The sequence below is a fragment of the Pseudomonas sp. Irchel s3b2 genome (assembly GCF_900187445.1).
Lineage (GTDB): Bacteria > Pseudomonadota > Gammaproteobacteria > Pseudomonadales > Pseudomonadaceae > Aquipseudomonas.
This window is the reverse complement of sequence record NZ_FYEB01000002.1, coordinates 545,008-596,609: the sequence shown is the minus strand read 5'-3', so window position 1 is coordinate 596,609 and position 51,602 is coordinate 545,008. Positions and strand designations below refer to the sequence as shown.

At 58.6% G+C, this 51,602-nt stretch carries 48 protein-coding genes; 24 read left to right on the top strand and 24 right to left on the bottom strand.

Annotation, left to right across the window (positions count from 1 at the left end):
- Nucleotides 1-430 precede the first annotated feature (430 nt).
- Nucleotides 431-1,630, bottom strand: a complete 1,200-nt coding sequence (gene tyrS, locus CKW20_RS09550; RefSeq protein ID WP_095052698.1) for a tyrosine--tRNA ligase — start codon at nt 1,628-1,630, stop codon at nt 431-433.
- Nucleotides 1,631-1,840: 210 nt separating this feature from the next.
- Between tyrS and CKW20_RS09545 the strand changes: the two genes are divergently transcribed.
- Both CKW20_RS09545 and CKW20_RS09540 read left to right on the top strand, forming a co-directional pair.
- The gene (locus CKW20_RS09545; RefSeq protein WP_095052697.1) at nt 1,841-3,271 is read left to right on the top strand and encodes a peptidoglycan DD-metalloendopeptidase family protein; all 1,431 of its coding nucleotides are present in this window, start codon (nt 1,841-1,843) and stop codon (nt 3,269-3,271) included.
- A gap of 3 nt (nt 3,272-3,274) precedes the next feature.
- Entirely contained in the window at nt 3,275-4,366 is a 1,092-nt protein-coding gene (locus tag CKW20_RS09540; RefSeq protein WP_095052696.1) for an anhydro-N-acetylmuramic acid kinase, read from the top strand.
- A gap of 73 nt (nt 4,367-4,439) precedes the next feature.
- Here CKW20_RS09540 and erpA read toward each other — a convergent pair whose 3' ends face one another.
- Entirely contained in the window at nt 4,440-4,790 is a 351-nt protein-coding gene (gene erpA / locus CKW20_RS09535) for an iron-sulfur cluster insertion protein ErpA (protein WP_007906865.1), read from the bottom strand.
- A gap of 168 nt (nt 4,791-4,958) precedes the next feature.
- Nucleotides 4,959-5,993, bottom strand: coding sequence for an N-acetyl-gamma-glutamyl-phosphate reductase (argC, locus tag CKW20_RS09530; RefSeq protein ID WP_048397847.1), 1,035 nt, complete (start codon nt 5,991-5,993; stop codon nt 4,959-4,961).
- Between the two features lie 134 nt (nt 5,994-6,127).
- On the opposite strand from argC, the gene hemJ reads away from it, so the two are divergent.
- From hemJ to coq7, 6 genes are all read left to right on the top strand, one after another.
- Nucleotides 6,128-6,559: a protoporphyrinogen oxidase HemJ gene (gene hemJ / locus CKW20_RS09525; protein ID WP_095052695.1), complete on the top strand. Its 432-nt coding sequence runs from the start codon at nt 6,128-6,130 to the stop codon at nt 6,557-6,559.
- Nucleotides 6,560-6,592: 33 nt separating this feature from the next.
- Nucleotides 6,593-7,561, top strand: a complete 969-nt coding sequence (locus CKW20_RS09520) for a nitronate monooxygenase family protein (protein WP_095052694.1) — start codon at nt 6,593-6,595, stop codon at nt 7,559-7,561.
- Between the two features lie 93 nt (nt 7,562-7,654).
- Complete coding sequence (locus tag CKW20_RS09515; RefSeq protein ID WP_095052693.1) at nt 7,655-8,632, top strand: DUF805 domain-containing protein; 978 nt, start codon at nt 7,655-7,657, stop codon at nt 8,630-8,632.
- Nucleotides 8,633-8,694: 62 nt separating this feature from the next.
- Nucleotides 8,695-9,483, top strand: a complete 789-nt coding sequence (locus CKW20_RS09510) for an SDR family oxidoreductase (protein ID WP_095052692.1) — start codon at nt 8,695-8,697, stop codon at nt 9,481-9,483.
- Nucleotides 9,484-9,564: 81 nt separating this feature from the next.
- A complete protein-coding gene (locus CKW20_RS09505; protein WP_008147240.1) occupies nt 9,565-9,903 on the top strand; it encodes a histidine triad nucleotide-binding protein in 339 nt (112 codons plus the stop codon).
- A gap of 185 nt (nt 9,904-10,088) precedes the next feature.
- A complete protein-coding gene (coq7, locus tag CKW20_RS09500) occupies nt 10,089-10,736 on the top strand; it encodes a 2-polyprenyl-3-methyl-6-methoxy-1,4-benzoquinone monooxygenase (RefSeq protein ID WP_008008345.1) in 648 nt (215 codons plus the stop codon).
- A gap of 165 nt (nt 10,737-10,901) precedes the next feature.
- Here the strand turns inward: coq7 and CKW20_RS09495 are convergent, their stop codons facing one another.
- Nucleotides 10,902-11,324: an OsmC family protein gene (locus tag CKW20_RS09495; RefSeq protein WP_030130026.1), complete on the bottom strand. Its 423-nt coding sequence runs from the start codon at nt 11,322-11,324 to the stop codon at nt 10,902-10,904.
- A gap of 247 nt (nt 11,325-11,571) precedes the next feature.
- On the opposite strand from CKW20_RS09495, the gene crp reads away from it, so the two are divergent.
- On the top strand, nt 11,572-12,216 hold the full coding sequence (gene crp / locus CKW20_RS09490) for a cAMP-activated global transcriptional regulator CRP (protein ID WP_095052691.1): 645 nt from the start codon (nt 11,572-11,574) through the stop codon (nt 12,214-12,216).
- A gap of 10 nt (nt 12,217-12,226) precedes the next feature.
- Here the strand turns inward: crp and CKW20_RS09485 are convergent, their stop codons facing one another.
- The 4 genes from CKW20_RS09485 to CKW20_RS09470 form a co-directional block, all read right to left on the bottom strand.
- Nucleotides 12,227-12,928 (bottom strand): lipoate--protein ligase family protein, encoded by a 702-nt coding sequence (locus tag CKW20_RS09485; RefSeq protein WP_095052690.1) that lies wholly within the window; start codon nt 12,926-12,928, stop codon nt 12,227-12,229.
- A 145-nt stretch (nt 12,929-13,073) separates the two neighbouring features.
- The gene (trpC, locus tag CKW20_RS09480) at nt 13,074-13,910 is read right to left on the bottom strand and encodes an indole-3-glycerol phosphate synthase TrpC (RefSeq protein WP_095052689.1); all 837 of its coding nucleotides are present in this window, start codon (nt 13,908-13,910) and stop codon (nt 13,074-13,076) included.
- A complete protein-coding gene (gene trpD, locus CKW20_RS09475) occupies nt 13,907-14,956 on the bottom strand; it encodes an anthranilate phosphoribosyltransferase (RefSeq protein WP_007906883.1) in 1,050 nt (349 codons plus the stop codon). The genes trpC and trpD overlap by 4 nt, the downstream gene beginning before the upstream one ends.
- A 9-nt stretch (nt 14,957-14,965) precedes the next feature.
- Entirely contained in the window at nt 14,966-15,559 is a 594-nt protein-coding gene (locus tag CKW20_RS09470) for an aminodeoxychorismate/anthranilate synthase component II (RefSeq protein ID WP_019650349.1), read from the bottom strand.
- 408 nt (nt 15,560-15,967) lie between these two features.
- Between CKW20_RS09470 and estP the strand changes: the two genes are divergently transcribed.
- The gene (gene estP / locus CKW20_RS09465) at nt 15,968-17,875 is read left to right on the top strand and encodes an esterase EstP (RefSeq protein WP_095052688.1); all 1,908 of its coding nucleotides are present in this window, start codon (nt 15,968-15,970) and stop codon (nt 17,873-17,875) included.
- Between the two features lie 262 nt (nt 17,876-18,137).
- On the opposite strand, the gene trpE is transcribed toward estP, so the two are convergent.
- The 10 genes from trpE to CKW20_RS09415 form a co-directional block, all read right to left on the bottom strand.
- Nucleotides 18,138-19,619 carry an anthranilate synthase component I gene (trpE, locus tag CKW20_RS09460; protein WP_095052687.1) on the bottom strand — a complete coding sequence of 494 codons (1,482 nt, stop codon included), beginning with the start codon at nt 19,617-19,619 and terminating at the stop codon, nt 18,138-18,140.
- 70 nt (nt 19,620-19,689) lie between these two features.
- A complete protein-coding gene (locus CKW20_RS09455; RefSeq protein ID WP_095052686.1) occupies nt 19,690-20,508 on the bottom strand; it encodes a phosphoglycolate phosphatase in 819 nt (272 codons plus the stop codon).
- Nucleotides 20,505-21,179 carry a ribulose-phosphate 3-epimerase gene (gene rpe / locus CKW20_RS09450; protein WP_008008336.1) on the bottom strand — a complete coding sequence of 225 codons (675 nt, stop codon included), beginning with the start codon at nt 21,177-21,179 and terminating at the stop codon, nt 20,505-20,507. Before rpe ends, CKW20_RS09455 begins: the two co-directional genes overlap by 4 nt.
- An 86-nt stretch (nt 21,180-21,265) precedes the next feature.
- On the bottom strand, nt 21,266-22,414 hold the full coding sequence (locus CKW20_RS09445; RefSeq protein WP_095052685.1) for an iron-containing alcohol dehydrogenase: 1,149 nt from the start codon (nt 22,412-22,414) through the stop codon (nt 21,266-21,268).
- 150 nt (nt 22,415-22,564) lie between these two features.
- Nucleotides 22,565-23,389, bottom strand: a complete 825-nt coding sequence (locus CKW20_RS09440; RefSeq protein WP_095052684.1) for an ABC transporter permease — start codon at nt 23,387-23,389, stop codon at nt 22,565-22,567.
- 12 nt (nt 23,390-23,401) lie between these two features.
- The gene (locus tag CKW20_RS09435; RefSeq protein ID WP_095052683.1) at nt 23,402-24,649 is read right to left on the bottom strand and encodes an ABC transporter permease; all 1,248 of its coding nucleotides are present in this window, start codon (nt 24,647-24,649) and stop codon (nt 23,402-23,404) included.
- Between the two features lie 198 nt (nt 24,650-24,847).
- Nucleotides 24,848-25,891 (bottom strand): ABC transporter substrate-binding protein, encoded by a 1,044-nt coding sequence (locus tag CKW20_RS09430; protein WP_095052682.1) that lies wholly within the window; start codon nt 25,889-25,891, stop codon nt 24,848-24,850.
- 47 nt (nt 25,892-25,938) lie between these two features.
- Entirely contained in the window at nt 25,939-27,063 is a 1,125-nt protein-coding gene (locus CKW20_RS09425; protein WP_095052681.1) for an ABC transporter ATP-binding protein, read from the bottom strand.
- Between the two features lie 337 nt (nt 27,064-27,400).
- Nucleotides 27,401-28,042: a response regulator transcription factor gene (locus CKW20_RS09420; protein ID WP_176466873.1), complete on the bottom strand. Its 642-nt coding sequence runs from the start codon at nt 28,040-28,042 to the stop codon at nt 27,401-27,403.
- A gap of 56 nt (nt 28,043-28,098) precedes the next feature.
- Nucleotides 28,099-30,495 (bottom strand): PAS domain S-box protein, encoded by a 2,397-nt coding sequence (locus tag CKW20_RS09415; protein ID WP_095052679.1) that lies wholly within the window; start codon nt 30,493-30,495, stop codon nt 28,099-28,101.
- A gap of 73 nt (nt 30,496-30,568) precedes the next feature.
- Here CKW20_RS09415 and CKW20_RS09410 point away from each other — a divergent pair, with 73 nt between their 5' ends.
- Nucleotides 30,569-31,561, top strand: coding sequence for an alpha/beta hydrolase family protein (locus CKW20_RS09410; RefSeq protein WP_095052678.1), 993 nt, complete (start codon nt 30,569-30,571; stop codon nt 31,559-31,561).
- Between the two features lie 139 nt (nt 31,562-31,700).
- Here CKW20_RS09410 and CKW20_RS09405 read toward each other — a convergent pair whose 3' ends face one another.
- The 3 genes from CKW20_RS09405 to CKW20_RS09395 are packed head-to-tail and all read right to left on the bottom strand — an operon-like array spanning nt 31,701 to nt 34,157.
- Complete coding sequence (locus CKW20_RS09405) at nt 31,701-32,468, bottom strand: TerB family tellurite resistance protein (protein ID WP_095052677.1); 768 nt, start codon at nt 32,466-32,468, stop codon at nt 31,701-31,703.
- A 1-nt stretch (nt 32,469) separates the two neighbouring features.
- Nucleotides 32,470-33,141 carry an N-acetylmuramate alpha-1-phosphate uridylyltransferase MurU gene (murU, locus tag CKW20_RS09400; protein ID WP_095052676.1) on the bottom strand — a complete coding sequence of 224 codons (672 nt, stop codon included), beginning with the start codon at nt 33,139-33,141 and terminating at the stop codon, nt 32,470-32,472.
- A complete protein-coding gene (locus CKW20_RS09395) occupies nt 33,138-34,157 on the bottom strand; it encodes an aminoglycoside phosphotransferase family protein (RefSeq protein WP_095052675.1) in 1,020 nt (339 codons plus the stop codon). The genes murU and CKW20_RS09395 overlap by 4 nt, the downstream gene beginning before the upstream one ends.
- 130 nt (nt 34,158-34,287) lie before the next feature.
- Between CKW20_RS09395 and CKW20_RS09390 the strand changes: the two genes are divergently transcribed.
- The 11 genes from CKW20_RS09390 to CKW20_RS09340 all read left to right on the top strand — a co-directional run bounded on the left by CKW20_RS09390 (nt 34,288) and on the right by CKW20_RS09340 (nt 48,473).
- Nucleotides 34,288-37,086 carry an LPS-assembly protein LptD gene (locus CKW20_RS09390; RefSeq protein ID WP_095052674.1) on the top strand — a complete coding sequence of 933 codons (2,799 nt, stop codon included), beginning with the start codon at nt 34,288-34,290 and terminating at the stop codon, nt 37,084-37,086.
- Entirely contained in the window at nt 37,067-38,383 is a 1,317-nt protein-coding gene (gene surA / locus CKW20_RS09385; protein ID WP_141228929.1) for a peptidylprolyl isomerase SurA, read from the top strand. The genes CKW20_RS09390 and surA overlap by 20 nt, the downstream gene beginning before the upstream one ends.
- Entirely contained in the window at nt 38,380-39,369 is a 990-nt protein-coding gene (gene pdxA, locus CKW20_RS09380) for a 4-hydroxythreonine-4-phosphate dehydrogenase PdxA (protein ID WP_095052673.1), read from the top strand. Before surA ends, pdxA begins: the two co-directional genes overlap by 4 nt.
- Complete coding sequence (gene rsmA, locus CKW20_RS09375) at nt 39,366-40,184, top strand: 16S rRNA (adenine(1518)-N(6)/adenine(1519)-N(6))-dimethyltransferase RsmA (RefSeq protein WP_095052672.1); 819 nt, start codon at nt 39,366-39,368, stop codon at nt 40,182-40,184. Before pdxA ends, rsmA begins: the two co-directional genes overlap by 4 nt.
- Before the next feature lie 115 nt (nt 40,185-40,299).
- The gene (gene apaG / locus CKW20_RS09370; RefSeq protein ID WP_095052671.1) at nt 40,300-40,680 is read left to right on the top strand and encodes a Co2+/Mg2+ efflux protein ApaG; all 381 of its coding nucleotides are present in this window, start codon (nt 40,300-40,302) and stop codon (nt 40,678-40,680) included.
- Nucleotides 40,680-41,561, top strand: coding sequence for a symmetrical bis(5'-nucleosyl)-tetraphosphatase (locus CKW20_RS09365; RefSeq protein ID WP_095052670.1), 882 nt, complete (start codon nt 40,680-40,682; stop codon nt 41,559-41,561). The genes apaG and CKW20_RS09365 overlap by 1 nt, the downstream gene beginning before the upstream one ends.
- A 33-nt stretch (nt 41,562-41,594) precedes the next feature.
- Complete coding sequence (gene glpE / locus CKW20_RS09360; protein ID WP_030130002.1) at nt 41,595-41,924, top strand: thiosulfate sulfurtransferase GlpE; 330 nt, start codon at nt 41,595-41,597, stop codon at nt 41,922-41,924.
- A gap of 297 nt (nt 41,925-42,221) precedes the next feature.
- Nucleotides 42,222-44,144, top strand: a complete 1,923-nt coding sequence (locus tag CKW20_RS09355; protein ID WP_007904259.1) for a PrkA family serine protein kinase — start codon at nt 42,222-42,224, stop codon at nt 44,142-44,144.
- Nucleotides 44,145-44,348: 204 nt separating this feature from the next.
- On the top strand, nt 44,349-45,620 hold the full coding sequence (locus CKW20_RS09350) for a YeaH/YhbH family protein (protein WP_038981246.1): 1,272 nt from the start codon (nt 44,349-44,351) through the stop codon (nt 45,618-45,620).
- Nucleotides 45,617-47,179, top strand: coding sequence for a SpoVR family protein (locus CKW20_RS09345; protein WP_095052669.1), 1,563 nt, complete (start codon nt 45,617-45,619; stop codon nt 47,177-47,179). Before CKW20_RS09350 ends, CKW20_RS09345 begins: the two co-directional genes overlap by 4 nt.
- Nucleotides 47,180-47,243: 64 nt before the next feature.
- Nucleotides 47,244-48,473, top strand: a complete 1,230-nt coding sequence (locus CKW20_RS09340; protein ID WP_095052668.1) for a multifunctional CCA addition/repair protein — start codon at nt 47,244-47,246, stop codon at nt 48,471-48,473.
- A gap of 101 nt (nt 48,474-48,574) precedes the next feature.
- On the opposite strand, the gene folK is transcribed toward CKW20_RS09340, so the two are convergent.
- Both folK and folB read right to left on the bottom strand, forming a co-directional pair.
- Nucleotides 48,575-49,093: a 2-amino-4-hydroxy-6-hydroxymethyldihydropteridine diphosphokinase gene (gene folK / locus CKW20_RS09335; protein ID WP_095052667.1), complete on the bottom strand. Its 519-nt coding sequence runs from the start codon at nt 49,091-49,093 to the stop codon at nt 48,575-48,577.
- The gene (gene folB, locus CKW20_RS09330) at nt 49,084-49,440 is read right to left on the bottom strand and encodes a dihydroneopterin aldolase (RefSeq protein WP_095052666.1); all 357 of its coding nucleotides are present in this window, start codon (nt 49,438-49,440) and stop codon (nt 49,084-49,086) included. The genes folK and folB overlap by 10 nt, the downstream gene beginning before the upstream one ends.
- A 74-nt stretch (nt 49,441-49,514) precedes the next feature.
- Here folB and plsY point away from each other — a divergent pair, with 74 nt between their 5' ends.
- Entirely contained in the window at nt 49,515-50,084 is a 570-nt protein-coding gene (gene plsY, locus CKW20_RS09325) for a glycerol-3-phosphate 1-O-acyltransferase PlsY (RefSeq protein ID WP_095052665.1), read from the top strand.
- Between the two features lie 23 nt (nt 50,085-50,107).
- On the opposite strand, the gene tsaD is transcribed toward plsY, so the two are convergent.
- A complete protein-coding gene (gene tsaD, locus CKW20_RS09320) occupies nt 50,108-51,133 on the bottom strand; it encodes a tRNA (adenosine(37)-N6)-threonylcarbamoyltransferase complex transferase subunit TsaD (protein WP_095052664.1) in 1,026 nt (341 codons plus the stop codon).
- Between the two features lie 199 nt (nt 51,134-51,332).
- Here tsaD and rpsU point away from each other — a divergent pair, with 199 nt between their 5' ends.
- Nucleotides 51,333-51,548: a 30S ribosomal protein S21 gene (rpsU, locus tag CKW20_RS09315; protein WP_002551877.1), complete on the top strand. Its 216-nt coding sequence runs from the start codon at nt 51,333-51,335 to the stop codon at nt 51,546-51,548.
- Nucleotides 51,549-51,602: the final 54 nt, after the last annotated feature.

Here is a 51,602-nt window from a genome sequence, read left to right as displayed (position 1 = left end):
GCACCCACACGAATTGCTTGATTCAGTTGTTAAAGAGCGGTTGGTTAAGATCTTTCGTCTCAACCGAGGCGCGCATTCTACAGCAGCCTCTGTTGCTGTCAAGCGGTTATTTTCAGAAGTTTTCAAGGTTTTCCTTAACAACTTCAACCACTTGCGCTTCCGATCTCTCGTTAGCGGGAGGCGAATTCTACAGCGTTACTCGCTGCTGTCAACACCTCTTTTTCTCCGCTTTCGACCGAGAAGACCGAACCGTCAAAAGAGCCAAACATCACCGCTCCTTCAACTCCTTCTGGCTTCGATGAACTGAAGCGTAACCGCTGCCGAAAACTGCGTAACTCTTTGTTTACCAAGGAGTTTTCCGTTTCGACTGCGCCGGAAGTGGGGCGAATTATAGACGTCCAGAATCTGCCGTCAACCCCTGTTTTCAGCTTTATTCGGATTTGAGCGTAATACGCGCAAATGCCTTCTTCCCGGCCTGGCAAACATGGGTCGCGCCCACTACGTATATAAAGGTGCGATCGACAACCTCACCATCTATACGCACACCACCAGAAGCGAGAAGATCGCGCGCCATAGCGGAGTTCTTCACCAGGCCCGCTTTATTAAGGACAGCAGCAATCGGCATATCTTCGGCAGCAGTCAATTCGATCTCTGGCAGATCATCTGGCAGCTCACCGTCTTTCATACGGTTGCCCGCCGCACGGTGAGCATTGGCCGCAGCCTCTTCTCCATGGAAGCGCGCAACGATCTCTTCCGCCAGCTTGATCTTGATGTCACGCGGATTCGCACCCGCCTCAACCTCTGCCCGGAATGTATTGATCTCTTCCATGGAGCGGAAGCTGAGCAGTTCGAAGTAACGCCACATCAGCACATCCGGAATAGAAACCAGCTTGCCGTACATGACACCCGGCGCTTCCTGGATACCGACGTAGTTGCCCAGCGACTTGGACATCTTCTTCACGCCATCCAGGCCTTCGAGCAATGGCATAGTCAGAATACATTGAGCCTCCTGACCATAACCACGCTGCAGTTCGCGCCCCATCAACAAGTTGAACTTCTGATCGGTACCGCCCAGCTCGACATCCGCGCGCAACGCGACCGAGTCATAACCCTGAACCAGCGGATAGAGGAACTCGTGAATAGCGATTGGCTGATTGGTCGTGTAGCGCTTGTCGAAGTCGTCACGCTCAAGCATGCGAGCCACGGTGTATTGCGAAGTCAGGCGAATGAAGTCAGCTGGCCCCATCTGATCCATCCAGGTGGAGTTGAACGCCACTTCGGTCCTGGCCGGATCAAGAATCTTGAAGACCTGAGTCTTGTAGGTCTCGGCATTCTCGAGAACCTGCTCACGGGTGAGCGGAGGACGTGTCGCGCTCTTGCCACTCGGATCACCGATCATCCCGGTGAAGTCCCCTATAAGGAAGATCACCTGGTGCCCCAGATCCTGGAATTGACGCAGCTTATTAATAAGCACGGTGTGACCCAGGTGCAAATCCGGCGCGGTCGGATCGAAGCCTGCCTTAATACGCAGCGGTTGGCCACGCTTGAGTTTCTCGATCAGCTCGGACTCGACCAACAGTTCTTCTGCACCACGTTTGATCAGCGCTAGCTGCTCTTCAACCGACTTCATAACAGACCCGCAAGGCTCAGATTCAAAGGGGAACAACCATACAAGATCGCGCACCAAATACAAGTTTTGCCCGGCGCACGGACGCCAATCCACGGACAGAGCGCTCGCAGACTTGCTTCAGAGATGATTTGGTTATATTTTATACAGTTATTTCGTCTTCATCATGTCATTCATCTTTTCCAATTCATCTTTTCAAAGTCAAAACTACTTATGACCACAGAACCGTCTAAAGCGCCGCCGCTTTACCCGAAGACCCACCTGCTCGCAGCAAGTGGCATCGCCGCCCTTCTCAGCCTGGCGCTTCTGGTATTCCCTTCCAGTGATGTTGAAGCCAAAAAGACGACCCTGAGTCTTGAACTGGAAAGCCCTGCAGAACAACTGACACAAGACCAAGACGCCGCCGACGTCGTCCAAGCCACAAATGAGCCGGCTGCCTCCCCCTTCGCGCAGATCGAAAACAGCGCCGAAGACACTCAGCAAGCAGCCCAGGACACCGCCCAGCCCGCCCCTGCGCCAGCCGTCGAAGAAAAGAAAGCGCCAGGCCATAAGGAAGTGATCGTTGCCAAAGGCGACACTCTCTCGACCTTGTTCGAGAAAGTCGGCCTTCCGGCCACTTCGGTGCATGAAGTACTGGCCAGCGACAAGCAGGCCAAGCAATTCAGCCAACTCAAACATGGCCAGAAGCTTGAGTTCGAACTGAGCCCGGATGGCCAACTGACCAATTTGCACAGCAAAGTCAGCGACACGGAAAGCATCAGCCTGACCAAGAACGACAAGGGTTTTGTTTTCAACCGCATTACCGCCAAGCCCACTGTCCGCTCCGCCTACGTTCATGGCGTGATCAACAGTTCGCTGTCGCAATCCGCCGCCCGAGCCGGTTTGTCCCACAGCCTGACCATGGATATGGCCAGTGTGTTTGGCTATGACGTCGACTTCGCCCAGGATATTCGCCAAGGTGACGAGTTCGATGTGATCTATGAACAGAAGGTCGTCAATGGCAAAGCGGTCGGCAACGGCCCGATCCTCTCCGCACGCTTCACCAACCGCGGCAAGACTTATACCGCGGTGCGCTACACCAACAAACAAGGCAACAGCAGCTACTACACGGCTGACGGCAACAGCATGCGCAAGGCGTTTATCCGGACCCCGGTAGACTTCGCCCGCATCAGTTCGAAATTCTCCATGGGCCGCAAGCACCCGATCCTGAACAAGATCCGTGCCCACAAGGGTGTCGATTACGCCGCCCCACGCGGTACGCCGATCAAGGCTGCCGGTGACGGCAAAGTATTGTTGGCGGGTCGTCGCGGCGGTTACGGCAACACCGTGATTATCCAGCACGGTAATACCTACCGCACGCTGTATGGTCATATGCAGGGCTTCGCCAAAGGCGTCAAGACTGGCGGCAGCGTCAAGCAAGGTCAGGTGATCGGTTACATCGGCACCACCGGTCTCTCCACCGGCCCGCACTTGCACTACGAGTTCCAGGTCAATGGCGTGCACGTCGACCCGCTGGGCCAGAAAGTAGCGATGGCCGATCCGATCTCCAAAGCTGAACGCTCACGCTTCCTCGCGCAAAGCCAACCGCTGATGGCGCGCATGGATCAAGAGAAAACCACCCAGTTGGCTTCGAGTAAACGCTAAGCCATGGCGCTCTATATAGGTGTGATGTCCGGGACCAGCCTTGATGGCCTGGACATTGCGTTGATCGAGCAAACCCCGGCGATCAAGCTGATCGCCACCCATTACATCCCTATGCCTGATTCCCTGCGCGCCGAGCTGCTTGGCTTGTGCGCCAGCGGCCCGGATGAGATTGCCCGCTCCGCCATTGCCCAGCAGAACTGGGTGAACCTGGCCGCACAGGGCATTCACACCCTCCTCGACCAACAAAACCTTAAGCCTGACGACATTCGCGCGATTGGCAGCCACGGCCAAACCATTCGCCACGAGCCGGCGCGCGGGTTCACAGTGCAAATCGGCAACCCTGCCTTGCTCACCGAGCTGACCGGCATCACCGTAGTCAGCGATTTCCGCAGCCGCGATGTAGCCGCTGGCGGACAAGGCGCGCCACTGGTTCCAGCCTTTCATGAAGCCCTGTTTGAAGAACGGCCTGGCAACCGCGCGGTATTGAATGTCGGCGGGTTCAGTAACCTCAGCCTGATCGAACCCGGCAAGCCTGTTGCCGGGTTTGACTGCGGTCCAGGGAATGTCCTGCTGGATGCATGGATTCACCAGCAACGCGGCGACAACTTTGATCGTAACGGCCATTGGGCTGCCAGCGGCAAAGTTGAACCTGTTCTGTTGAACGAGCTGCTCAGTGATCCGTTCTTTGTGACTCAAGGCCCGAAAAGCACCGGCCGCGAAGTATTCAATCTCCCATGGCTGATGCAGCATCTGTCGCAGCTACCGACCTTCGCTGCCGAAGACGTACAGGCTACGCTGCTTGAGCTGACGGCGCTGACCATTGTCGAGTCATTGCAAAGCGCCCAATCGGATACTGAGGAGCTGCTTGTCTGTGGTGGCGGCGCGCACAACGCCACGTTGATGAAGCGCTTGGCCAGCCTGTTGCCGAACGCGAAAGTCAGCAGCACCGCTGCGTATGGTGTAGACCCGGACTGGGTCGAAGCCATGGCTTTCGCCTGGCTGGCCCATTGCTGCCTAGAAGGTATCGCGGCCAACCGCCCGAGTGTCACCGGTGCCCGCGGCCTACGCGTACTCGGCGCCATCTACCCCGCCTGAGCCTAAACCCCAGACAGCAAAACGCCGCAGAGTCCTGAGACCCTGCGGCGTTTGGTAATGCGGTGAGGTGCGATCAGATCGAAAACGAGGAGCCGCAGCCACACGTGGTGGTAGCGTTCGGGTTCTTGATCACGAAACGCGAACCTTCCAGACCTTCCTGGTAATCCACTTCGGCACCTGCCAGGTACTGGAAGCTCATCGGATCGACCACCAGGCTGACGCCTTCGCGCTCGACGATGGTGTCGTCATCGGCCACTTCTTCATCGAAGGTGAAGCCGTACTGAAACCCCGAACAACCGCCGCCCGTAACGAATACGCGCAGCTTCAAGCGATCATTCCCCTCTTCATCGACCAGGCTCTTCACCTTGTGCGCGGCACCGTGGGTGAATTGCAAAGCCGTGGGGGTGAAGGATTCGACGCTCATGCTGACTATCTCCCGGCGTTACGCCGCCATAATGCGTGATGACGCGCATTATCCGCTTCTCCCAGAAAATCGGTCAACTATTGTTACGGTATATCAATCAACCCAATTGCCAAACCACAATGCAAAAAGGCCCGTTCGACGGGCCTTTTTGCTGAGCGGGATAAAGCCTTACGGCAGCATGCCGGCATGGGACAGGCCCAGACGCTCATCCAGACCGAACAGGATATTCAGGTTCTGCACCGCCTGACCCGACGCACCTTTGACCAGGTTGTCGATCACCGACAATACCACCACCAGATCACCATCCTGCGGACGATGGACGGCAATACGGCAAACGTTGGCACCGCGCACGCTGCGGGTTTCCGGATGGCTGCCGGCAGGCATTACATCGACGAACGGTTCGTTGGCATAGCGCTTTTCGAACAACGCTTGCAGATCCACCGAGCGATCCACGACAGTCGCATAGAGCGTCGAGTGAATACCGCGAATCATCGGTGTCAGGTGCGGAACGAAGGTCAGCCCCACGTCCTTGCCCGCTGCACGACGCAGGCCCTGGCGGATTTCCGGCAAGTGACGGTGTCCTTTGACGGCGTAAGCCTTCATGCTTTCCGACGTCTCGGCGTACAACGAACCTACAGAAGCGCCACGACCGGCGCCACTGACGCCGGATTTGCAGTCTGCGATCAAACGAGTGGTATCTGCCAGACCGGCTTCAAGCAATGGCAGAAAACCCAATTGCGTAGCAGTCGGGTAGCAACCGGGCACAGCAATCAGGCGCGCTTGTTTGATTTGCTCGCGATTGACTTCCGGCAAGCCGTAGACCGCCTCCTCCAACAGCTCCGGCGCGCCGTGCGGCTGACCGTACCATTTGGCCCACTCATCGGCGTCTTGCAGACGGAAGTCTGCCGACAGGTCGATGACCTTGGTCCCGGCAGCCAGCAACTCCCCCGCCAGGGCATGGGCGACGCCGTGCGGCGTGGCGAAGAACACCACGTCGCAGGCCCCGAGGGTCTTGATGTCCGGAACACTGAACGCCAGGCCGTCGTAATGGCCTCGCAGGTTCGGGTACATATCGGCCACGGCCAGGCCGGCCTCGGATCGGGAAGTGATCACTACCACTTCAGCTTGCGGATGCTGCGCCAACAGACGCAGCAGTTCGACACCGGTGTAACCCGTGCCGCCGACGATACCGACCTTGACCATAAACCTGCCCTCAACGAACCCACTGGAAAGCCGTCGATAATAGGGCGCGCGCGGCCCTGCGACAACCGCCAAGGTGACGTGCGGACGCTCAAACCTCTACTATCCGGCTACCGTGAATTGGGGAATACCTGAAAATGCTTTATCTGTGGCTCAAAGCGCTTCATATCGTCAGCATGGTCTGCTGGTTTGCCGGCCTGTTTTATCTGCCGCGCCTGTTCGTCTATCACGCCCAAAGCGAAGACACCGTCAGCAAGGAACGCTTCAGTATCATGGAGCGCAAGCTATACCGGGGCATCATGGGCCCGGCGATGATCGCCACCCTGGTGTTCGGCATCTGGCTGATCAGCCTCAACCCAAGCGCCTACTTCACCCAAGGTGCATGGATGCATGCCAAATTGACCCTTGTGGTAATCCTGATCGGCTATCACCACATGTGTGGCGCACAGGTAAAACGTTTTGCCCGTGGCGAAAACACCCGCAGCCATGTCTTTTATCGCTGGTTCAATGAGGTGCCGGTTCTGCTATTGCTGGCTATCGTAATTCTGGTCGTCGTTCGGCCGTTTTAATCCAACAAGTGCAATTCACCCGGGGTACTTCCAATGTCGCTGCCCGCTTTGCTCGAACAACGCTTGCATCTGCCCGTGGTGGTGGCGCCGATGTTCCTGATTTCCAACCCTGAACTAGTGCTCGCTTGCTGCCGTAATGGCGTGGTGGGCAGCTTTCCTGCGCTGAACCAGCGTGAGAGCAGCGGTTTCAAGGCCTGGCTGGAAGAGATCGAAGCAGGGCTGGCGATACTGGAAAACCCCGCGCCTTACGCGGTGAATCTGATTGTCCACAACAGCAATCCGCGATTGCAGGCGGATCTGGCGATCTGCATCGAGCACAAAGTGCCGATCGTAATCACCAGCCTCGGTGCCGTGAGGGAACTGGTCGACGCGGTGCATGGTTACGGAGGCCTGGTATTTCATGACGTGACGACGCGTCGTCATGCGGAAAAAGCGGCTGAAGCCGGCGTGGACGGTTTGATCGCCGTGGCTGCGGGCGCCGGTGGTCACGCCGGGACCTGGAGTCCGTTTTCGCTGATCGCGGAGATTCGCCAGTTTTTCGACAAGACTCTGCTGCTGGCCGGCTGCCTGAACCATGGCCATGAGATTCTTGCCGCTCAATTGCTCGGCGCGGATTTGGCCTACTTCGGTACGCGATTTATCGGTACCACTGAAAGTCATGCGCCTGACGCGTATAAGGAGATGCTCCTGACTTCCAGAGCCGCAGACATCGTCCATACTCCAGCGGTGTCGGGAGTACCGGCAAGCTTCATGCGCCGGAGCCTGGAGGCCGCCGGTTTCGACATGGCAGCCCTGCAAGGCAAGGGCGAGGTGAACTTCGGTTCCAAGCTCAAACCGTTGAGCGATGAAGCCAAAGCCTGGAAAACCGTATGGTCCGCAGGCCAGGGCGTCGGAGAGATCGAGGACCTGCCGAGTGTCGATCAATTGGTCGCACGTCTCGATGCCGAATACCGCAAGGCGCTGGAACTGGCGGCGGCGTTGCCCAAGCGCTGGCCGCGCTGACAGGAAAACTTGGCCAGCCCAACCCGGCCACCCCTACACTCCAAACTTGCAATAACGTCTATTACAAACTCTCGCGACAAGGATGCCTCGGCCATGAGCGAAAACCGTTTCAAGATCGTCTTCGAAGGGGCTCTGTTGCCAGGTATTGACGCCATCACCGCGAAGCTCAATCTCGCCGAGCTGTTCAAAAGCGATGTCGCGGCCATCGAACGCCTGTTCAGTGGACGCAAGGTTGCGCTCAAACGCGATCTGTCACACGCCGATGCGCAGACTTACCTTCAGGCGCTGACGAAAACCGGCATCGATGCGCGAATCGAAACCGAACCCTCCATTGAACTGAACCTGTCCGACGTTCACGAACACGCTCCTGCCAACAATCAACCTGTCATCGCAGACCCCGATTCTCCCTATGCACCGCCCCGAGCCTCTGTCGGCGAAGCATTGCCGGAGTTTTCTGCACTCAAGGCATTCAGTTTCGTTGGTCGCATCGGTCGCTTGCGCTTTTTGGCCTGGACGATGGCGCTTACGCTGGTGACGCTTGGCGTTGGCGCCGTGCTGGCAATTTTCGGTTTCGCACTCATCAGCACGGACTCGACTGCTGGTTTGATTCTCGCTGGTCTGCTGGCCTTTATCCTGGTCGTGGTGCTTGCCTTCATCAGCATCCAGTTCAGTGTGCAGCGCCTGCACGATATCGGCTGGTCCGGCTGGCTCTGGCTGCTGAACCTTGTGCCGATCGTAGGAAGTGTTTTTCCGTTCGTGATAATGATCATGCCGGGTAACAACACTGCCAACCGGTATGGCGCACCACCGCCGCCCAACAGCAACGCGGTCAGGGTGCTGGCTTCGCTATGGCTGGTATTTATCGCACTCATGTTTGTCGGCGGGCTGACTGGAGGCCTCACCGCGATCCAGGATGAGTACGAAAGCGCCACCGAGAGCACCTATCAAAGCAGCGCGGTGATCACCGACGAAGTTGAAGTGGAGCCGGCCGAAGAGGCCGAACAAGCGCCAAATTCATCCGATGATGCAGCCGAAGCTGCCGAGCCCACTGTAGACTCTGCGAAAGAATGAACAGCGCTCCCCGCCCGTGACACCCGCGTCGCCGGCGCGGAGCTGTTGCGATGGAGAACTGCATGACCCGTTACGCTCTGATCACTGGCGCTTCCAGCGGCATCGGCCTGGCGATGGCCGAAGCGCTGGCCCGGCGCGGCCGCAGCCTGATTCTGTTGGCCCGACAGCGTGATCAGCTGGAAAGTATTGCGATTGAACTGACTCAACGTTTTGGTGTGGAAGTGCTGTTTCGCGCCTGTGACCTGGGCGAGCCGCTGAGGCTGTCCGGTTTTTTGCTGGAGCTGGAGGAAGGCGACCGGCAGATCGATTTGCTGGTCAACTGTGCCGGCATCGGCACTTGCGGACCGTTCCTGGCCCAGGACTGGATGACCGAACAGGACCTGATCGAAGTGAACATCCTGGCCCTCACTCGTTTGTGTCATGCCATCGGCAACAGCATGGCCTTGCAGGGCGGCGGGCAGATTCTGAACGTCGCCTCGGTCGCGGCATTCCATCCCGGGCCATGGATGAGCACCTACTACGCCAGCAAGGCTTACGTACTGCATTTTTCCGAAGGTTTACGCGTCGAGCTGAAGAAATGCGCGGTCAAGGTGTCGGTGCTCTGCCCCGGCCCGACACGCACGGCGTTTTTTCGCACTGCGCAACTGGACACCGACAAACTGGTCGAGAGCAAACTGCTGATGAGCCCAGAAGAGGTCGCGCTCTATACCGTGCGCGCCCTGGAGAAAAATCGCGCCATTATTATCCCCGGTCGCCTGAATCGCTGGTTCGCGTTCCTGCCGCGGCTCGGCTCACGCTGGTTGACCCGGACAATCGCGGGCATGGTCAACAAAGCCTATTGCCCGCGCTGATCAATCCTCAAGGCAAAAGACTGGGCTCTGACATAACCCATGGTTACACTCAGGCCAGCCCAAACAACGGAGAAAACAGCTGTGGATACTCTGTTCACCAAGATCATCAACCGGGAAATCCCGGCGAAGATCATTTACGAGGACGACCAGGTACTGGCCTTCCACGACATCGCGCCACAGGCACCGGTGCATTTTCTGGTGATCCCGAAAAAAGCGGTGCGCACGCTTAACGACCTGACCGAGGACGACAAGGCATTGGCTGGGCATATTCTGTTCACTGCCCAGCGTCTGGCCTTGGAACTGGGTTGCGAAGAGGGCTTCCGCGTGGTCATGAATTGCAATCCACTAGGTGGGCAGACCGTCTATCACATACATATGCATGTATTGGGTCAGCGCCAGATGCACTGGCCGCCGGGCTGATCCACCATCCTACCCCTGTAGGAGCGAGGCTTGCCCGCGAAGGCGTCCTCAAGTGCGCCAAAAGCTTCGCGGGCAAGCCTCGCTCCTACAAGATTGGTGTCGCTCCCACCGGAAATGACTCGGCGCAAACCCTCCCCCGGCCGATTGGGTTAAACTGGCCGCCGAGATTCTTCCCGGAGGTCAGCATGACTACCCAACGTCACTACTCGCCGATTGACCGTCTTCTGCTGCAAGCCGATGCCGCGATGCGTACTTTGTTGCCCTTCAGTGGTCAGCCCTACCGTCCGTCGCCTGCCATCGTGCAGCCGGATGCGCAAATGAGCGACGAGGACACCCGACACGTCGCCGGTTTGATGCGCATCAACCATACCGGCGAAGTCTGCGCCCAGGCGCTGTATCAAGGTCAGGCCCTGACCGCCAAGCTGCCGAAAGTGCGCGCCGCCATGGAGCACGCCGCCGAAGAAGAAATCGACCATCTGGTCTGGTGCGAACAACGCATTCATCAGTTGGGCAGCCATACCAGCATCCTCAATCCGCTGTTCTACGGCATGTCATTCGGGATTGGCGCGGTCGCCGGGCTGATCAGCGACAAAGTCAGCCTGGGTTTCGTTGCTGCCACCGAGCATCAGGTCTGCAAACACCTGAACGAACACCTTGAGCAATTGCCTGCCGAGGACGAAAAATCCCGGGCGATTCTTGAGCAGATGCGCATCGATGAAGAGCATCATGCTGAAAGTGCGCTGGATGCGGGTGGATTTCGTTTTCCGGCGCCGGTGAAGTTCGGGATGAGTTTGTTGGCCAAGGTGATGACCAAGAGTACTTATCGGATCTGAGGATCAGGTTGTTAAATAGGGTCTTCGCGGGTAAGTCGGATCGCCGCACCGCTCGCTCCTGCAAGGGTTCTGTATTCCAACAAATAAAAAAGGCGACTACCGCAAGGTAGTCGCCTTTTTTGTACTCAGAAATCTTAGCTCGGCATGTTGCGCGCGAATGTCGATTCAACCGAGTTCGATGATTTCGTAGTCGTGGGTAATCACCACGCCGGCCGCGCCGAGCATGATAGAGGCCGAGCAATACTTCTCGGCCGACAGCTCGATGGCGCGCTTGACCTGGGCTTCTTTCAGACCTCGGCCTTTGACCACGAAGTGCATATGGATCTTGGTGAAAACCTTCGGATCTTCGGTCGCACGCTCGGCTTCGAGGAAGGCTTCGCAGCTTTCGACGGCCTGACGGGATTTCTTGAGGATGCTAACCACATCGAAATTGCTGCAACCGCCAACACCCAGCAGGAGCATTTCCATCGGCCGGACACCCAGGTTACGACCGCCGGCATCGGGCGGACCGTCCATGACTACGACATGACCGCTGCCGGATTCACCGAGGAACATGGCTTCGCCAGCCCATTGGATGCGTGCCTTCATCGCCAAGACTCCACTGTATAAAAAAGGGTCGCCAGCTTAGCACGAGCCCTTGATTGGCAGCGCTTCGCTTTCCTAGGACATAAGCATCTGCGCCTGTAGGTAAATTCTCGAATCTTCTAAGAATGCGTCTGTTAAGCTGACGTCAATTCGATGGCGCATAGCCAGCTTTGTAGCGAATAAAAGATCGCAGGCTTCGCCAGCTCCTACAAAAAACAAACACACCGTGCAGTCTTTTCGGGATACAACCATGGTTGCTATTGCCCCCACTCCCAAAATCAAGAATCTCGACAAGCTGTTGATGCACTGTCAGCGCCGTCGCTATGCCGCCAAGAGCAACATCATTTGTGCCGGTGACCGCTCGGACACGCTGTTCTTCATCATCAAAGGTTCGGTGACCATCCTGATTGAGGATGACGACGGCCGCGAAATGATCATTGCCTACCTCAACTCCGGCGATTTCTTCGGCGAGCTGGGTCTGTTTGAGCAGGCCGGCCTGGAGCAGGAACGCAGCGCTTGGGTGCGCGCCAAAGTCGAATGCGAAGTCGCGGAAATCAGCTACGCGAAATTCCGCGAGCTGTCCCAGCAGGATCCAGAGATTCTTTACGTACTCAGCGGACAAATCGCACAACGCCTGCGCAATACCACGCGCAAAGTCGGCGACCTGGCGTTTTTCGATGTGACCGGTCGCGTTGCGCGCTGTCTGCTGGAGCTGTGCAAACAGCCGGATGCAATGACCCACCCCGACGGCATGCAGATCAAGGTAACCCGTCAGGAAATCGGCCGGATTGTCGGTTGTTCCCGTGAGATGGTCGGCCGCGTGCTCAAGGATCTGGAAGAGCGCAACCTGGTCGACGTCAAAGGCAAGACCATGGTGGTCTTCGGTACGCGTTAAGTTCGAAAACTCAAGCCCCGAGCATCTGCGCCAGCATCTGTCGATACAGTTGATCGAGACGAGTCAGGGCATCCGGCGCCGCAAACTTTTCATGCAGAGCGATGTGGCTTTCGGCGCGAACCCGCTGCTCCAGGCCACAGGCTTCATTGAAGCGATTGACCGCCGCGACCATCGACTCTCGCTCGTTATCGATCAACATCGCCCCGTGTACCAGGCCGACCGGACGCTGACCGCCCTTACTCTGGCGCCAACGCTGAGCGGTGCCGACCATCTTTCGACCATCGAGGTTGACGTTGAAACGACCATCGCAGAACGCACCCTCGATTTCGCCCAAGGATGAAGTGCCGCCCAGCTCATCCAGTAACTGACAGATCGGATCGCACAGGCGCCGGTAGCCGGTTTCGATGCGGTTCAGATCGCCTTCGCTGCGCGGTGGGGCATAAACCAGTGCGATGTTGATCGTCGAGGCCGATTGCGGCACTGGCTCGCCGCCGGTTTCGCGCAGCAGTACTGGCCAGCCGGCGGCAGCGGATATTTCGCACGCCGCCTCGAACTGCGGCAGACGATTCAAGCGACGGGGCATGACCAACGCGCGGTCCGTGGGTTGCCAGAACAGCAGACCGAATTCCGAATCACCGGCGCACACATGGGCCAACAGATCCTGTTCGGCGAGCAGGCCGGCTTCGATGGTCAGAGGGGTTGGTGAGGTCATAAGGTATTCCATTGGACATGAAGTCTGTGGTGCTACTTATGCCGCCATCGCGAGCAGGCTCGCTCCCACATCGGATCTCTGATGTCAGTAGATCTCTTGTGGGAGCGAGCCTGCTCGCGATGGGGTCGACTCGGTCTGCGTGTAATCAGTCGAGCGTAGAACCGCTCACTGGAATACCGCGCTCGGGAAAGAACAGGCGCTGCAGTTCGGTACCCGGGCTTTCGGCGCGCATGAACGCTTCGCCAACCAGGAACGCATATACATCGCTGATTTCCATCAGCTCGACATCGGCCCGGTTTAGGATGCCACTCTCGGTGATCACCAGACGATCACGCGGAATACGCGGTAACAGGTCGAGGGTGGTTTCCAGATTGACCTCGAAGGTGTGCAGATTGCGGTTGTTCACGCCCACCAGCGGCGTGTCGAGGGTTTTCAAGGCCCGCTCCAACTCGTCGCCGTCGTGGACTTCCACCAGCACATCGAGACCGACGCTTTTCGCCACGGCCGCCAACTCGGCCATTTTCACATCGTCCAGTGCGGAGACGATCAACAGCACGCAGTCAGCGCCCAGGGCACGGGATTCGACGATCTGGTACGGATCGATCATGAAGTCCTTGCGGATCACCGGCAATTGGCACGCCGCCCGGGCCTGTTGCAGATAAGCGTCCGCTCCCTGGAAGTAGTCGATATCGGTGAGCACCGACAGGCAAGTCGCCCCGCCCTTTTCGTAACTCCTGGCAATGTCCGCAGGAACGAAGTTCTCGCGAATCACGCCTTTGCTTGGCGAAGCCTTCTTGATTTCAGCAATGACCGCCGGCTGTTTTGTCTTGGCCTGATCGATCAATGCCTTGGCAAAACCACGGGGGGCATCGGCCGCCTTGGCCAGATTTTCCAGCTCCGCCAGACTCACACGAGCGCGACGCTCGGCAACTTCCTGAACTTTGCGGGCCAGAATATTTTCCAGAACCGTCGGTACACTCATCCCTCATTCTCCACTTTGAATACCGCGGTAAATGCACCCAACTCCTCAAGTTTTTCCCGAGCGAGGCCTGTGTGCAGCGCATCGTGCGCCAGGGCAACGCCTTCTTTCAAACTGCTGGCATGGTCGGCGGCGTACAGCGCGGCACCGGCATTAAGCACGATCATCTCGGCGGCTTTCTGGCCGTTCTCAGTCTTGCGCTTGCCCAAGGCATCGCGAATCAGCTCCAGGGAGGCCGCCGGGCTTTCCACCGCCAGACCGTGTAGGCTTTGACTCTTCATCCCCAAGTCTTCAGGTTCGACCCAATACTCGGTGATCTGATCATTCTTCAGCTCAGCCACAAAGGTCGGCGCCGCCAGACTGAACTCGTCAAGGCCATCCTTCGAATGCACCACCAGCACGTGTTTGCTGCCCAGGCGTTGCAAAACTTCCGCCAATGGCCGGCACAACGCCTGACTGAACACACCCACCACTTGATGTTTCACACCGGCCGGATTCGTAAGCGGACCGAGCATGTTGAACAAGGTGCGCAAGCCCAGCTCGCGGCGCGGGCCAGCGGCGTGCTTCATGGCGCTGTGGTGGGTCTGGGCAAACATGAAACCAATGCCGACGTTGTCGATGCAGCGCGCTACTTGAACCGGCGTCAGGTTCAGGTAGATACCCGCGGCTTCCAGCAAGTCGGCGCTGCCGCTTTTTCCCGACACTGCACGGTTACCGTGCTTGGCCACGGTGCAACCGGCCGCCGCGACCACGAACGAGGAGGCGGTCGAAACGTTGAAGATATTCGCACCATCACCGCCGGTACCGACCACATCGACCACGCCGTCGAGGGTGTTGAGTTCGACCTTGTCCGCCAACTCGCGCATTGCCGTCACGGCACCGACGATCTCATCGATGCTTTCGCTCTTCATGCGCATGGCCATCATGAACGCGCCGATCTGCGCATCCGTGCATTGCCCGGTCATGATTTCGCGCATGACATCGCGCATCTCATCGGTACTGAGGTCGAGGTGGCCGACGATACGGCTCAGGGCTGTCTTGATATCCATGGAAAGTCCTTAGCGCGTGCCGCCGGTTTGTTTGAGGAAGTTGGCGAACAGCTCGTGACCCTGTTCGGTGAGGATAGACTCAGGGTGAAATTGCACACCCTCGATGTTCAGCGTCTTGTGGCGCAGGCCCATGATCTCGTCGACCGAGCCGTCTTCGAGCTGGGTCCAGGCAGTCAGTTCGAGGCAATCGGGCAGTGTTTCGCGCTTGACGATCAGTGAATGGTAGCGGGTGACCGTCAGCGGGCGATTCAGGCCTTCGAATACGCCCTTGTCCTCGTGAAATACCGGACTAGTCTTACCGTGCATGACTTGACGGGCACGGACCACATCACCACCAAAGGCCTGGCCGATGGACTGGTGACCCAGGCAAACGCCGAGAATCGGCAATTTGCCTGCGAAGTGCTTGATCGCCTCAATGGAAATACCGGCTTCGGTCGGGGTGCAAGGACCGGGAGACACGACAATGCGCTCAGGCTTGAGAGCTTCGATTTCGGCAATAGTGAGTTCATCGTTGCGCACGACTTTGACCTCGGAGCCCAGCTCGCCGAGGTATTGCACAACGTTGTAAGTAAAAGAGTCGTAGTTATCGATCATCAGCAACATGGCATTAAGAACCTCTTGAATTCACTGACTTTTAATACGGCCTTCAATGATTTACCCGCAGTGCGCTGCGCTTTGACAGGTGCTGGAGTGGCGCCAGCAAAGCGGCATTTCATACAGGTAAAGAAGGCAAAACGGTACAGGTCCGGCCAGGCCGGCAGAAAAGATTCAGGCGCGCCAACGCCAACGGGCGTGTGCCTTGATGACTTGATCCAGGAGTTTGCTGACGATCAACACGGGGAAGGTCTCATTCATACGTCTCGGCACAGTAACTTAGCTGGGCGGAGCGTGCAATATGGCCGGGGCGACAGCTCGCGAAACAAGCGCAGGGTTCGCGATAGATGGCAAAGGGCCGGAAGTTTTTGGTACTGTCGTTTCGCTTACAACAACAATAAATAAACGGACTTGCTCATGATCAAACAGACGTTGTTTGTACCGCTCGCCGGATGCCTGCTCGCTGCTGCCTGTTCTCAGGCGATTGCCGCGCCCAACCCTTATTCGAATTTCGTCGTCTTCGGCGACAGCCTCAACGATGCCGGGCAGTTTACCGACACGGGTGGCCCTGCCGGCGCGACACAGCGTTTTACCAACCGGACCGGGCCGGTCTATCTGGATGGCAGTGGTGAATTACGCTCATTGAACTCCACGCAATTGTTGGGTGGTCGCCTCGGGTTTTCGCCTGACCAGACCGCCGCCTCGACTTCGGCCGTGCGCGCGAATGAAGGACTGGTGGATGGCAACAACTGGGCCGTCGGTGGTTACCGTACCGACCAGATTCTGGACTCCATCACCACCGAATCCGCCACGGGCGAACGCAGCCGCGCGGGGTATCTGCCAACGAACAACTTCCGCGCCGATCCGAATGCGCTGTATTACATTTCCGGGGGCGGCAACGACTTCCTTCAGGGCCTCGTACTCAATACCACCCAGGCCAACGCCGCGGCTGATCGCCTGGCCGACAGTGTGCAGACACTGCAAACCGCGGGCGCCAAATATATTGTGGTCTGGCTGCTGCCGGACCTGGGCCTGGCGCCAGCCGTTAACGGCAGTCCGTTGCAGACAACGATTTCGCAACTGAGTACGGACTTCAACCAGCAGTTGGTGACCCGACTCGCCGGGATCAATGCCGAAATCATCCCGCTGAACATTCCACTGCTGTTGCAGGAAACCTTCGCCGACCCGGCGCGCTTCGACCTCGCCATCGGTCAGAACCTGACGGCTACCTGCTTCAGCGGCAACGGTTGCACGGAAAACGCCGTGTATGGCATCAACAGTGCAACCCCGGACCCGAGCAAACTGATCTACAACGACTCGGTTCACCCCACTGAAGCCGGGCAAAAACTGATAGCCGATTACGCCTATTCCTTGCTGGCGGCACCTTGGGAACTGACGTTGCTGCCGGAAATGGCCCACGCCACCTTACGCGCTCATCAGGATGAACTGCGTAGCCAGTGGCAATCCGACTGGGAGAACTGGCAAGCCGTCGGCCAATGGCGCGCGATTATCGCCGGCGGTGGTCAGCATCTGGATATCGACAACCAAAGCAGCGCCGTCAGTGCCGATGGCAGCGGCTACAACCTGAATATCGGCGGTAGCTATCGTCTCAATGAAGCCTGGCGCGTCGGTGTGGCAGCAGGCTTCTATCGCCAGAACCTGGACGCCGGTAGTAACGATTCGGACTACAAACTCAATAGCTATCTGGCGACCGCTTTCGCCCAGTTCCAGCAGAATCGCTGGTGGGCCGATGCCGCGTTGACCGGTGGCAAACTGGATTACGACAATCTCGAACGCAAATTCGACCTGGGTGTCAGTGAAGGCGCGGAAAAGGGTGATACCGATGGCTATCTCTGGGCCTTCAGCACTCGCCTTGGCTATGACATTGCTCAACCGGGCAGCGAATGGCACCTGTCACCGTTCATCAGCGCCGATTACGCCAAAGTGGAAGTCGACGGCTACTCGGAAAACAGCAACCGCTCCACGGCGCTGACTTTTGATGATCAGACCCGAGACTCGAAACGCCTGGGTGTCGGCTTGCAAGGCAAATACAACTTCACCCCTCAGACCCAGGTGTTTGGGGAATATGCCCACGAACGTGAGTACGAAGATGACGTTCAGAAGGTAAATATCGCCCTCAACAGCCTGCCAGCGAACGACTTCACGCTGGAAGGTTATACGCCGCAGAGTCACTTGAACCGCGTGAGTCTAGGGGTCAGCCATAAATTGACCGCCGACTTGGCGTTGCGTGGTGGTTACACATTCCGCAAGGATGATGACTTTACCCAGCAGGGCATCAATGTTGGGGTGACGTTGGATTTCTGACCCTGCGCAGGCGGTTTGTGTAGGAGCTGGCGCAGGTACAAGATCAAAAGATCGCAGCCTTCGGCAGCTCCTACACGGGAATGCAGGCACAAAAAACGCGCCGCCCTTACAGGCGCCGCGTTTTTTTATGGTGAATGCTTTCTGTGGCGAGCGAGCTTGCTCGCGCTCGGCTGCGCAGCAGTCGTCAGAAGGCCTGCTTCGCAGGCCAGCGGGAGCAAGCTCCCTCGCCACAAAAGCCCGCCCCCACAGGTATTGCGTGAACTCAGGTGTCTGGCGTCTGCTCGGCAAGGGCCACGGCGCGGAACATGGCGCGGCGCTTGTTCAGGGTTTCTTCCCATTCCAGCGCCGGCACCGAGTCGGCAACGATGCCGCCACCGGCCTGTACGTGCAGTTCGCCGTTCTTGATCACCGCGGTGCGAATCGCAATCGCGGTGTCCATGTTGCCGTTCCAGGCAAAGTAACCGACCGCACCGCCGTAGACACCACGCTTGACCGGTTCCAGCTCGTCGATGATTTCCATCGCACGAATCTTCGGCGCGCCAGACAAGGTGCCTGCCGGCAGGATCGCCCGCAGCGCATCCATGGCCGTCAGCCCAGCCTTCAATTGACCGGTGACGTTGGACACGATGTGCATCACGTTGGAATAACGCTCGATAACCATCTTCTCGGTGAGTTTCACCGAACCGATCTCCGAAACGCGACCGGTGTCGTTGCGACCCAGATCGATCAGCATCAAGTGCTCAGCGATTTCCTTGTCGTCCGACAGCAGGTCTTTTTCCAGCGCCACGTCAGCTTCTTCATTGGCGCCTCGCGGACGGGTGCCGGCAATCGGGCGCACGGTGATCAGGTTGTCTTCGACCCGCACCAGCACTTCCGGCGAACTGCCGACAACGTGGAAGTCGCCGAAGTTGAAGAAATACATGTAAGGCGTCGGGTTGAAGCAGCGCAGCGCCCGGTACAGGTCGATAGGCGCAGCCTTGAAGTCGATCGACATACGCTGGGACGGCACAACCTGCATGCAGTCACCGGCCAAGATGTATTCCTTGATGGTGTCGACGGCTTTTTCGTAATCGTTCTGGGTGAAGCTCGAACGGAACACCGGATCAGCCGATTGCTGCTTGCTGAAGTCCAGGCCACGGCGCGGAGTGATTGGCTGACGCAGTTGTTCCAGCAGTGCTTGCAGGCGCGCCTGACCTTGCTCGAAAGCGTCTTCCTGCGACGGATCAGCCAGGACGATCGCGTGCATTTTGCCGGCGAGGTTATCGAACACCACTACCGCGTCGGACACCATCAGCAGAATGTCTGGTACGCCCAGTGGATCCGGGTTCGGGCATTTGCCCAGACGCTTCTCCACATAACGCACGCAGTCATAACCGAAGTAGCCCACCAGACCACCATTGAAGCGCGGCAGACCGGCGATGGTCGGCACGTTGTAGCGCGCCTTGAAGGCTTCGACGAAGGCCAGCGGGTCTTCAACATCGTGGTTTTCGATCTCGACGCCGTCGTGGGTCACGCTGACGTGATGATCGTGAACCCGCAGCACGGTGCGGCACGGCAGGCCGATGATCGAATAACGGCCCCATTTCTCGCCGCCCTGCACCGACTCCAGCAGATAAGAGTTCGGCTCGTCGGCCAGCTTCAGGTAGATCGACAGCGGCGTGTCGAAGTCGGCCAGGGTTTCGCAGGCCAGGGGGATGCGGTTGTAGCCGGCAGCGGCCAAACGCAGGAATTCTTCGCGGATCATGAGGTGCCTCGTGGCTTGAGGGTCTAACGGTCAGGTGTGCAAACGCGCCGGTACGCCGGCCAGGAACAAGTCAGGCGCGCCAACGCCAGCGGGCCAGGGCCTTGATGACTTTCATCCAGAGTTTGCGAGTGACCACCACGATGGCGTTTCCAGGAGGGGATTGAACAGCGTCGGGCAACGTTATCTCAGCGGCCGGATCCAGGCAACCGGGAATTAGTTTGCGCAGATCATCGATCACCAGCGCCGGCGATTCTTCGGCAATCGGTCGACCGTGGTTATAACCGTAACTGAGGGCCACGCATTTGACCCCCGCCGCTTTCGCCGCCAGCACATCGCTGCGCGAATCGCCAACGAACAACGACTGCGACGCCGGAATGTTGGCCATTTTCATCACGAAAAACAGCGCGGCCGGGTCAGGTTTTTTCTTCGGCAAAGTGTCGCCACCGATGATCCATTTGAAGTAGCGGCCGATCTTCATCTGATCCAGCAGCGGCGCGACGAAGCGCTCCGGCTTGTTGGTGATTAGCGCCATTTCGACGCCTTGTTTACTCAGCCACTTGAGGGTGTCACGCACGCCGGGGTAAACCACCGTCAGCTCGTGACCATCCTCATAAAAGCCGTTGAACAATTCCAGGGCATGCTCGGCCTCGACCTCATCGACACCCTCGCCGTCGATGTGGTTGGCCAAAGCCCGGCGCACCAGCATGTGCACGCCGTTGCCAACCCACTCTCGCACCGGTTCGATACCGGCAGGTTGACGCCCGAGTTTGAGCAGCATGTTATCCACAGCCGCCGCGAGATCAGGGACCGAATCGACCAGCGTGCCATCCAGATCGAACATCACCAGCCGCGGCAGACGCCCGGGGAACAGCTGCTCAAAACCGCTCATGGGCGAGCCAGCGCCAGTTCGGAGCGCATTTTTTCAATCACTTCCTGGTAGTTCGGCGCATTAAAGATCGCCGAGCCGGCCACGAAGGTATCGGCGCCCGCAGCAGCGATTTCGCGAATGTTGTTCACGTTCACGCCACCGTCGATTTCCAGGCGAATGTCACGTCCGGAAGCATCGATCAGCGCGCGCGCTTCACGCAGCTTGTCCAGGGTGCCGGGAATGAACTTCTGCCCGCCAAAACCTGGGTTGACGCTCATCAGGAGGATCATGTCGACCTTATCCATCACGTACTTGAGCACGTCCAGCGGGGTCGCCGGGTTGAACACCAGGCCCGCCTTGCAGCCGCCTTCGCGGATCAATTGCAGGGAGCGGTCGACGTGCTGCGTGGCTTCCGGGTGGAAGGTAATGTAGGTCGCACCGGCCTCGATGAAGTCACCGACGATGCGGTCCACCGGGCTGACCATCAGGTGCGCGTCAATCGGCGCAGTTACGCCGTATTTGCGTAGCGCAGAGCACACCATCGGGCCGATAGTCAGGTTGGGTACGTAGTGGTTGTCCATGACATCGAAGTGCACGAAGTCGGCGCCGGCGGCCAGGACGTTGTCCACTTCCTCGCCCAGGCGGGCGAAATCGGCGGAGAGAATCGACGGAGCAATGACGAAGGGCTGCATGACGCACCTTTTCTGAGCAGAATCACGATGGCGCGCATTGTATACCTCATGCTTTGACGCGCGCACCGTGCTGCGATGATTGGGTACTAATAGGCCGCTCGGTAGATCTTCTCGATATCGACGGCGCTCAGCTTGCGCGGATTGTTGCGCATCAGGCGTTCGATGCCAGCGGCTTCCACGGCCATGGTCGGGATCGCGTCCTCGGGCACTCCGAAACTGCGCAGGCCCAATGGGATTTCCACCGCTGCGCACAGCTCGGTCATCGCCTCCACGGCTTTGTCCGCCGCTTCGTTGGCGCTCAGATGAGCGGTCTTCACCCCCATGGCCTCGGCAATATCCTGCATGCGCTCCACGCAAGCCATCTTGTTCCAGGTCATGACATACGGCAGCAGCAAGGCGTTGCTGACGCCATGGGCAATGTTGAAACGCCCACCCAGCGGATACGCCAACGCATGCACCGCGCCGACCCCGGCATTGCCGAACGCCATTCCGGCCATCAGGCTCGCGGTGGCCATGTCTTCGCGGGCTTGCAGATGGGATGGATTGGCGTAGGCCTTGGGCAGCGCCTTGGTAATCAGTTTGATCGCGCCAATGGCCAGGGCATCGGTGATTGGCGAAGCATTGAGCGACAGGTAGGACTCGATGGCATGCACCAGCGCATCGACGCCACTGGCGGCGGTGACACTGCGCGGGCAGGTCAGGGTCATTTGGGGGCTGACCAGTGCCACGTCCGGCAACAGGTAATCGCTGACTATGCCTTTCTTCAACTGCGCGACCTTGTCGGAGAGGATGGCCACGCTGGTCACTTCCGAACCGGTGCCGGCAGTGGTCGGGATCGCAATCAGCGGCGGGCCTTTGCGCGGTACCTGATCGATGCCGAACAAATCCTCCAGCGCGCCGTGGTAACCGGCATAGGCGGCAACGCTCTTGGCGATGTCGATGGCACTGCCACCACCGAGGCCGATCAGCCCGTCATGCCCGCCTTCGCGGTAAACCCGCATGCAATCTTCGACGATGGCGATTTCCGGATCCGGCAACACCCGGTCGAAAATCTCATAGCTGCGCTCGCCCAGTTGCGCCAGCGCCAGCTCCACCGTGCCGGACTTGAGCAATGCGGCGTCGGTGACGATCAGCGGATTGTCGATATCCAGACGCGTGAGTTCAGCCGCCAGTTGCTCGATGGCCCCTGCTCCGGTGATCAGTTTGTGAGCGATTTTGAAAGAGGAAAGACTCATGTGCGCAACCTCTTATAGATAGGGGAGCTGGGCACAATAGTAGCTGGGGATTGGGGGTTGCCTGCTATTCAGATCATAAATGACCGGAGACTCCCTGACGTTCCCACGCTCTGCGTGGGAACGATCAAACAGGTTGATCGAGGTATGGCTTCAGACCTGCGCGGTGCGCAGTTTTTCGCTGCGCCCGCGCAGCCATTCCAGGGTCAGCAACAGGATCACCGAGAACGCGATCAGCAGCGTCGCGGCAGCGGCAATCGTCGGGCTGAGGTTTTCGCGGATGCCGCTGAACATCTGCCGAGGCAAGGTCGCTTGTTCCGGACCGGCAAGGAACAGCGTCACTACTACTTCATCAAATGAGGTGGCAAAGGCAAACAGCGCACCGGAAATCACACCCGGCGCAATCAATGGCAATGTCACCCGACGAAACGCAGTCAGCGGCGAAGCCCCCAGGCTTGCAGCGGCCCGCACCAGGTTTTGGTTAAACCCCTGTAAGGTCGCCGACACCGTGATGATCACAAACGGCACACCCAATACGGCGTGCACGACGATCAGCGAGATATAGCTGTTGCCAAATCCCAATGGCGCGAAGGTCAGGTAACTGGCCACACCAATGATCACTACCGGCACCACCATCGGCGAAATCACCAGCGCCATCACCAGCGGTTTACCCGGAAAATCACCCCGAGTCAGGCCGATTGCCGCCAGCGTGCCGAAGATCATCGCCAACACGGTGGCCGCCGGGGCCACGATCATGCTGTTCTTCAACGAACGCATCCATTCGGCCGAGGCGAAGAAGTCCTGATACCAGTGCAGCGAGAAACCCTGCAGCGGGTACACCAGAAAACTGCCCGAATTGAACGACAGCGGAATGATCACCAGCACCGGCAGAATCAGGAACAACAGAATCAAGCCGCAGAGAATCCGCAAGCTGTAGAACCACACCCGTTCGATGGGCGACATATAAGGACTCAGCATTTCATTCTCCCCTTAGCTCAGGCGCAGGCGACTGGCGCCCACCAGCCAGCTGTAAATCAGATAAAGCACCACGGTCGCCAGCAGCAACAGCCCACCGAGTGCGGTCGCCATACCCCAGTTGATGCTGGTGTTGGTGTAGAAGGCGACGAAATAACTGACCATCTGATCGTTTGGACTGCCCAGCAACGCCGGGGTGATGTAGTAGCCGATGGCGAGGATGAACACCAACAGGCAACCGGCGCCGACACCGGCATAGGTTTGCGGAAAGTACACCCGCCAGAAACTGGCGAACGGGTGGCAGCCAAGGGAAATCGCTGCCCGCATGTAGGTCGGCGAGATGCCTTTCATCACGCTGTAGATCGGCAGAATCATGAACGGCAGCAGGATGTGCACCATCGAGATGTAGACCCCGGTGCGGTTGAACACCAGCTCCAGCGGCTTATCAATGACGCCCATGGCCATCAGGCCGCTGTTGATCAGGCCACCCGATTGCAGCAACACGATCCACGCGGCGACCCGCACCAGAATCGAGGTCCAGAACGGCAACAGCACCAGAATCATCAGCAGGTTGCTTTGCCGCGATGGCAGGTTCGCCAGCAGGTAGGCCAATGGATAGGCCAGCACCAGACAGATCACGGTGATGATCAAGCCCATCCAGAAGGTCCGGGCAAAGATGTCGAGGTAGATCGCCTGATCGGGGGTGGCCGGGGCCACTTCGCCGAGGTCGTCGATACGGTGATCGACGGCGGCCAGCAGGTAATAAGGTGTCACGTTACTGGTATTGCGGCGCACGACCTGCCAATAGGCCGGATCGCCCCAACGCTCGTCCAGCGCTTCCAGTGCTTCCTTATAAGAAGTCGGCTCAGTGGCGAACGGCAAGGCGCGTGCGGTTTTGGTCAGCAGGCTGCGGTAGCCGGCCAACTCCATGTTCAAGCGTTTGGACAAGTCGCCCAAGGTCTGATTCTTGCGGGCTTCTGCCAGGTCTTCGCTGGCGGCCTTGTACACAGGCTCTGCCGGGAGGCCGCGACCATCCCAACTGGCGATGGCCGCCACGGTGCGCGGCATAGCGCCGACCACTTCCGGGTTACCGACGCTTTTGTAGAGCAGCGCTACGATCGGCACCAGAAACACCAGCAACAGAAACAGCACCAATGGCGCGATCAAGGCTTGTGCTTTCCAGCGGTTGACCCGCTCGGCATGCTTGAGCCGCTGCTTCAGGGTGGGGTCGGTGCCCGCGTTCACGGGAACGGCGATAGCCATGGCGTACTCCGGAAATCTTTGGTCATTGCAAAGGTGGCAAACGCCACCTCGAACTTTTGGTGCTGATCGTTCCCACGCTCTGCGTGGGAACGCATCCAGTGACGCTCTGCATCACAGGGACGCGGAGCGTCCCGGGCGGCATTCCCACGCAGAGCATGGGAACGATCATCCGGTGAACCGTCGTCCCGTGTGACTTGCTTACTTCGCAGCCCAGGAGTTGAAGCGCTGTTCCAGTTGCTCGCCGTTATCAGCCCAGAAGCTGACGTCGATCTGCACCTGGTTGGCGATGTTTTCCGGGGTGGTCGGCATGTCTTTCAGGACATCCTTGGACAGCAAAGGCACGGCTTGGGTGTTGGCCGGGCCGTAAGCGATGTTTTCCGAGTAGGTCTTCTGCTGCTGCGGAGCCACCGAGAACGCGATGAATTTTTTCGCCGCTTCGGCACGGGTCTTATCCAGACCTTTCGGAATCGCCCACGCGTCGAAATCGTAGATACCGCCGTTCCACACCACTTTCAGGTTGCTTTCTTTCTGTACCGCCGCGATCCGCCCGTTGTAGGCCGAGCTCATGACCACGTCGCCGGAGGCGAGGTATTGCGGCGGTTGTGCGCCGGCTTCCCACCATTGGATGCTTGGTTTGAGCTCATCGAGTTTCTTGAACGCGCGATCCTGACCGTCTTTGCCGGCCAGCACTTTGTAGACGTCTTTGGGTGCAACACCATCGGCCATCAAGGCGAATTCCAGGGTGTACTTGGCGCCTTTACGCAGGCCGCGTTTGCCCGGGAATTTCTTGGTGTCCCAGAAATCCACCCAGCTGGTCGGAGCGGTTTTCAGTTTGTCGGCGTTGTAGGCCAGCACGGTCGACCACACGAAGAAGCCCACGCCGCACGGCTGGATAGCGCCTTTGACGTAGTCTTCGGTCTTGCCGAACAGCGCAGGATCGAGCTGCTCGAACATGTCTTCGTCGCAACCACGGGACAGCTCTGGCGATTCAACTTCCACCAGATCCCAGGACACGCTCTTGGTGTCGACCATGGCTTTGACCTTGGCCATCTCGCCGTTGTATTCGCCAGCGATGATTTTGCCGTTGCCTGCCGCTTCCCACGGTGCGTAGAAGGCTTTGACCTGCGCCGCCTTGTTCGCCCCGCCAAAGGACACCACGGTCAGGTCCGGGCCCGCCGCCATCGCGTGCGCCGCACCCATCATGCCCACGACCAGGGCGGTGAATTTCAGGGATCTCAACATTTATTGTTCTCCAACTGCAGGGTTAGTGTTGGTGAAGCAGGGGGCGATCAATGCGCCTCTAGAAGTGGGTCGAGCGCGCGAACGTGTTCGACCTGCCAGCCAAGCGGTACCACATCGCCGACGGCGAGCGCGGGATCGAGCTCGGCAATCGGTTGTTTCACAAAGAAGTCGGTCTTGCCGCAGACTTCCAGGCGAACCCGGACGTGGTCGCCCAGATAGATGAATTCCGCCACCCTCCCTGAGAAGCGGTTGACGCAGGACTCGCTCGAACCATTGAGGCTCACGCGCTCCGGGCGAATCGACAGCGTGACGGGTTCGCCGGTCTTGCCGACGTTAACCGCCAGGGCTTCAACCTTTTCACCGCGACCGAGCTCAACCACGCAGCGATCGCCGGTGTGACTGTGCAAGCGACCGTTGAGACGATTGTTCTCGCCGATGAAGTTGGCGACGAAGGTGTTTTTCGGTTCTTCATAGAGGGAGCGCGGCGGGGCGATCTGCTGAATCTCACCCTGGTGGAACACCGCCACACGATCGGACATGGTCAGGGCTTCGCCCTGGTCGTGGGTCACGTAGACCACAGTCACGCCGAGGCGCTGGTGCAGGTGTTTGATTTCCATCTGCATGTGTTCACGCAGTTGTTTATCCAGTGCGCCGAGGGGTTCGTCCATCAGCACCAGCTGCGGTTCGAACACCAACGCACGGGCCAGGGCCACACGCTGCTGCTGACCGCCGGACAGTTGCGCCGGATAGCGCTGGGCGAAGGCGTCGAGCTGAACCATGCTCAAAACACGTTTGACCCGGTCACCGACATCGCTCTTGTTCAAACCACGCACGGTCAGCGGGAACGCCAGGTTCTCGGCCACGGTCATGTGCGGAAACAACGCATAGTTCTGGAACACCATGCCGATATCGCGCTTATGCGGCGGCACATTGTTGATGGAGCGCCCAGCCAGTTGAATCTCCCCGGCGGTCGGCGTTTCGAAACCGGCGAGCATCATAAGACTGGTGGTCTTGCCGGAGCCGGACGGCCCGAGCAAGGTGAGGAATTCGCCTTTGCGAATATCCAGGTTGAGGTCTTTGACGATCAGGTTCTCGCCGTCGTAGCTCTTTTGCACTCCACGAAAGCTGACCAGAACATCGCTGGCCCCTGCGCTTGAATCAACCTGGCTCATACCCACACCTTTGTTATTGATGACTGCTGTGGACTAAGCCTAGTGGACGCTGGGAGCCGCGCAAATCGGGGCGCAGGAGAGAATCGCCTCAGCCGGATGGAAGGTTGCGGGTAGGGATTGCCCTACAAGGATGGCGGGGATGGATATGTCGAATCAGGATAGCGACAGGCGGTGAGCTGCAAGCCGCAAGAACAGGCAAAAGTGGCTTTGTGAGCATGTCGCAAATGGACATGCCGACATGGCCCTCTGTAGGAGCGAGGCTTGCCCGAGAAGGCGATCTCACTGGCGCTAAAAGCTTCGCGGGCAAGCCTCGCTCCTACAGGGATCGCGTAAAGATTCAGAGGAGTTTGTGCTCCATGGCGTACTTCACCAGTTCGGCCAGGGAGGTGATGTTGAGTTTTTGCATCAGCCGCGCCTTGTGGGTACTGATGGTTTTGCTGCTCAGGGCCAGTTGCTGGGCGATGTCGTTGACGTTGGCGCCCTGAGCCAGGCGTTCGAACACCGAGAACTCACGCTCCGACAGCAACGAGTGCAGCGGCCGTGAATCAGTCAGGCCGACTTCGAAAACCATGCGGTCGGCCAAGTCCGGGTCGATGTATCGCCCGCCCGCCGCGACTTTGCGGATTGCCGTCAGCAGCAATGCCGGATCGCTATCCTTGGTCGCATAGCCTGCGGCGCCGACCTTTAACGCCCGTGCGGCCATTTGCGCTTCGTCGTGCATCGACAACACCAGAATCGCCGGCGGGTTGTTCAGCGCGCGAATCCGCGGAATCGCTTCCAGACCGTTGACCCCGGGCATGGAGATATCCAGCAACACCACTTCGCACGGAACATGGCGCAAGGTGTCGAGTAACTGCTCGCCATTGCTCGCCTCCCCTACCACCAGCAAGTCCTTGGCCAGGCCGATCAATTGCTTGATGCCTTCGCGAACGATGGTGTGGTCTTCGGCTACCAGTACACGGATCACGTTCTTCTCCATTCTTGTTATGTCAGAGCCAAGATCTATCGCGGGCAAGTCCAAACAACTTAAAACCATCAGGCCTCATCCAACGGCACTCGCACACTCAGGGTCGTCCCCTCCCCCGGCTCACTCTCAAGTGACAACTGCCCACCCATGATCAGCACCCGCTCACGCATGCCGACCACACCAAAGGATGTCGGCCTGCCAGGGGCGGCGATAAATCCTACGCCATCATCGCTGACAGTCAGACAAAGTTCATCGCCCTCAAGGGCCAGCGTCAGTTCAACAGTATGCGCCTGGGCGTGGCGCATGACATTGGTCAGCGCTTCCTGAAGGATCCGGAACAGCCCGATGGCCTTGGCATCGCTGAGCACCGGCAAGTTATCCGGCACCTGCACCAGGCATGGAATCTGCGTGCGCGCCTCGAACCGCCGCGCCTGCCATTCGATGGCCGAGGCGATCCCGGCATCGAGAATCGGCGGCCGTAGCGCCGTGGCCACATCGCGCACCAGTTGAAACAGCTGAGCGATCAAACGCTTCATGCTATTCAAGCGCTCATGCAGACCTGGGTCGAGCTGGGCGTAGGCCAGTTCGCACATGGATGTTTCCAGCTTCAGCACAGTCAACATCTGACCCAACTCGTCGTGAACTTCCCGGGCAATCCGGGCCTTTTCCTCTTCCCGCACGCTCTCCAGGTGCGCGGACAACTCACGCAATTGCTCGCGGGAGCTGGCCAGCTCCAGTTCGATGCGTTTGCTCTCGGTGATGTCCCAGACAATCCCGTCCCAGACATAGGTGCCGTCTTCAAGTCGGCGGGTGATGGCCTTGATCTCAGCCCAGCGTTGTTCGCCCTGACGGGTCAGAATCCTCCCCTGCCACGACCAGTCACTGTCGGTATCCAGTGCATGATCCTGAGTCTGGTGATAACTGGCCCTGTCATCCGGATGCACCAGACTGCGCAAGCCTTTGTCCCGATGGGCCAGAGTCGCGGGCGAGTAACCCACCAGACTCTCGCTGCCTTCACTGATGTAGGCAAAGTCGATCTGCCCGGTCACCGGCGCACGCTCCAGACGAAAAACCAGTCCGGGGACGTTGGCGGCGATCCCTTGCAGCCGCGCTTCGCTTTCCTGCAACGCAGCCAGGGCGCGACGACGTTCGGTGACATCATTGAGGTAAACCACCAGGTATTCGCCATCGCGAAAACGCAAGAAGCTCAATGAAACATCCGCTGGCAGAATACTGCCATCCGCTCGCACGCAATTGGTTTCGAAACTTTGCGGCCTTTCTTCACTGGCCCGAGCGCGTTTCCACAGGCTCAGCCAACGGTCCATGTGCAAACCGGGTTCGAAGTCGATCAAGGGCCGATCAATGATTCCGCCCGCCGGGTAGCCGAGCATGGTTTCGGCCGCGCGGTTGGCGTAGCGCACATGGCTGTCCCAGTTGACCCAGAGGATGCCGACGGTGCTCTGATCGATGGAAAATTGCGTGAGGCGCAAGGCCTCTTCGCTGGCCTCACGCAGGGCAATGTCTTCGCGCGCCGCCAGCAATCGTTGCTCCAGACTGTGTTGCTGACGACGCTGCCAGAACAAAATGGCCATGCTGCTCAGCAGCAACAGCACCAAGAGCAGGCTTAGGTTTTGCCAGAAACCCGGCGACTCGGACAGCCGCGGATACTTGGGTTGCAGCCATTGATTGTGCAGTTGCTCCAGGTCCTTGGCCGGGATCGCTCGCAGCGCGCTTTCGACGATGCCAGCCAATTCCGGCCAGTCTCGACGCGTGGCCACTCGCAGCAGTTGCGGGAAACCGATGTCGCCCACCACGACCAATCCGGAGAACTCGGGCTCGGCAGACAGACGCCCGAACTGCGCTTCATCGACCACGGCGTAACCGGCCTGCTGACTCAACAACAGTTGCAGCGCCTGGCGTTCCAGAGGCACGCCTTGCAGGTTCAGATGGGGATAGTTGCTGCGCAAATAATCGGCAGTGGCGCTGGGCATGCGCACCGCAACGCGAGTCTGGCTATCGAGTTTTTCCAGCTCCACGGCACCGGTGCGCTTCTGGTCGCTGACCACCAATTGCGGCACCCGCATATACGGGTCGGAAAACTGCCAGAGCCGCAAAGCCGCAGGTGTTTGCGTCAGCCCCGGCGCGATATCGATATCGCCTTCACGCGCGGCAGCTTCCAGTTGCGCAAGATCAGGATAATTACGCCAGCTCAGCTCGATCTTGAGCGCCTTGGCCAGCCACTTCATCAGCTCGACGTTAACCCCGGACAAGCGCTGCAAGCGGCGATCGTATTGCGCATAGGGCGTTTGCAGCACCACCCCGACCCGCAACTCGCCATGCTGCGCCAGCCATTGCTGCTGCGCTGGCGACAAGTGCACGATATGCGCCGGTGGCGCGGGCGCCGCCCAGCCCATCAAGGGAAACCACAACCAGCCGATAACCCACAGGCAGCGAAAATGCATCATCGAAGTCTCACACACTGACAAATACTGACCAACCCATTAGGCTGCCGGAATAACTTCTGGCCTGGAATATCCGATGCCCCCTGTCTACCGCCTGGCACTGCCAGCATTGTGCCTGTCGTTGATCCTGCCTTGCGCGTTTTCCGTCGAGGCGGCCGACCCGGCACCTGCCAGTGCGGAAAAACCCGCAGAAGAAAAACCGGTCGAACGTCAGCCGCTGCTTGAGCGTAGTCAGGAAGAAGCGGCAGCACTTGTGCGAAAAATCCCTGCACAGGAACAGCAACAACTGCAAGCCGGCACCGACAGCTTTCTCGCCTTGTGGAAACCGGCCAATACCGCCGAACCCAAAGGCGCGGTGATCATCATCCCGGGCGCCGGCGAAACCGCTGACTGGCCGCAAGCGATCAGCCCATTGCGCCACAAATTGCCAGACGCCGAATGGAGCAGCCTGAGTATCACCTTGCCGGACCTGCAAAGCGAAGCCATTGCGCCACGGATCGTCGAAGTGGCGCCAGTGCCCAAAGCGCCTGATGCCGGTAGCAAAGACTCAACCACCGCGACGCCCATCGAACAGGCGGCCGGCGGCGAAGCGGAAGTGACGGACAAGGCGATCGCCGAAACCACCGAAGAACAGGCCAAAGCCGATGCGGAACGAATCTTCGCCCGCATCGACGCCGCCATCGCCTACGCCGAACTGCAAAGCGCTCGCAACATCGTCGTGCTGGGTCATGGTACCGGCGCTTACTGGGCCGCGCGTTATCTGAGTGAGAAGCAGCCATCGCAAGTCGAGAAGCTCGTGATGGTCGCCGCCCAGACGCCCGTTACGGCGAAGCCCGAACTGGCCGAACTGACGCCGACAATCAAGCTGCCTACTGTCGACATTTTTTATATGGATAAGCCGCTGGATCGCAACGCGGCGCTGGAACGCTTACAGGCCAGCAAACGCTTGAAAACTTCGGGGTTCAGTCAGGTTTCGCTCAAGGCGCTGCCGGGGAATGCCAAGGCGGAGCAAGAGCAGTTGGTCCGTCGGGTGCGGGGTTGGTTGAATCCTCAACCAGCGGCGGACTGATAGACCGGGTTGGACCATTCGCGGGCAAGCCTCGCTCCTACAGGTTTTATGAACGCCGCATATTTGGGCATGACACGAAACCTGTAGGAGCGAGGCTCGCCCGCGAAGACGGAATCACTGGCGATACAACTCAGCCCTGCTAACGAAAATCCCGTCGCTCACGAATCAACGAATAGGCATTGTGCAATTCACGGGTCTTGTCCGTGGCCTCGCGAACCTGCAACGCCGTCGCACCGCTGCCGGCAATCTTGTCCGGGTGGTGGCGACTGAGCAAGCGTCGATAGGCGCGTTTGATTTGCGCCGGCTCACTGGTCGCCGACACTCCCAATAGTCGCAAGGCGTCTTGATAAGTTACGGCGCTGTTGACCAGCGGGCGCTTCTGCGGTTCGTAGTCGCTCGCCAGAGCCTGTACCTGTTGCCGCGTCCACCCTAACCATTTGCCCCATTGGGTAATCAGCTCGCGCTCACTGCGACCGGCGCGGCCGTCGGCCCAGACCATCCGCCAACAGGCACGCAACACACCTTCCGCCGCATGGGGTTGAGCACTCAGGCGTCGCAGATAACCGCGCAACCGGTCATTTCCTGACTTACCGCGATTGAACGCCGCAATCGCCCGACGTTGCGCCGATTCAGTCATCTCCAGCGAGCGCATTTCCTGCCGCGCCTGCTGGATGTGGCCATCCACAACCCGTCCATCGCTCTTGGCCAATCGGCCCAGCAATACGAACAGCAGTTCATCGTTGCGCAGCACCGAACGACCACCGAACTTTTCCCATAAATGCGCCCAGCTTTGCAGGTGCAAGCGCCGGTCCAGCGCCTGTCCTAACAAAGCGCCGAGCATGGCCCCCGGAATGCTGGCTATGGCAAAGCCCGCTCCGGCTCCAATCAGAGTCCCTGGCCACAACATGTCAGCGTCTCGCTTCTATCAAAGTTTCTACTTCAGCCAGGCGCTCATGAGTACCGACATCCACCCACTGCCCATTCAGGCGTTCGCCGGTCACTAGTCCATCGACCATGGCTTTGCGCAGCAGCGGCGCAAGCTTGAAGGCACCGGCCGAGCAACCGTCGAACAGCTGTGGGTGCAGCACAGCGATGCCGCTGTAGGTCAGGGTTGATGTATCCGGCCGGCCGTCCTGCACATGGCCATCGACCAACGTGAAATCTCCACTCGGGTGATGCGCCGGGTTGTCCGCCAATACTAGATGAGCGAGCCCGACGATGGGCTGATGCAACACGCTGAAGTCGTAGTCGGTCCAGATGTCTCCGTTGACCACCACAAAAGCCTCGTCCCCCAGCAACGGCAACGCGCGGAAAATTCCACCACCGGTTTCCAGCGGCTCACCTTCCGCCGAATACTGAATGCTCACGCCATACCGCGAACCATCGCCCAGAAAATCTTCGATCTGCTGACCGAGCCAGGCATGGTTGATCACAATCTCGGTGAACCCTGCAGCCGCCAAGGCGCGCAGGTGATATTCGATCAGGGGCACTCCGCCGGCGCGAACCAGCGGTTTTGGCGTGGTCAGGGTCAACGGACGCATGCGCTCGCCTTTACCCGCCGCCAGAATCATTGCCTTCATTCATTCGCTCCAGCACGCAGACTGGCCAGCAATTCACCCAGCTCCGCCAATTCAGGGCGACGGGCGATGACCGCGTCTATATAAGCAAAGAAGCGTGGCACATCGCCGAGGTAGCGTGGCTTGCCATCGCGATGGCAGATGCGGGTGAAAATGCCGATGACTTTCAGGTGTCGCTGCACGCCCATCAGGTCGCTGGCACGCAGGAAATCTTCAAAGTCTGGTTGAACCGGAATGTCGAGCGCGCCGGCTTGCTGCCAGTAATCCTCCAGCCAGCCACGCACGCGCTCTTCAGGCCAACTGAGGAATGCGTCCTTGAACAGGCAGGTCACGTCGTAGGTCACAGGGCCGTAGACCGCGTCCTGGAAATCCAGCACACCGGGATTCGGCTCGCTGAGCATCAGGTTGCGCGGCATGTAGTCGCGATGCACCAGGACTTTGGGCTGGGCCAAAGCGCTGTCGATCAGCAGATCGCTGACCTGCTGCCACAGCGTTTGCTGCGCCGAGTCGAATTCGATGCCCAGTTCGCGCTTCACGTACCATTCGGGGAACAGTTCCAGCTCGCGACGCAGCAGTGCCACGTCATAACTCGGCAGTGGTGCCACCATCGGCAACTGTTGGAAAGCCAACAACGCTTGCAGGGCATCCTTGAACAAATCGTCAGCGTTTTCGCTGTCGATCACGTCCAGGTAAGTCTTGTTACCCAGGTCATTGAGCAAAAGAAAACCACGCTCGAGGTCTTCGGCATAAATTTTCGGCACGTTTATTCCGGATTTCGCCAGCAGAAACGCAATATCCACGAAGGGTTTGCAGTTTTCCTGGGGTGGTGGCGCGTCCATTACGACGAAGCTTCGGCCTGCGCCTTCCCAGCGAAAATAACGTCGAAAACTCGCGTCGCTACTGGCCGCGGTCAACGTGGCCGGGGGCACGGAGCCCCAGCCTTGTTCAGCAAAGAGGATAGCCAACTGTTCATCGAGCCAAACTTTCAGGTGTTGCAAGCGTACATCTTGATCAGGCATTGCAAGGGTCTCCGACGGCGCTAGCCGTCAAGCGGGTCATGCTTTATTATCCGACATCTTTTTCAGACCATCGAGAGGCGTGCGGCCCACACCGCGGGCAGATGGCACGCAGGAAGCCCGGACTAATAAGATGGCATTGAAATCCCCCGCGTTTCGTAAAAAATTTCCGTTGTTGGTCACCGGCAGTCTGCTGGCCCTGCAACCCCTGGCCACGTCGTTCGTGGTCGCCGCGGAACAGTATGACTGCTCAGTCTCTGCTTCGGGTGCCTGGGACTGTGCGCCAAAGGCGCCGGCTGCGGCATTGCCACCCCGTCCTGTCCATGACGGCAGCGCCGTTTCCGCCACCGGTGAAGCCCCGGCAGACACCGGTTCCAGCGCAGACACCGGTGCCAAACCTGTGCTGGTTACCGAGTCCAAGGGCCGCGGCCTGAAGTCGCGTAGTGAAGACTACAGCCACCTCGACTGGGTTCCACGCGAGAAGCTCACCGCAGCGCAATTGGCAGAAACCGGTCCTTACTGCTCTGGTTCCTATATCGAACCGATTCGTCCTGGCATGAATGACAAGACGAATAAAAGTGACGCTCCGACCTTTCTCGGGGCCAAAGCCTCTCGCTATAAGCAGGATGAGCAGGTCGCAACCCTGGCCGGTGACGTGGTCATGCGTCAGGGCAGCATGCAGGTCGAAGCCGACGAAGCGAACCTGTATCAGGCCGAGAGCCGTGGCGAACTGAGCGGCAACGTCCGTGTTCGCGACAACGGCGCACTGATCGTGGGCGACCACGCCGACGTGCAGCTCGACACTGGTGAAGCCAAGGTCGACAACGCCGAATACGTGATGCACAAATCGCGTATCCGCGGTAACGCGCTGTACGCCAAGCGTGCCGAGAACGCGATCATCCGCCTCAAGGATGGTACGTACACCACGTGCGAACCGGACAGCAACGCCTGGCAGCTCAAGGGCAACAACATCACCTTGAACCCGGCCACCGGTTTCGGTACCGCGACCAACGTGACACTGCGGGTCAAGGACATTCCGGTTCTGTATACGCCGTACATCTATTTCCCGATCGACGACCGTCGCCAGTCCGGCTTCCTGCCGCCGACCATCGGCACCGGCAGCGATACCGGCTTCCTGCTGGTCACCCCGTATTACTTCAACCTGGCACCGAACTACGATGCCACGTTGTATCCGCGCTACATGAGCAAGCGTGGCCTGTTGATGGAAGGCGAATTCCGCTACCTGACCAAATCCAGCGAAGGTCAGTTCGGCGCCGCGTACCTCAACGACGAGAACGACGATCGCAAGCTGCAGAGTGAATACGAAAAAACCCGCTACATGTACAACTGGCAGCACAAGGGTGGCCTCGACTCGCGCGTCTTTACGCAAGTTGACTACACCAAGATCAGCGATCCGTATTACTTCCAGGATCTGCAGACCGACCAGATTGGCGTGAAAAGTTCCGACTACGTGAACCAGCAGGGCTCTGTCAGCTATCGTGGCGACAGCTATACCGCTCGTTTGAACGCCCAGGCTTATCAACTGGCGACCGTTTCGAACATCACGCCGTATGATCGTTTACCGCAGATCACCTTCAATGGTCAGCTGCCATATCATCCGGAAGGGTTGAATTTCGATTACGAGACAGAGCTGGTGCGGTTTGAGCGTGACCTGCTCGATGGGAACTACGTAAACGAAGACGGCACGGTCGCACCGCGTCTTGATAACAACGTACAAGGCCTGGCACGAGCCAACGGCAACCGCTTGAACCTCAAGCCGGGTGTCAGCCTGCCGCTGGACTGGACTTATGGTTTCTTGAAACCATCCCTGAAGTACCAGTACACACAATACGATCTGGATCTGGATGGCACCGGCAAGAGCCAGATTGCTGCGCAAAGTGCAGAGGCGGACCGACTCAACGGTACTTACAGTCGTAACCAGAACCGTGGGGTGCCGATCGCGAGCATCGACAGCGGCCTGTATTTCGATCGCAACACTCAATGGTTCGGCAAAAACTATCGCCAAACCCTCGAGCCGCGCTTGTTCTACCTCTATGTCCCAGAGACTGATCAGGAAGACATTCCGGTATTCGATACAGGCGAATACACCTTCAACTACGCCTCGCTGTTCCGCGACAACCGCTTCTCCGGCTCCGACCGTGTCGGTGACGAGAACAAGCTGTCGCTGGGCGTGACCAACCGCTGGATTGAAGACAACGGTTTCGAACGCCAACGCATCAGCGTCGGTCAGGCCCTGTATTTCAAGGACCGCGAAGTCCAGTTGCCAGGTATCGATGCGAAAACCCGCGACGACGCACAAGCCAATGTTTCGCCTTATGCGCTGGAATACGAATACCGTTGGAACCGCGATTGGCGCACCACCGCCGACTACAACTGGGATCCGGATAGCGGCAGCCCTCGCTCGGGCAGCGCGATGTTCCACTACCAGCCTGAAGACAACCCGAACAAGGTCATCAACGCCGGTTATCGCTATCGCAATGACCAGGTTCGTTATGACCAGAACACCGGCAAATGGTCGGTGGGTGGCGGTGACTATGGTACCCCGGGCACTCCTGGCTACGTGAAGGACTACTACAAGATCAAGCAGCACGACTTCTCGGTGATCTGGCCGATCGTGCCGCAGTGGAACGCCATCAGCCGCTGGCAGTATGACTACAACCGCAACCGTACCCTGGAAGCCTTCGGTGGTTTCGAGTACGACAACTGCTGCTGGAAACTGCGCCTTATCAACCGTTACTGGGTCGACTATGAAGAGTTCAGTCAAGCCGCCCCGGAAAACGAAAAAGGCGACCACGGCGTCTTCCTCCAAATTGTTCTGAAGGGACTCGGCGGCCTCACTGGCGCCAAGGTAGAGAGCTTCCTCGACAAAGGCATCCAAGGTTATCGTGAACGTGAAGACCAAGCTTTCTGATTGTCTGCGCCCGCTGATGCTGGGCGCGCTGTTCCTGGGTACCGCGGCCAACGCCGCGGTACAGTCCATCGATAAAGTGGTGGCCATCGTCGACAACGACGTGGTCATGCAAAGCCAACTGGACCAGCGTGTCCATGAAGTTCAGCAAACCATCGCCAAACGCGGCGCTGCCGTACCGCCTGCAGGCGTACTGGATCAGCAGGTGCTCGAGCGTCTGATCGTCGAAAACCTGCAACTGCAGATCGGCGAACGCTCCGGCATCCGCATCACCGATGAAGAATTGAACCAGGCAGTCGGCACCATTGCCCAGCGCAATAACATGTCGATCGAACAATTCCGCGCCGCCCTGGCTCGCGACGGCCTGTCTTATGACGACGCTCGCGACCAGATCCGCCGCGAAATGGTCATCAGCCGTGTGCGTCAGCGCCGTGTAGCGGAACGCATTCAGGTGTCCGAGCAGGAAGTGAAGAACTTCCTGGCATCCGACCTGGGCAAGATGCAGCTGTCCGAAGAATTCCGTCTGGCCAACATCCTGATTCCTACGCCGGAAAGCGCCAACTCCGACGCGATTCAGAATGCCGCCAAACAAGCCGACGCGGTTTACCAGCAACTCAAGCAAGGCGCTGACTTCGGTCAGTTGGCAATCGCCAAATCCGCCAGCGAAACCGCGCTGGAAGGCGGCGACATGGGCTGGCGTAAAGCCGCTCAACTGCCACCTCCGTTCGATCGCCTGCTGAGTACCATGGCGGTGGGTGACGTGACCCAGCCAATGCGTACACCGGGCGGCTTCATCATCCTGAAGATCCTCGACAAACGTGGCGGCGAAGCCCAGGTGCGTGACGAAGTGCATGTGCGTCACATCCTGGTCAAACCAAGCCCGATCCGCGACGAAGAAAAAACCAAAGCCCTGGCTCAATCGCTCTACTCCCGTATCGAAGCGGGCGAAGATTTCGGCGAACTGGCGAAAAGCTTCTCGGAAGACCCAGGTTCCGCCCTCAATGGTGGTGACCTGAACTGGATCGACCCGAATGCACTGGTGCCTGAATTCCGCGAAGTGATGGCCAAGACCCCACAAGGTCAGCTGTCCAAGCCGTTCCAGACCCAATATGGCTGGCACGTTCTGGAAGTCCTTGGCCGCCGCGCCACTGACAGCACCACCCAGGCCCGTGAACAGCAAGCGATGACCGTACTGCGTAACCGCAAATACGACGAAGAGCTGCAAACCTGGCTGCGTCAGATCCGTGACGAAGCGTATGTAGAAATCAAGCTCCCTGGTGCAGACCAGGCAACACCGTGAAACCCAAGCGTTTCGCGTTGACCCCCGGCGAACCGGCCGGCATAGGTCCCGACCTGTGCCTGCTGCTCGCCTCGCAAGCCCAGCCATACCCTCTGATTGCCATCACCAGCCGCGACCTGCTCATCGAGCGGGCCGCGCAGCTGGGCGTGGTTGTCGATCTGCTGCCGGTAACGCCGGACAGCTGGCCGGACGCTCCCGCACCTGCCAACAGCCTGTATGTGTGGGATACACCACTTAACGCCAAGGTCATCGCCGGGCAACTGGACAAAGCCAATGCGGCTTTCGTCCTGGAGACCCTGACGCGTGCTGGTCAAGGCTGCCTGGATGGGCATTTCGCCGGCATGATCACCGCCCCTGTGCACAAGGGCGTGATCAATGAATCCGGCATCGCCTTTTCCGGGCACACGGAATTTCTTGCGGACCTGACCCATACCGCGCAAGTGGTGATGATGCTCGCCACTCGCGGCTTGCGCGTGGCACTGGTCACAACTCACCTGCCCCTTCGCGAGATTGCCGATGCAATCACACCGGAGCGTCTGGAGCGGGTCACACGGATTCTGCACGCAGACCTGCAAGAAAAATTCGGCATCGCCCAGCCTCGCATCCTGGTTTGCGGGCTTAACCCGCACGCCGGTGAAGGCGGTCATCTGGGCCATGAAGAAATCGACATCATCGAACCTACATTAGAGCGCCTGCGCGGCGAGGGCATGGACCTTCGCGGTCCCCTGCCCGCCGACACTCTGTTTACCCCCAAATATCTGGAGCACTGCGACGCGGTGCTGGCGATGTACCACGACCAGGGCCTGCCCGTGCTGAAATACAAAGGCTTCGGCGCAGCAGTCAACGTGACCCTCGGCTTGCCGATCATCCGCACGTCAGTCGACCACGGCACCGCCCTGGATCTGGCTGGCAGCGGCAAAATCGATACCGGCAGCCTGCAAGTCGCCCTGGAAACCGCCTACCAGATGGCCGAGACCCGTTTATGACCGAGCATTACCAACACAAGGCGCGCAAGCGCTTCGGCCAGAATTTCCTGCACGATGCCGGCGTTATCGACCGCATCCTGCGTTCCATTCATGCCAAACCCGAAGACCGCCTGCTGGAAATCGGCCCGGGCCAGGGTGCATTGACCGCAGGCCTGCTCAACAGTGGCGCCCAGCTGGACGTGGTGGAGCTGGACAAGGACCTGATCCCGATCCTCAACCAACAGTTCGCCGGCAAGAGCAATTTCCACCTGCATCAGGGCGACGCGCTGAAGTTCGACTTCAACAGCCTGAACGCCGCGCCGAACAGCCTGCGAGTGGTCGGCAACCTGCCGTACAACATCTCTACACCACTGATTTTTCATCTGCTGCACAACGCCCACCTGATTCGCGACATGCACTTCATGCTGCAAAAGGAAGTGGTCGAGCGCCTGGCGGCGGGGCCTGGTGGCGGTGATTGGGGTCGCCTGTCGATCATGGTTCAGTATCACTGCCGGGTCGAACACCTGTTCAACGTTGGCCCGGGGGCGTTCAATCCGCCGCCGAAAGTCGATTCGGCCATCGTGCGTCTGGTGCCTCACGCAGTACTCCCACATCCAGCCAAAGATCACAAACTGCTGGAGCGCGTCGTGCGCGAAGCCTTCAACCAGCGCCGCAAAACATTGCGCAACACTCTCAAATTGTTGCTGAGCAACGCTGAAATCGAAGCCGCCGGCGTCGATGGCAGCCTGCGCCCCGAGCAGCTCGATCTGGCTGCCTTCGTGCGCCTGGCCGACAAGCTCAGCGAACAAGTCCTACAAAAGCCTGCCACCGACTGACAGGCGATGAGCGCTATCGGGTAGGACGCCACTCTGGTTTACTACCCGATACTTGGCCTAGACTGAGTTCTATCAGCTACGCCCCGCGTCCCGCTTCGTTTCTAAGGCCTTTTGCATGTCCGATCCTCGTTATCAGGTCGACGTCAGCGTCGTCACCCGCTATCTGGCAGAACAATCGCAACCCGAGCACAACCGCTTTGCCTTCGCCTACACCATCACCGTGCAAAACAATGGCCTGCTACCCGCCAAACTGCTTTCACGGCATTGGGTGATCACCGACGGTGACGGGCATGTCGAGGAGGTTCGCGGTGCGGGCGTCGTCGGCCAACAGCCGTTGATCGACGTGGGCAAGAGCCACACTTACAGCAGTGGCACAGTGATGACGTCCAAGGTCGGCACTATGCAGGGTACCTACCAGATGCTCGCCGATGACGGTAAACACTTCGATGCCATCATCGCACCGTTCCGTCTGGCGGTACCCGGAGCGCTGCACTGATGGCGACGTATGCCGTCGGCGATTTGCAAGGTTGCCTTGAACCTCTGCAGTGCCTGCTAAAACAAGTCGCTTTCAACCCTGCAAAAGATCGTTTGTGGCTGGTGGGTGATCTGATCAATCGTGGCCCACAGTCGCTGGAAACCTTGCGTTTCCTCTATAGCATCCGCGAGTCGCTGATCTGCGTACTTGGTAACCATGACCTGCACTTGCTGGCCGTCGGGCAGAACATCGAACGCCTGAAGAAAGCCGACACTCTGCGCGAGATCCTTGAAGCACCCGATTGCGCGGAGCTGCTGGAGTGGGTTCGGCAGCAAAAGCTCATGCACTACGACGAACAGCGCGATATCGCCCTGGTCCATGCCGGCATCCCGCCACAATGGTCGCTACGCAAAGCCTTGAAGTGCGCCGCCGAAGTCGAAGAAGCCCTGCACGACGATAACCGCTTCGCGCCTTACCTCGACGGTATGTACGGCAACGAGCCGGTGAAATGGAACAACGACCTCAAGGGCGCGGCCCGGCTGCGAGTCATCACCAACTATTTCACCCGCATGCGCTTCTGCACTAGCGACGGCAAACTCGACCTCAAGGGCAAGGAAGGCATCGACACCGCACCGCCGGGTTATGCGCCGTGGTTCACCCACAAGGAGCGCAAGACCAGAGGCCTGAAGATCATCTTCGGCCATTGGGCGGCGCTCGAAGGCCAGTGCAACGAGCCAGGTCTGTTTGCGCTCGATACCGGTTGCGTCTGGGGTGGCGCCATGACCCTGATGAACGTCGACACCTTTGAGCGCCTGCAATGTAAATGCGATGCCCATGGCCACACTCGGCCGGCTGTCGCCGCCTCCATTCCCGAACAAACGTCAGCCAGCGCCCCGCGCTAGACTGCGCTTTCAGCCGAGCCACAGGAGCCCGCCATGAGCGAATTCAAACGTATCCCCCCAGAACAGGCCCAAGCCCTGCGCGAACAAGGCGCGGTGGTGGTCGATGTCCGCGATCCGGCAACTTTTGCTGCGCTGCACATCGCCGGTTCGAAGCATCTGGACAATCATTCTCTGCACGCTTTCATTCAGGGCGCGGACCTGGATGCGCCGACGGTAGTGGTCTGCTATCACGGCAATTCCAGCCAAGGCGCGGCTGCTTATCTGATCAGCCAGGGCTTCTCCGACGTCTACAGCATGGACGGCGGTTTTGAGCTGTGGCGTACGACCTATCCTTCGGAAACGGCGCAAGGCACTTCCGAATAATTTTTTTCAAGGCGCGCAAGGCCCGGTCCCCGTGGGCTCGCGCGCTGACTGACGAACGGTCTGCCACAACTAATTACTTATTGCGCCTTTACCTTCAAGATTCCGAACTATCCTTAAGCGCAGGCCATCCAAAACAGGGGAGAGCCGGTACACCGGCGCGCGGGTCATCGGGAGTAGCTTTCGGGGTTGATACCCTGAAGGTGTTCTGGGGGGTAAACAGCAACTGCATATTCAGTTGCTTGCCAGCATCGACTGACTGATCCGGCGTCGGCTCCACGTATCGAGCGAGGTGACGTCATGAGTATCTTTAGCCACTTCCAACAACGCTTCGAGTCCACGCGCCAGGAAGAACTCTCTCTGCAAGAGTACCTGGAGCTGTGCAAAAAGGACCGCAGCGCCTACGTTTCCGCAGCTGAGCGTCTTCTGCTGGCCATCGGCGAACCGGAGCTGCTCGACACCTCGACCAACTCGAGGCTGTCGCGAATCTTTTCCAACAAGGTGATCCGCCGCTATCCGGCCTTTGAAGACTTCCACGGGATGGAAGAATGCATTGACCAGATCGTGTCGTATTTCCGCCATGCCGCTCAGGGCCTGGAAGAAAAGAAACAGATCCTCTACCTGCTTGGCCCTGTCGGTGGCGGTAAATCGTCCCTGGCCGAGAAGCTCAAACAACTGATCGAGAAAGTGCCCTTCTACGCAATCAAGGGCTCGCCGGTTTTCGAGTCGCCTCTGGGTCTGTTCAACGCCACCGAAGATGGCGCGATCCTCGAGGAAGATTTCGGCATTCCGCGGCGCTATCTCAATACCATCATGTCGCCATGGGCCACCAAGCGCCTGGCCGAATTCGGCGGCGACATCAGCCAGTTCCGTGTGGTGAAACTCTATCCGTCGATCCTCAACCAGATTGCGGTCGCGAAAACCGAGCCGGGCGATGAAAACAACCAGGACATCTCGGCACTGGTGGGCAAGGTCGATATTCGCAAACTGGAAGAATTCCCGCAGAACGACGCCGATGCCTACAGCTATTCGGGAGCACTGTGCCGGGCCAACCAGGGCCTGATGGAGTTCGTCGAAATGTTCAAGGCACCGATCAAGGTGCTGCACCCATTGCTGACCGCTACCCAGGAAGGCAACTACAACAGTACCGAAGGTCTGGGGGCGATTCCGTTTACCGGGATCCTGTTGGCCCACTCCAACGAATCGGAATGGCACACCTTCCGTAACAACAAGAACAACGAAGCCTTCATCGACCGGATCTATATCGTCAAAGTACCGTACTGCCTGCGCGTCAGCGACGAAGTGAAGATCTACGACAAGCTCCTGTTCAACAGCTCGCTGGCCAAGGCCCATTGCGCGCCCGACACTCTGAAAATGCTCGCTCAGTTCACCGTGCTCTCGCGCCTCAAAGAGCCGGAAAACTCCAACATCTACTCCAAGATGCGGGTGTATGACGGCGAAAACCTCAAGGACACCGATCCGAAGGCCAAGTCGATCCAGGAATACCGCGACGCAGCGGGAGTCGACGAAGGCATGAACGGTCTGTCGACCCGCTTCGCCTTCAAGATACTGTCGAAGGTCTTCAACTTCGATCCGCACGAAATCGCCGCCAACCCGGTGCATCTGCTCTACGTGCTGGAACAGCAGATCGAACAGGAACAATTCCAGGCAGAGACCCGCGAACGCTATCTGCGCTTCCTGAAAGAGTATCTGGCGCCGCGTTATATCGAATTCATCGGCAAGGAGATCCAGACTGCCTATCTCGAGTCTTACAGCGAGTACGGCCAGAACATCTTCGATCGCTATGTGCTGTACGCCGACTTCTGGATTCAGGATCAGGAATACCGCGATCCGGAAACCGGTGAGATCCTTAACCGCGTAGCCCTGAACGAAGAACTGGAGAAGATCGAAAAACCGGCGGGCATCAGCAATCCGAAGGATTTCCGCAACGAAATCGTCAATTTCGTACTGCGCGCCCGAGCCAACAACAACGGCAAGAACCCAACCTGGCTCAGCTACGAAAAACTGCGGGTGGTTATCGAGAAGAAAATGTTCTCCAACACCGAGGATCTACTGCCGGTCATCAGCTTCAACGCCAAGGCCAGCAAAGAGGACCAGCAGAAGCACAACGACTTCGTCACACGGATGGTCGAGCGGGGCTACACCGACAAACAGGTACGACTGCTGTCCGAGTGGTACTTGCGGGTCAGAAAATCACAGTAACCCGCTGCCGGTCAGACCGGTTGTCGTTAGCCCGAGGCCTGTTTACGCTTTTTCTGTTACACAGGCCTCTGGAGGTGTCCGAAATGCGGTAGCGAGATTCAGGCAGCATCAAAGCGCTTGGAGGGAGCGTGAATACCCCCAGGCTCCGGCTTGATATGCTGCGTTAACGCTCGCCCCTTTCAGGACAGCTTCTAAGGAGCAGTCATGAGCTATGTGATCGACCGACGTCTCAATGGCAAGAACAAGAGCACGGTAAACCGCCAGCGGTTTCTGCGGCGCTACCGTGATCACATCAAAAAGGCCGTCGAAGAGGCGGTCGGCCGGCGCTCCATTACGGATATGGAACACGGCGAGCAGATCAGCATTCCCGGCCGTGACATCGACGAGCCAGTGCTTCACCACGGTCGTGGCGGCAAGCAAACCATCGTGCACCCGGGCAACAAGGAATTCACCAGCGGCGAGCACATTGCCCGTCCGCCCGGAGGTGGCGGCGGCAGAGGTCCCGGCAAGGCCGGTAACACGGGTGAAGGGATGGACGAGTTCGTCTTCCAGATTACCCAGGAGGAATTCCTTGAATTCATGTTCGAGGATCTTGAATTGCCAAACCTGGTCAAACGCCACCTGACCGGCACCGACACCTTCAAGACCGTACGCGCAGGCATCAGCAATGAGGGCAACCCGTCACGGATCAACATTATCCGCACGCTGCGTTCGGCACATGCCCGGCGCATTGCCTTGTCTGGCAGCAGCCGGGCGAAATTGCGCGAAGTCAAAGAGGAACTGCTGCGGCTTAAACGGGAGGAACCGGACAACTTCGGCGATATCCAGGAGCTCGAAGCAGAAATCGAGAAACTCAGCGCGCGCATTCACCGAGTGCCATTTCTCGACACCTTTGACCTCAAGTACAACCTCCTGATCAAGCAGCCGAACCCCAGCTCCAAAGCAGTGATGTTCTGCCTGATGGACGTGTCCGGCTCCATGACTCAGGCGACCAAGGACATCGCCAAACGCTTCTTCATCCTGCTGTACCTGTTTCTCAAGCGGAACTACGACAAAATCGACGTCGTGTTCATCCGCCACCACACCAGCGCCCGTGAAGTGGATGAGGAGGAATTTTTCTATTCCCGGGAAACCGGCGGCACCATCGTCTCCAGCGCCCTGAAACTGATGCAGGAGATCATGGCCGAGCGTTATCCGAGCAATGAATGGAACATCTATGCCGCCCAGGCGTCCGACGGCGACAACTGGAACGACGATTCGCCGATCTGCCGCGACATTCTGATCAATCAGATCATGCCGTTCGTGCAGTACTACACTTATGTTGAGATTACCCCGCGCGAACACCAGGCCCTGTGGTTCGAGTACGAACGCATCGCCGAAGCCTTCTCTGACACTTTTGCCCAGCAGCAACTGGTCTCGGCCGGTGATATCTATCCGGTCTTTCGTGAACTCTTCCAGCGCAGGTTAGTAACATGACCGCCAAAGAGCAGAAGCGCCAACCCATTTCCACCGGCTCCGAATGGACATTCGAGCTGATCCAGGCCTACGATCGCGAAATCAGTCGTCTCGCGGCCCGCTACGCGCTGGATACTTATCCCAACCAGATCGAAGTGATTACCGCCGAACAGATGATGGACGCCTACGCTTCTGTCGGCATGCCGTTGGGTTATCACCATTGGTCCTATGGGAAACACTTCCTCAGCACCGAAAAATCCTACAGCCGTGGCCAGATGGGGCTGGCTTACGAAATCGTGATCAACTCGGACCCCTGCATCGCCTATCTGATGGAAGAAAACACCATCTGCATGCAGGCGCTGGTGGTGGCTCACGCCTGCTATGGCCATAACAGCTTCTTCAAAGGCAACTACCTGTTCCGCACCTGGACCGACGCCAGCTCGATCATCGATTATCTGGTGTTCGCCAAGCAGTACATCATGCAGTGCGAAGAACGCCACGGGATCGACGCGGTAGAGGACTTGCTCGATTCCTGCCATGCGCTGATGAATTACGGGGTCGACCGTTACAAACGCCCTTATCCGATTTCCGCCGAAGAAGAACGCCGTCGGCAGAAGGATCGGGAAGAGCATCTGCAGAAGCAGATCAACGATTTGTGGCGGACCATTCCAAAAGGCGCGGACAAGTACAGCGACAAGGACAACGCGCGCTTCCCCGCCGAACCTCAGGAAAACATCCTGTACTTCATCGAAAAACACGCCCCGCTGCTGGAACCCTGGCAGCGCGAAATCGTGCGGATTGTGCGTAAGATCGCCCAGTATTTTTATCCACAACGCCAGACCCAGGTGATGAACGAAGGCTGGGCCACGTTCTGGCACTACACCTTGATGAACGACTTGTATGACGAAGGCCTGGTCACCGATGGCTTCATGATGGAATTCCTGACTTCCCATACCAGCGTGGTCTTTCAACCTGGCTTCGACAGCCCTTACTACAGCGGCATCAACCCCTACACCCTGGGTTTTGCCATGTATCGCGATATCCGGCGGATATGCGAACAGCCCACCGAAGAGGACTATCGCTGGTTTCCGGAAATCGCCGGCACCGACTGGCTGTCCAGCATCAAATTCGCCATGAGCAGCTTCAAGGACGAGAGTTTCATCCTGCAGTACCTGTCACCCAAGGTGATCCGCGACCTCAAGCTGTTCAGCATCCTCGATGACGATCAGAAGGACGATCTGCTGGTTCCGGCGATACACGATGAAGACGGCTATCGAACCATTCGTGAAACCCTGGCGGCGCAATACAACCTGGGCAATCGCGAACCCAACATACAGATCTACAGCATTGACCGACGTGGCGACCGCTCCCTGACCTTGCGTCACCAGCAACACGACCGCAAACCGCTGGGCGACTCCACCGACGAAGTGCTCAAGCACCTGCACCGCCTCTGGGGCTTCGACATTCACCTGGAAACCCTGCAAGGAGATCAGGTAATGAAAACCCATCATGTTCCGCCCCGAAGCGAACATGGCGAGGGGGATTACGGTCGGCTGGACTTGGCAGTCATTCACCTCTGATCCTGTTTTCTGCCTCCGGAAGTTCGACGCAAAGGTTATTCTGTCGGGCTAACGGAGGTTTTTTATGCAGATTTATAAAGTCGGTGGAGCGGTCCGCGATCGCCTGTTGGGCAAACCTGTTACCGATATCGACTGGGTCGTTGTGGGCGCCACCACCGAAGAAATGCTCGCCAAGGGCTTTCGTCCGGTGGGCGCGGACTTCCCGGTGTTTCTTCACCCAAAAAGCGGTGAGGAATACGCTCTCGCCCGCACTGAACGCAAAAACGGACGCGGCTACGGCGGCTTCATCTTTCACGCCAGCCCCGACGTCACGCTCGAAGAAGATCTGATTCGTCGCGACCTGACGATCAACGCCATGGCCGAAGACGATCAACAGAACCTGACCGACCCTTACCACGGTCAACGGGATCTCGAGGCGCGCCTGCTTCGTCACGTTTCCCCCGCGTTCGCCGAAGATCCTCTCCGGGTTTTGCGTGTTGCCCGCTTCGCCGCGCGTTACGCGGAACTGGGTTTCACCGTCGCCCCCGAGACATTGGAGCTGATGCGTCAACTCAGCGAGTCAGGTGAACTGGAGGCATTGACTCCCGAACGCAGCTGGAAAGAAATCGCCCGCGCGCTAATGGAAGACCAACCCCAGGTGTTCATCGCGGTGCTGCGCGAGTGCGGTGCTCTCAAGGTGCTGATGCCAGAAGTCGACGCACTGTTCGGCGTACCGCAACCCGAAGCCCATCACCCGGAAATCGACACTGGTGTGCATACCCTGAGCGTGCTGGAGCAAGCGGCCCTGCACAAACAACCACTAACCGTACGCTGGGCCTGCCTGCTGCATGACCTGGGCAAAGGTTTGACGCCCGAGGAAGAATGGCCCCGCCACATCGCCCACGAGCACAAAGGCCTGAAGCTGATCAAAGCGGTCAATGAGCGCTTCAAGGCACCGAAGGACTGTCAGGAACTGGCGCTGCTAGTGGGCGAATATCACACCCATGGCCATCGTGCTCTGGAGCTGAAACCATCGACCTTGCTGGAGTTGCTGCAGAGTTTCGACGTCTATCGTCGACCTCAGCGCTTTGAGGAGTTTATCGCGGCGTGTGAAATGGACGCTCGGGGACGCAAAGGCCTGGAGCAGAGAAGTTATCCACAGGCGGATTATTTACGTGGAGCAGCAACTGCGGCGCGAAGTGTTGCTGTTCAGCCATTGCTGGAGAAAGGGTTCAAGGGACCGGAGTTGGGCGAGGCGATCAAGGGCGAGCGGCTCAAGGCGTTGAAGGCTTACAAAGCGGCGGCGTCAATCTGAAAAGCTTCGCGGGCAAGCCTCGCTCCTACAGGTTGGTGCCGATTATGTGAACGGCGCCAGGCCTGTAGGAGCGAGGCTTGCCCGCGAAGACGCCAGCAGGGTCAGAGCAAATTCAAAGGGGTCAGCTGCTCACCGCGCCACTCAAAAGCCACCGGCGCCAACACCTGATCGATCTGCGCCTCGCGCCACAGGGCTGCAAAGCTCTTGCCTACGCCCGGATGCACTCTGTCCGGCGCAATCAGCGACAATGGCCATAGCACGAAAGCATTTTTCAGAATCTCTGCACGCGGCAAGATCAAACCATCGAAGTTGCCCACCATGTCGCCGAACAGCAGCACGTCGATATCCAGCGGCAAGCCCTTGCGGTCTGGCGCGTAACGACCGTTATCCGCTTCGATGAATTTCAACCGTCGATCCAGCTCCATCAACGGCAGATCGGTGAAGGCCGAAACCACAAAGTTGAAAAACGGGCCGCTCTTTATCCCCACCGGCTGGCTTTCGAATACCGCCGAGCAGTGCATATCCACCAGGAAACCCGCCAGGGCGTCCAGGCCTGCCTGCAAATGGGATTCGCGCTCGATATTGCTACCGAGCCCGAGGTACACCTGAGTCAGCGACATCCGCGCTCGATCTCCACGCCCACACCACCCGTGGCAGCCGGGATGGCACCTGGCTTGGTCAGTTTGAGGCGCATCCAGGTGATCTTGAATTCGCTCATCAGCACTTCAGCCAGACGCTCGGCAAAGGTCTCGACCAGCTGGAACTGCGCCTGCTCGGCGAACGCCTGAATGCGCGACGAAACGCTCGCGTAGTCGAGCGCCAGGATCAAGTCATCACCAGCGGCAGCCGGCCGATTGTCCCAGGCGAAGCTCAGATCAAGTCGCAGACACTGTCGGATGCCTCGTTCCCAGTCGTAGGCACCGATCACGGTGTCGACTTCCAGGCCCTCGATAAACACTCTGTCCAAGCACTTCTCTCCACTGCACGACAAGGGCGCAATGCGCCGTTAGAATCAGGGCGTCCTCGCCCGGAATAGTTAGCATGTTTTGGTTACTGGCGATCCTCGCCTACCTGCTCGGCTCTCTGTCCTTCGCCATTTTGCTCAGCCGCCTGACCGGTAACCCCGATCCGCGAATGAGTGGCTCGGGCAATGCCGGCGCCACCAACATGTTGCGTCTGGCCGGCAAGAAACTCGCCATCCTGACCTTGCTCGGCGACCTGAACAAAGGCCTGCTGCCCGTGTTGATCGCGGGTGCGATAGGCCTTTCACTGCAAGAACAGGCCTGGATCGGCGTCTGTGCCGTTATCGGTCACCTGTTTCCGCTGTACTTCCGCTTTCGCGGTGGCAAGGGCGTCGCCACTGCGGCCGGCATGCTGCTGGGGCTCTACCCGCCCGCCGCGCTGCTGGCGCTCTGCGCCTGGCTGCTGACGTTCTACCTGACCCGCACCAGCTCACTCGCAGCCCTGATTGCCACACCACTGACCCTGCCGCTGCTTGCCTGGCAAGAACCGGCGGCATTGCTGCCCATGACCGCGCTCACGGGCCTGATCGTCTGGCGTCATCGCGGCAATCTACGCGACCTGTTTGCCGGGCGCGAACGGCATTTTTAAATACCGCACGTGAGCACCGCTCATCACAGCGCCGACAACTGCTCCATCGGCCAGCGCGCCTGCACGCTGATCGCCAGGCTTTCATGCTGACCGGCCTGCAAGCGCTGGCAGCCGGCAAACGCAATCATCGCGCCATTATCGGTGCAGAACTCCGGACGGGCATAAAACACATCGCCCTTCATGTCGCCGAGCATTTTCTCCAGAGATGCCCGCAGCGCTTTATTGGCGCTGACGCCCCCTGCGATCACCAGACGCTTGAGCCCCGCCTGTTTAAGGGCACGCTTGCACTTGATGGTCAAAGTCTCCACCACGGCCTGTTGGAACGCCAGCGAGATGTCGCAACGAGCTTGCTCGCTGTCGTCCCCGGCATTGACGCTCTGCTGCCAGGTGTTCAGAGCAAAGGTTTTCAGGCCGCTGAAGCTGAAAGCCAAGCCTGGGCGATCACACATCGGACGCGGAAACGTGAAACGTCCTGCAACGCCCTGCTCCGCCAGACGAGCGATCTCCGGGCCGCCCGGATAATTGAGCCCCATCATTTTCGCGGTTTTATCGAAAGCTTCGCCGGCAGCATCGTCGAGGGTCTCGCCCAAGAGCGTGTATTGACCGATCCCGTCGACCTGAACCAGCTGCGTATGACCACCTGACACCAACAAAGCGACGAACGGGAACTCCGGAGGTTGCGACTCCAGCATCGGCGCCAGCAAGTGACCTTCCATGTGGTGCACGCCCAAGGCCGGAATACCCCAGGCAAAGGCCAGCGCCTGGGCGCAGGAAGCCCCCACCAGCAAGGCTCCGACCAGGCCAGGACCCGCGGTATAAGCGATGGCGTCGATCTCGGTCGGCACACAATCGGCCTCGGCCAAGACCTGACGAATCAAGGGCAGCATGCGCTTGACGTGATCGCGCGAAGCCAGCTCCGGCACCACGCCGCCATAGGCACGATGCAGATCGATCTGACTGAATAGCGCGTCGGCCAACAACCCGCGTTCACTGTCGTAAAGTGCGACACCGGTTTCGTCGCAAGAGGTTTCTAATCCCAGTACTAGCATGGGTTTGCGCCTTGTAGAGGCTGAATTCGAAGGCGCGCATAATAGTCGTCGCGTGATGCCCCGACCAGCGGTTTTCGATCAGAGGCTTTGCATTCCGAGCGATGAGGGGTTAACATCCGCAACCCTTAAAAACCGACGTCTTCAAGTGCTCTTTTGCCGCGAGGATGTTGACCCCGGTAATGAATGAAGGTAGCTCTGGATGCCAGCCGTCAAAGTAAAAGAGAACGAACCCTTCGACGTAGCTCTGCGTCGTTTCAAGCGCTCCTGCGAAAAAGCCGGTGTACTGGCTGAAGTTCGTAGCCGCGAATTTTACGAGAAGCCAACTTCTGAGCGTAAGCGCAAAGCAGCAGCCGCTGTTAAGCGTCACGCCAAGAAAGTTCAGCGCGAACAGCGCCGCGCCGTTCGTCTGTACTAATACACAGACGACCGTAGCAAGCTTCTGCCAAGCCCGGCCCTCAGCCGGGCTAAT

Coding starts and splice junctions, on each gene's coding strand:
- tyrS (WP_095052698.1), bottom strand. CDS start 1,630: ATGAAGTCGGTTGAAGAGCAGCTAGCGCTGATCAAACGTGGTGCAGAA.
- coq7 (WP_008008345.1), top strand. CDS start 10,089: ATGACTACCCAACGTCACTACTCGCCGATTGACCGTCTTCTGCTGCAA.
- CKW20_RS09410 (WP_095052678.1), top strand. CDS start 30,569: ATGCCCCCTGTCTACCGCCTGGCACTGCCAGCATTGTGCCTGTCGTTG.
- trpC (WP_095052689.1), bottom strand. CDS start 13,910: ATGAGTGTACCGACGGTTCTGGAAAATATTCTGGCCCGCAAAGTTCAG.
- plsY (WP_095052665.1), top strand. CDS start 49,515: ATGTTTTGGTTACTGGCGATCCTCGCCTACCTGCTCGGCTCTCTGTCC.
- erpA (WP_007906865.1), bottom strand. CDS start 4,790: ATGAGCGTCGAATCCTTCACCCCCACGGCTTTGCAATTCACCCACGGT.
- rpe (WP_008008336.1), bottom strand. CDS start 21,179: ATGCAGCCCTTCGTCATTGCTCCGTCGATTCTCTCCGCCGATTTCGCC.
- crp (WP_095052691.1), top strand. CDS start 11,572: ATGGTTGCTATTGCCCCCACTCCCAAAATCAAGAATCTCGACAAGCTG.
- CKW20_RS09405 (WP_095052677.1), bottom strand. CDS start 32,468: ATGTTGTGGCCAGGGACTCTGATTGGAGCCGGAGCGGGCTTTGCCATA.
- CKW20_RS09440 (WP_095052684.1), bottom strand. CDS start 23,389: ATGCTGAGTCCTTATATGTCGCCCATCGAACGGGTGTGGTTCTACAGC.
- CKW20_RS09545 (WP_095052697.1), top strand. CDS start 1,841: ATGACCACAGAACCGTCTAAAGCGCCGCCGCTTTACCCGAAGACCCAC.
- CKW20_RS09340 (WP_095052668.1), top strand. CDS start 47,244: ATGCAGATTTATAAAGTCGGTGGAGCGGTCCGCGATCGCCTGTTGGGC.
- CKW20_RS09345 (WP_095052669.1), top strand. CDS start 45,617: ATGACCGCCAAAGAGCAGAAGCGCCAACCCATTTCCACCGGCTCCGAA.
- CKW20_RS09430 (WP_095052682.1), bottom strand. CDS start 25,891: ATGTTGAGATCCCTGAAATTCACCGCCCTGGTCGTGGGCATGATGGGT.
- CKW20_RS09445 (WP_095052685.1), bottom strand. CDS start 22,414: ATGAGTCTTTCCTCTTTCAAAATCGCTCACAAACTGATCACCGGAGCA.
- folK (WP_095052667.1), bottom strand. CDS start 49,093: ATGTCGCTGACTCAGGTGTACCTCGGGCTCGGTAGCAATATCGAGCGC.
- trpE (WP_095052687.1), bottom strand. CDS start 19,619: ATGATCCGCGAAGAATTCCTGCGTTTGGCCGCTGCCGGCTACAACCGC.
- CKW20_RS09420 (WP_176466873.1), bottom strand. CDS start 28,042: ATGGAGAAGAACGTGATCCGTGTACTGGTAGCCGAAGACCACACCATC.
- CKW20_RS09395 (WP_095052675.1), bottom strand. CDS start 34,157: ATGCCTGATCAAGATGTACGCTTGCAACACCTGAAAGTTTGGCTCGAT.
- rsmA (WP_095052672.1), top strand. CDS start 39,366: ATGACCGAGCATTACCAACACAAGGCGCGCAAGCGCTTCGGCCAGAAT.
- CKW20_RS09435 (WP_095052683.1), bottom strand. CDS start 24,649: ATGGCTATCGCCGTTCCCGTGAACGCGGGCACCGACCCCACCCTGAAG.
- CKW20_RS09515 (WP_095052693.1), top strand. CDS start 7,655: ATGAGCGAAAACCGTTTCAAGATCGTCTTCGAAGGGGCTCTGTTGCCA.
- argC (WP_048397847.1), bottom strand. CDS start 5,993: ATGGTCAAGGTCGGTATCGTCGGCGGCACGGGTTACACCGGTGTCGAA.
- CKW20_RS09350 (WP_038981246.1), top strand. CDS start 44,349: ATGAGCTATGTGATCGACCGACGTCTCAATGGCAAGAACAAGAGCACG.
- CKW20_RS09485 (WP_095052690.1), bottom strand. CDS start 12,928: ATGACCTCACCAACCCCTCTGACCATCGAAGCCGGCCTGCTCGCCGAA.
- CKW20_RS09390 (WP_095052674.1), top strand. CDS start 34,288: ATGGCATTGAAATCCCCCGCGTTTCGTAAAAAATTTCCGTTGTTGGTC.
- CKW20_RS09455 (WP_095052686.1), bottom strand. CDS start 20,508: ATGAGCGGTTTTGAGCAGCTGTTCCCCGGGCGTCTGCCGCGGCTGGTG.
- glpE (WP_030130002.1), top strand. CDS start 41,595: ATGAGCGAATTCAAACGTATCCCCCCAGAACAGGCCCAAGCCCTGCGC.
- CKW20_RS09425 (WP_095052681.1), bottom strand. CDS start 27,063: ATGAGCCAGGTTGATTCAAGCGCAGGGGCCAGCGATGTTCTGGTCAGC.
- apaG (WP_095052671.1), top strand. CDS start 40,300: ATGTCCGATCCTCGTTATCAGGTCGACGTCAGCGTCGTCACCCGCTAT.
- CKW20_RS09520 (WP_095052694.1), top strand. CDS start 6,593: ATGTCGCTGCCCGCTTTGCTCGAACAACGCTTGCATCTGCCCGTGGTG.
- CKW20_RS09415 (WP_095052679.1), bottom strand. CDS start 30,495: ATGATGCATTTTCGCTGCCTGTGGGTTATCGGCTGGTTGTGGTTTCCC.
- CKW20_RS09495 (WP_030130026.1), bottom strand. CDS start 11,324: ATGAAGGCACGCATCCAATGGGCTGGCGAAGCCATGTTCCTCGGTGAA.
- hemJ (WP_095052695.1), top strand. CDS start 6,128: ATGCTTTATCTGTGGCTCAAAGCGCTTCATATCGTCAGCATGGTCTGC.
- CKW20_RS09540 (WP_095052696.1), top strand. CDS start 3,275: ATGGCGCTCTATATAGGTGTGATGTCCGGGACCAGCCTTGATGGCCTG.
- CKW20_RS09365 (WP_095052670.1), top strand. CDS start 40,680: ATGGCGACGTATGCCGTCGGCGATTTGCAAGGTTGCCTTGAACCTCTG.
- murU (WP_095052676.1), bottom strand. CDS start 33,141: ATGAAGGCAATGATTCTGGCGGCGGGTAAAGGCGAGCGCATGCGTCCG.
- tsaD (WP_095052664.1), bottom strand. CDS start 51,133: ATGCTAGTACTGGGATTAGAAACCTCTTGCGACGAAACCGGTGTCGCA.
- estP (WP_095052688.1), top strand. CDS start 15,968: ATGATCAAACAGACGTTGTTTGTACCGCTCGCCGGATGCCTGCTCGCT.
- trpD (WP_007906883.1), bottom strand. CDS start 14,956: ATGGATATCAAGACAGCCCTGAGCCGTATCGTCGGCCACCTCGACCTC.
- CKW20_RS09355 (WP_007904259.1), top strand. CDS start 42,222: ATGAGTATCTTTAGCCACTTCCAACAACGCTTCGAGTCCACGCGCCAG.
- rpsU (WP_002551877.1), top strand. CDS start 51,333: ATGCCAGCCGTCAAAGTAAAAGAGAACGAACCCTTCGACGTAGCTCTG.
- CKW20_RS09510 (WP_095052692.1), top strand. CDS start 8,695: ATGACCCGTTACGCTCTGATCACTGGCGCTTCCAGCGGCATCGGCCTG.
- CKW20_RS09470 (WP_019650349.1), bottom strand. CDS start 15,559: ATGTTGCTGATGATCGATAACTACGACTCTTTTACTTACAACGTTGTG.